Raw genomic sequence first — 57,153 nt, 5'->3', positions numbered from 1 at the left:
CGAAGCGCCGTCCGGGCCACCGCCGCCGGTCAGCAGATAGGGCTCGGTGAACAGGTTGGCCCCGGTCACCGTGGCCAGCAGGACCACCAGTGTGGTCGCCGGCCGGACCCCTGGCACGGTCACGTTCAGGAACGACTGCCAGCGGCCGGCGCCGTCCATCGACGCCGCCTCGTACAGATCCGCGCCCACGTTCTGCAAGGCGGCCAGGTACAGCAGGATGAAGAACCCGAGCTGCTTCCAGGTCACGTAGAACGCCACCGTGGGCATCGCCAGCTTCGAGTTGACCAGCCAGGACGGGTCCGGCGCGAGCGGGCCGAGGATGGAGTTGACCAGCCCGTTCGAGCTGAACAGGAACAGCCACACCCCGACCACTGCCACGCTCGCGGTCACGTACGGCACGTAGTAGCTGACCCGGAAGAACGTCCGCCACCGGATCGCCGAGTTCAGCGCGGTCGACAGCCCGAGCGACAGGATCACGGTCAGCGGCACGTTGATCACCAGGAAGATCAGCACATTCAGGAACGACCGCTGGACGGCGGGGTCCGTCAGCACTGTGACGTAGTTGGCGAACCCCACCCACGGCCGGTCCACGATCGCGCCCGGCGCCGCGAAGAAGTAGTCGTGGAACGACATGTACACCGCGAACCCGAGCGGGTACGCGAACACGGCCGCGACGAACACGACGTACGGCGTGACGAACGCGGTGCCGACCGGATGCTCTCCGAGGATCCGGGTGACCGGACCCCGTCTCATGACTGCTTGACCAGCTGATCGATCTTCTGTGCCGCGCCGTCGAGGGCCTCACCCGGGTCCTGCTGGCCGAAGATCACCGACTTGGAGTAGGCGTCGCGGAAGGTCTGCCAGATGGTGATCGAGTTCGGCACGTTCGGCACCTCGACCGTCCGGGCCGCCTGGTCGGCGAACGTCTTGTAGTCCGGGTTCTTGGTGAAGTAGTCCGCGAACACCGTCGCGACGTCCTTACGCAGCGGCATCTGTCCGGTCGTCTCCAGGAACTTACCGTCCTGCTCCTGGCTGGTGGCGAACTTCAGCACGTCCCACGCGGTCCCGCGGTTCTTGCAGGACGAGTACATCGCGACGTTCTTCGCGTCCGAGAAGGTGTGGATCTCGTTCGCCGGCTTGCCGCTCGAGGTCGGCACCGGGACGACGCCCCAGTCGACCTTGCCCTTGTACGACGCGATCGCCCACGGACCGACGACCGCCATCGCGGCGGTGCCGTCGACGAACGCGTCACCGGTGTATTTCTCCTGCGAGGCGAGCTTGTCGGCGTACATCGTCCGCCAGAAGGTCGCGACCCGCTTGCCCTCGTCGGAAGCGAACGTGGACTTGCCGTCCTCGACGAGTTGCTTGCCGCCGCTCTCGGCCGCGTACAGCGGGTAGAAGTCGAACCAGGACTGGTAGAACTCGTTGCTCGGCGCCGGGTAGATCGCGACCTTCGCGGCCTTCGCGGCGACCAGCTTGCGCGACGTCGCGAGGAACTCGTCGTAGGTCTTCAGCGGCGGGTTGGTGGTGTCGATGCCGGCCTTCGCGAACGCCTTCTTGTTGTAGAAGATCTCCACCGGGTTCGACTTCCAGGGCAGCTGGTAGTACTTGCCGTCCGACGACTTGTACTGCTGCGCGACGTCGCCGGAGCGGTCCTCGATGTAGGACTTGCCGTCACTGAAGCTGTCCAGCGCCACCAGGCCGCCCTGCTTCTGGAACTGCGAGACCGACGCCGGCGAGGTGTTGAAGATCAGGCAGGGCGCGTTGCCCGCGGTGATCGCGGCACCGATGACCTCCTCGGAGCTCTTCCCGGTCGGGATCTCCTGGGCGGTGACCTTCTGGTCCGCGTGGGCTGCGTTCCAGGCCGCCACCATCTGCTTGCCCCACGCCACTTCCTCGGCGTTGTTCGAGTACCAGATCGTGATCGGCCCGGTGGCCTTGGCCGCGGCGTCGGCGTCACCAGAGCCGCCGCCGCTGTCACCACAGGCGGCGAGTGAGCCGGCCAGAACCAGCGCCAGCAGTCCAGCTTGCAACTTCATGTTTCCTCCAGGGGGGCACTACGCAGGCGCGCGGCCGGTGGACCGGCGGACGACGAGCTGCGCGGGGGGAAGCTCGACATCCGGTACGGCGGACGCACCGTCGACGAGCTGGTTGAGGGTGTGCGCCGCCGCTTCGCCGAAGCGGAACGGGTCGGCGCGGACAGTGGTCAGGCCGGGATGGACGTACTCGGCCAGTTCGCTGTCGTCGAATCCGGCGATGCTCAGGTCGTCCGGAACGGTCAGTCCGGCGGCCTGGGCCGCGCCGAGGCCGGCGATCGCCATCCGGTCGTTGGCGTAGAAGATCGCTGTCGGCGGCTTCGGCAGTGCGAGCAACTTCCGGGTCGCCTCGATCCCGCTGGCGGCCGTGAAGTCACCGGTCTCGGCCGCCACCGGCTCCAGACCGGCGGCGGCCAGGGTCGCGGCGAACGCTGTGGATCGCGCGGTCGCGTGCACGAACTCGGGTGGACCGGCAACGTGCGCGATCCGGGTGTGGCCGAGCTCGAGCAGGTGCTCGACCACCGCACTCGTCCCCGGCCGGTCGTCCAGGGTGACCGCCGGGAACGGCGACGTACTGTCGGGGCGGTTCAGCGTGACCGCCGGCAGGTCGAGCTCGACCAGCAGGTCGATCCGGGGATCGTCGTGCCGGAGGTCGGACAGGAACACCCCGTCGACGCGTGCGTCCTGCACGAGCCGCCGGTAACCGGCCTCCTCGTCCGGGCCGGCCGTGACGACCTGCAGGACCAGCGCCTGCCCACCGACGGCGAGCACACTCTCGACGCCGGCGATGAAGGCCGGGAAGAACGGGTCCGAGGACAGCACGGCCGGGTCCCGGGTGATCACCAGGCCGAGGGCGAACGCCTTCGAGACCGACAGTGACCGGGCCCGCTGGCTCGGCCGCCAGCCGAGGTCGTCGGCGGCCGCGAGGATCTTGTCCACGGTCGCCTGCGCCAGCCCGGGCCGCCCGTTGAGCGCGAACGAGACCGAGCCCTTGGACACCCCGGCCCGGCGCGCGACATCCGCGATCGTCGGTCGCTCTTTGCTCACGGCACCTCACTGCAGGGGAGGGAGGGGGATTTAAACCGGTTTAAACAGTCACTAAACCGGTTAAAAACTCTTTCGTCAAGGGTCTGGATCGCAGTCAGACGGCGACGGTCGTCGCGACCGCACCCAGGTCGCGGAGCAGGGACAGACCCTGTGCCCGGGCCGCACGATCCGGAGCTGTCGCCAGCACCACTGCCTGCTCGTACCGTTCGCCGAGCTCGGCCCAGGCGACCGCGGCCTCTCGCCACCGGCCGGCCAGAGTGGCCCCCCACGGTCCGGGTGCGTCGACCGGTTCCGGGACGTCGATCCCGGCCCGGCCCAGATACGCGCAGAGCTCTCCCAGGACCGATCGGTGTCCCGCACTCTCCGCCGTCGCGAGAGTCAGCCGCAGCTCATCGGTCAGCGAACCCCAGGAGCCGTCCAGCCATCCCAGCTCGGCCTGCGCCACTGCCAGTCGCGTGGCCACGAAGCTGTCGTCGGCAACCGCACGGTCTGCCAGCGCAACGGCCAGGACCGCACCGGCCTCCTGGTCTCCGCGCCGCGCGAGCAGACGCGCCAGCAAGCTCCTGGCCAGCGTCTCCATCACCCCCGGTTCACCCGGCGCGTCCAGCAGCTCCCGCAGATCGGCGATCGCCCGATCCCACTTGCCCCGGCTCGCCTGGACCGCGGCCAGAGTGAGTCGCAACCGGTACTGTCCCGCGAAGAACTCCCCGTCCGCCGCGGCCCGGAGCCCACCGGCGACGTACTTCTCCGCTTCGTCCAGCCGGCCGCTGCGATACGCGCCGCCCGCCGCGTTGACGTAGCACCGCACCAAGGTCTCGATCCGGCTGTCCGACCCGGCCAGCGAGATCGCCCGCCGCAGGTCCGCGTCGCCGCCCAGATCACCCCGGGCCAGCCTGGCATCGCCCAGATAGCAACTGGCCTGCGCCTCCAGATCCGGCCGATCGAGGCGCTGGCTGAGGTTCAACGCCCGCTCGGCGGCAGACTCCGCGCGTCGGCTGGGCTCGGCGACGATGCCGACGGTCGCCAGGTTGCTGTGCGCACGGGCCACCTCGATGAGCGCGGCTGCGAGCCGGGCGTCGTCACCGAGCGGCTCGAGGATCTCGACGGCCTGGTCCGCCGCTTGTCGTGCCCGCATCGGCCCGGGCGCGAACATGGCGACCCGCGCCAGCACCAGCAACGCCTCGGCCTGCAGGACGGGATCGCCCCGGGCAGCCACGACCCCTGACTCGGCGGACTCCGAGGCAGCCTCGAAGCGGTTGACGACGTACAGCGAGTAGGCCCGCCGGGTGAACAACTCGGCCGCGGTCCGCGAGTCGAGCAACTCACGATGCCGCAGTACGACGTCCAGTACGCCGGCGGCCTGCCGATGCGCACCAAGGCGGGCTGCCTCGAGCGCGGCACCCGGGCCGTACTCGAGGATGACGTCGATCCGGCCGGCTCGCTCCGCGTGGTGCACCAACCGGGAAGGCTCCACCTCGGGGCGTCCGAGGAGTACGTCGACCACCGCCTTGTTGGCCTGGATCCGCTCACCGGCGGTCAGCGCGGACTCGATCGCCTGCCTGGCCAGCTCATGGCGGAAGGCGACGGTCGTATCAGTACCGATCACGATGCCGGACCGCTCGACCTCGAGCAGCACGTCAGGATCCGCGAGGCTCTCGGCCAGCCGGCGCTCGGTCCGGGTCGGGATGACGGACAGTCGTTCGACCAGCGCCCGTGCGGGGGCCGGCAACTTGCCGACCCGCGCGAGGACGGCATCGCGCACCGTGTGCGGTACGCCGGCCCCACCGCCGGCGAGCACCTCGGTGACGAAGAACGGGTTCCCCTGCGTGACCCGGTGGATCTCCACGGCGTCCTCCGGGGTCGCCGCGCCAAGTCGTCGTACGGCCTCCACGCTCAACGGCGGTAGCGTCACTCGCTGGACCGATGGGCCGGCCAGACTTCCCAGCAACTGCCGGAGCGGGTGCCCGGCATCGACCCCGGTTTCGCGGAAGGTCAGCAGCAGCACCGCAGGGATGCCTGGGAATCTGCGGGCGAGGAAGCGGATCGCGTCGAGGGTCGCGTCATCGGCCCAGTGGATGTCCTCGACCACTACGACCGACGGGCGTTCGGAGAAGATCCGCAGCAAGGCGGGCAGCACACTGTCCGGCCGGTCACCGGCCAGCGCCGACGCCAGCTCCGGATCGTTCTCGGCCATGTCGCGGAACGGCCCGAGGCTGCGCGGCGCCAGCAGGTCGTCACACCCGCCCACCGCCACCCTGATCGCCGGGCTCAGCCCGTCGAGGAAAGCGCGCACCAGCGCCGACTTGCCGGCACCGGCCTCACCCGAGACCAGGGCGACGACCCCGCGGCCTTCCTCGACGGCCGCATCGGCCGCCGCGGCGAGTTCCGCGAGTTCGACGTCGCGCTCCACCAGATCCGTCCGCCCGGGACTGCGGGGTTCCACCGCCACCTGCCGAGGGGGCGGATCGACGGCCAGCAAACGGTCCCGCAGTACGACGGCCTCGGGGCCGGGCGCGAGACCGAGCTCTGCCTCGAGAACCCTTTCCATCCGGGCGTACTGGCGCAGTCCACTCGCTCGATCTCCGGCGACGACCGCCTCGCGCAGGAGCTCGACGTGCGCCTCCTCGTTGGCGGGATCCATGGCCAGCAGGTCTTCCCACCGGCCCGCACACCGCAGCAGCCGCATGACTCGGAGGCGCAGACGCTCGCGGGGTTCCTCCAGCCATGGCTCGGACAAGTCGTCGGGCAGCAGCTCGCCGGCCAGCTTCAAGGCCCGGGCGCAGCGTTCGGGCGACACCGGCTCGGCGCCGAGCGCGTCGTCCGCGCCGAGTTCGAAAGTGGTCGCATCAACCTCGAGCTGCGCATCGGGAAAGAGCGCGATCACCTCACCCTTCAGGACGACGGCGTCCCGATCACCGAGCACGGTGCGGGCATAGTGAGCCGCCTTGTGCAGCCGCGGCAGAGCGACGTCCATCGGGACCTCTGGCCACAGCGCATCCACGACCCGGTCCCGGTGAACCCTGCCGTCGGGAGCCAGCGCGAGCAGCTTGACCAGCGCGGCGGCCTGGCGCCGACCCCACCGGTTCGCGGTGATCGGCGCGCCGTTCACGAGGACGGTGAAACCGCCCAGCAGCTGGACGCTGACGTGCATAACTCGGATCGTAGGCGTCAGGAGAATCCCCTTCTATAGCGAGAAGTGCGCGACCTCGTCGCGCATCGCGGCGCTGACCTCCCGGAGTAGCACCCGCACCTCGTCGAGGCTCCACGCGTACGACGCGACCGACTCGGTAGCGTCGAACAGCGCACTGGACAGGCGATCGCGGGTCGCCTGGTAACCCTCCAGGTCCGCTCCTCCGCCGGTCAGCGCGCCACTCAGCAGCTCGGCATCGCGAAGCGCGTCGGTGATTCCGTGCGTGGTGATCGGATCCTTGTAGTAGCCCGCGTCTCCGACCAGAACCCATCCCGGCCCGTAGGACCGACGGACGAATCCGGCCGCGCCCGCCCAGCCATGCATCCGATCCGCCGCCGTCGCCGCGAACACTCGGTACGCCAGGCCGGTCGAGGTATCCGCGAGCAGCGTGGCGAAGGCCTGTTCGGTCCCGCCCCGACGCAGGGCTCGCATGCGGGCCGGCGTGGTGGCGACGAAGACGCAGGTCAGCCCATCATTCGTGGGGATCAGACCGGCGCCGCTGCCGGCGGCGTACGCGAACTCGTAGCCATCCGCGCGTACGTCGCCGTAGTACCGGTACAGAACCGCGCTCCGGGACCGACCTTGCCGTACGACGGGCGCACCGGTCGCCGCCGCCACGGTCGACCGAATGCCATCGGCCCCGATCGTGATCCCGGCCCGGAGATCCTCGGTCCGCCTCGTACGGTCCCGGACGCGGACGCCGTTCACCCGCCCGCGCTCGTCGTGCAGCAGCGCCGTCACAGCTGTTTCGTGCCGGACCTGCACACCCGCAGCGGCCGCCGCGTCGACGAGAACCCGGTCGAGGAGTTGTCGACGTGGCGCGTACAAGGCGTCCACGCCGCCACTGGCACGGATGGCGACTTCCTCGGGCTCACGGTCGGTGTAGTGGAACGTCGTACAGCGGATCGGTGGCGTACCGGCCAGCTCGTCCAGTAACCCCCAGCGCGACAACTGCAGGACACCGGCCCGCATCAGACCGTGCGTGGAGACGGTGTCGCTCCCGTAGGCCGCCCGCTCGATCAGAGCGACGCGAGCACCCGCTCGGCCCAGCAGCATCGCGGTAGCTGCACCCGCCACCCGTCCACCGACAACCAGAACGTCGTACGTGCTCATGCGGCCGGCTCCTCGTTGCAAGCAGTCAGATGTCGTACGACGGTTGCCGCGTCATGACGAGCTCCGTCGATGAACGCGGAGTCGCGCCGATGCTGGAACCGCTGGCCGACGACATACACACCTGGTGCCGCGGTGACACCGCGGTCCTGCCGGATGTGGCCATCCGGACCGAGGATCGGTAGCCGGAGCCACGGGTAGTCGGGCCGGTAGCCGGTGGCGACGAGCACGGTGGTGATGCCTGCCCTGTGCAGATCCAGGACGGCCTTCGGCGGTGGAGCCACCACAGCGGGTGGCCGGTGGCCGCGCGGGGCATCGACGTACCGATCGACGGCGTCCAGCAGGCGGTACATGCGCGCATCGGCTGCCGCTGTGGTCTCGGCCAGGTCCGGCCGGAAGCGCGCCCGGGCGTCCGCCATCCCGTCGAAGTGACCGAGCAGCCGGACCCCGTCAGCCTGGAGTGTCACCAGGTCAAGCTCTTCGGCCCGGCCCGCCAGCTGCATCGACGGTTCCCGCCGGGCCGCGGCCGGGTCACGGACGTCGTCGATGGTCCGCGCCAGCCGCCCGGTGCGTTCCAGCCACCAGAAGATGTCCTTGCCGCGGTACGAGCGAGGCATCCTCGTGTGCCGGCCCACCGAGAGGAACACGTCGCGGCCGGTCCGGTTGAGCTCGTCGGCGATCTGTACGCCGGAAGCCGAGGCGCCGATCACCAGCACGCCTCCCGGCGGGAGCTGGGCCGGGTTGCGATAGCCGGTCGCCGTGGTGATGTCTTGCCCCAGCCCGGTCGGCACCCGCGGCACTCCGGGTCCGGTCGCGATGACCACGTGGCGAGCTCGCCAGGTGCCGTGGTCCGTCGCCAGCCGATAGTCGCCGCAACCCATACGGGACAGGTCCAGCACCGTGGTGCCGGTGATGATCGGAGCACCGAACGACTCGGCGTACCGCTCGAGGTGGCGGACGAAGCGGCCGGTCGTCATGAATCCGTCCGGGTCGGGTCCTCGGTAGTCCCAGCCGGGCAAGCGCATCATCCAGTTCGGCGAGAGTAGTCGCAGCGAGTCCCAGCGTTCGCTACGCCAGCTCTCGGCGAGCTGTCCCCGGTCGATGACGGCGTGCTCGCGGCCCGCCTGCGTGAGCAGCCGGCTGACAGCCAGCCCGGCATGGCCGGCACCGATCACGACGGTGTCGATGGCGATCATCACATCCCCCTCAGGTGCCGGCCGACGGCGATCAGTTGCAGACGACGTCGATGGCGACGGGCGTCGGGTTCGCGAGTACGTCGTACACGGCCGAGCGGCGCCGGGACTGCTCGACGATGCCGCGCAGGGTCTCCTCGTCGGCCTCACCCTCGATCGCGAAGGTGACCCGGATCTGCTCGTACCCGTTACGGACCGAACCGTCGGACAGACCGAGGATCCCGAGCAGATCGATGTCGCCGGTGACGGTGGAGGTGACCTTGGTGAGCTGCACGCCCCGGGCCGCGGCGATGTTGGCGACGCCGGCGGTCAGGCAGGCGGCGATCGCGTGCAGCAGGTACTCCACCGGCGTCGGCCCGTGGTCGGTCCCGACGAGGACCTCCGGGTGGTCGAACTCGACCACGGTGTCGGACTTGTGCCGCATTTCCTGCATCGCGCCGAAGAAGTCCGACGCGGTGGAACGGCTGTGCGTCCCGGACACCCAGGTGTTGCTCGCCCGGAACTGGAACTTGGCGATCTCGTTCTGGCCCTTGACCGCGTCGATGGTCGCGAACAGCGTCGCGGTGTCGACCCCGTTCCGGCGCGGTTTGTCAGTGGTGGTGGTCATGGATCCTCCCTGGTTGACCTTGCTGCCGTGGACGTTAGGAGGGGCGCCTTCCCGCGACCTTCCCCCGGACTTCCCCTGCGCAGTGCCGCACTATCTGGCGGAATTCGCGCACTTGTTTGCAACTTCTGCTTGACGGGGAGACGCCGCGGCGCTTGACTTGGTCGGCAGTGACGCACCCAGCCGGTAGCGGTCCGACGAGGTCCGGAGTCCGGTTTTCAGGCGCCAGGGCCGCTCGATCCACCCAAGCCCGAGGCGGGGTCGCGTCCCCGGGACCGATGGAGCAATCGTGTCCAACCTCGCTCGCCGCCTGCTCTTGGCCGCTGTGGCCGCAGCCCTTGCCGTGACCGCGGCCGTCACCGTCTTCACCCGCAACCCGGCCGATGCGGCCGTCATGCTGCCGCCGACGCACGCCAAGTTCGACTACCAGATCGGCGGCGCCTACACGCCGCCTGCCGGCGTCCAGGTCGTGACCCGCGACCGGACCGCGGCACCCGCCGCCGGGCTGTACAACATCTGCTGGCCACCCACGCGCACTCGAAGAGCCTGGCCATCGCACAGAAGAACACCGTCGAACTGGCCGGCGACCGGCAAGGCGTCGGCCTGGACTTCGCGGTCGCCGAGGAGTGCGGCCAGTACGACGAGTGCGGTGACTACGTCGATGCCTTTGGCAACAACGTGATCGTGATCGAGTACACCGGCAAGGGCCGGCGGACCGCCTGCTCGCAGTTCGGCGGCACCTTGACGATCGTGCAGCGCGACGTGGACGTCTCGGTCCCCGGTGACTCCGGCTACGTCCGCAAGACCTGCTGAATCAGCTCCACACCCATCACCTGTTTCTGGAGACCGTCATGTCCCAGCATGCCCGTACCCTGTCCCGCCGTGACGTCCTGCGCGCCGCGGCAGCAGCCGCCGCCGTCGGCACCCTCGGCGCCTGCGGCAAGAACGACGACGAAGGAGCCGGCCCGGACGGTGTCGTCACCGTCGACCTCTGGCACGGCCAGGTCGACACCGGCAAGGCGGCGATCGATGCCTTGATCAAGGAGTTCAACACGTCGCACCCGAAGATCAAGGTGGTCGGCGGCGGTGGCGGGGTCACCGCGGACAGCATGCTGCAGAAGGTCACCGCCGGTCTGGCGGCGGGGTCCTTCCCGGATGTCGCGTACATCTTCGGGTCGGACCTCGCCAGCCTGACCAAGAGCCCGAAGGTCGCCGACCTGACCGGTGCGCTGAAGATCGACGACTACTGGCCGGCCGCGAAGGACGCGGTCAGCGTGAAGGGCAAGGTCCGGGCCGCGCCGGCCCTGCTCGACTCGCTCTGCGTGGTCTACAACAAGAAGCTGTTCGCGGCGGCCGGCCTGCCCGAGCCCAAGGCGGGGTGGACCTGGGACGACTTCGTCAGCACCTCGCAGAAGCTCACCAACCCCGCCAAGGGCGTCTTCGGTACCGGCTGGCCCGGCGTCGGCGACGAGGACACGGTCTGGCGGATCTGGCCGATGATCTGGGACCTCGGCGGCGACGTGGTCAGCGAGGACGGCAAGAAGGTGGGCTTCGACCAGGTCGGTGAGAAGGCGCTCGGCACCCTCGACCGGCTGCGCACCGACAAGTCGCTGTACGTCGACCCGAAGCCGGGCAGCGAGCAGCTCTACCAGGTGTTCCTCGGCGGCCGGATGGGCATGGTCGCCACCGGCCCCTGGCAGCTCCCCGAGCTGATCGACAACGGACTCGAGTACGGCGTCGTGCCGCTGCCGTCGTACTCCGGGAAACCGGTGACCATCTCGGGTCCGGACACCTGGACCGTCTTCGACAACGGCAAGGCGAAGGTGCAGGCGGCCACCGAGTTCGTCAAGTGGATGGCCGAGCCGGCGCAGGACATCCAGTGGGACATGGAGGGCGGCAGCCTGCCGATCACCAAGGCCACCGCCGAGCTCCCGCAGTGGAAGAAGCATTCGACCGAGACGAACGGTCTTGACGTGTTCGTCAAGGCGCTCGACACGGCGAAGGTCCGGCCGACGATCACGGCGTACCCGCAGATCTCGCAGCACCTCGGCCAGGCGATCGCCGCTGTCCTGCTGGGCAAGCAGAGCCCGGGTGACGCCGTGAAGCAGGCCGTTGATCAGTGCAACCAGGTGCTGGCGGTGCCGAACTGATGGCCAGCGTGGTCGGTACGTTCACCGTCGATCCCCGGAGCCGGGCCGCGGCCAGGCGGCGTGCCCGGGGTGAGGGTGCGACGGGCTGGGCGTTCGTCAGCCCGGCGGTGCTGATCATCCTGGGGCTGAGCGTCGTACCGGTCGTGTGGTCGTTGCTGCTGTCGTTCCAGGTGAACGACCTGGTCTCGCCGAGCGAGTGGGTCGGGCTGGCCAACTACAAGGCACTGATAGAGGACCCGGCTTTCGGTGCGGCCGTCGAGCACACACTGATCTACACCGTGCTCTACGTACCGCTGAGCGTGGTCGCCGGGCTGTCGATCGCGATCGCACTGGACCGGAAGATCGCGTTCATCGGTCTCTATCGGACCTTGGTGTTCGTGCCGTTCGTGGTGTCGGCGGCGGCGCAGGGCGTGCTGTTCTCGTTCGTGCTGGACCCGGAGTTCGGTGTGGCGAACTCGGTGCTGCACAAGCTCGGTCTGCCGGCGCAGGGGTTCTTCAGTGATCCGGGTCAGGCGTTGTACCTGCTGGTCGCGATCTCGTTGTGGAGCGGGACCGGGTTCTGTGTGATCGTCTATCTGGCCGGCCTGCAAGGGGTTTCGAGCGATCTGGTCGAAGCCGCGCGGATCGACGGAGCCGGGCGCTGGGGCGTCCTGCGGCACGTCACGTTGCCCGCGTTGACGCCGGTGACGATCTTCCTGCTGCTGTTCCAGACCATCAACGCGTTGCAGGTGTTCGACCTGGTCTTCGTCACCACCAAGGGCGGACCGCTCGGGTCGACGACGGTGATCGTGTACTTCATCTGGGAGAAAGCGTTCAAGACGTTCACCGCCGGCTACAGCGCGGCGGCGGCGTACACCTTGGCGGTCGCGTTGCTCGTGATCGGCGTCGCCATGCAGGTCTACCGGCGGAGGGTGGCCCGATGAAGCGATTGCCCTTCAGTGCTTGGCCCTTCAGTCGATGGCACCTCGTACTCGCGCCGCTCGCGGTGTTGTTCGCGTTGCCGCTGGTGTGGTTGCTGGTGAGCTCGGTGATGAGCAATGCCGAGATCAATCGGTTCCCACCGGCGCTGATCCCGCACGCGATCCGGTTCGACGGGTATCGCTATGTGCTCGGCAACGCGTTGTTCCCGCGCTGGTTCGTGAACTCGTTCATCGTGTCGGCGGTGGCAGTGACGGCCAACCTCGTCCTCGGGTCGCTCGCCGGGTACGCGTTCGCGCGGATCCGGTTCGGCGGGTCGAAGATCGTGCTCGGGCTGATGCTGGCGACGATGGTGATCCCGTTCCAGCTGACGATGATCCCGACCTTCCTGGTGATGAAGGAGCTCGGGCTGATCGACACCCTCGGCGCGCTGATCATCCCGTCACTGGTGACCCCGCTCTCGGTGTTCTTGTTCCGCCAGTTCTTCGTCTCGCTGCCACGTGAGCTCGAGGAGGCGGCCTGGATCGACGGCTGCGGGCGGTTGCGGATCCTGATCTCGATCGTGCTGCCGCTGGCCCGGCCGGCGTTGAGCACAGTCGCCGTACTCACGTTCCTGGCGACCTGGAACGACCTGACCTGGCCGTTGATCGCGATCAACACCGACACCACCTACACACTCCAGCTCGGCCTGACCACCTTCCAGGGCCAGCACCACACCCAGTGGGCCGCCGTGATGGCGGGCAACGTCATCACCGTGCTGCCGGTCCTCCTGGGCTTCCTCTTCGCCCAGAAGGCTTTCATCCGCTCACTGGCCTCCACCGGACTCAAGGGATGACATGAGTTTTGACCTCTTGGTGATCGGCGACGCGAACCCGGATGTGGTGATCGGGCCGGTCGACCAACCTCTGCTCTTCGGCCAGCGGGAACGGCTTGTTCCTCATGGCTCTCTCGTACTCGGCGGCTCGGCCTCGATCATGGCGTGCGGTGCGGCCCGGCTGGGGCTCAGTGTCGCGTTCGCCGGTCGGGTCGGCGACGACCCCGCCGGGGACTTCGTCCGTGCGTCGCTGGCCGATCGTGGGGTGAATGTCGACGCTCTGATTGTTGACAACGCCCTGCCCACGCCACTGACCACGATCCTGACCTCTGGCGACGATCGGGCGATCCTCACCTCCCCTGGCTGTCTCCCGGCCACCACGGCGGACGACGTACCGAAAGCGTTGCTGCGGTCGGTTCGGCATGTGCATGCGGCGTCGTTCTATCTGATGCCGGCACTGGCGGCTGGGCTGGCGGGGCTCTTCAAGGAGGCGAAGGCCGCGAAGGCGACGACGTCCCTCGACCCGAACGACGACCCGGCCGGGCGCTGGGACCGGATGGTCCTGGACCCGATCCTGCGCGTCACCGACTACTTCCTGCCGAACGCGGCGGAGGCGCTGGCGCTGACCGGCCATCCTGCGGTCGAGGACGCCGCGGGCATCCTGGCTCGGCGGGGACCGCTGGTCGTGGTGAAGAACGGCGCCGACGGCGCTCTGGCCCACAACGGCCACAAGGTGACGACCGCGCCGGCGCTCAAGGTCGACATCGTCGACGCCGTCGGGGCAGGTGACAGCTTCGACGCCGGCTGGGTGGCCGCCGTCCTGAACGGATCCCGCACCGGCCGGGCACTCGCGATCGCCGCAGCCTGCGGATCGCTGTCCACCCGAGCGGCCGGAGGCACCGCGGCCCAACCGGACTGGGACCTAGCCATCGAGAGCGTGACCACATGAGCAAGATCGTCTTCATCGGCGCGGGCAGCGTGGTCTTCACGCAAGGGCTGCTCGCCGACCTGTTCAGTCTGGACCTGGGTCCGCTGCATATCGCTTTGCACGACATCGATCCCGAGCGACTCGACACGGCGGCCGCCGCGGCGGCGTACATCGCTCGGGAACGTGGAGCGACGCCGCGGATCACCGCGCACCTCGAGCGCCGGGCGGCGCTGGACGGCGCGGACTTCGTCATCAACATCGTTCAGGTCGGCATGAACGCCGCGACCCGGGCGGACTTCGAGATCCCGGCCCGGTACGGGATCCGGCAGACGATCGGGGACACCCTCGGCGTCGGCGGGGTGTTCCGGGCACTGCGCACGTTCCCGGTACTACGCGGGCTCGCGGAGGACATCGCGGACGTGTGCCCGGACGCGTGGCTGCTGAACTACACCAATCCGATGGTGATGAACGTGTGGTACCTGGCCGCGCTCGGAGTGGGCAAGGTCGTCGGGCTCTGCCACTCGGTCTACTGGACGATGCAGGGCCTGTCCGAGCTGGTCGGCGTACCGTACGGCGACGTCACCTATCTGGCCGCCGGGGTGAATCATCAGTCGTGGGTCCTGCGGTTCGAACGCGGCGCCGAGAACCTGTACGAGCGGCTGGACGCGGCGATCGCGGCGGATCCCGAGATGCTGCGGCGAGCGCGGGTGGACATGTACCGGCGGCTCGGGTTCTATCCGACCGAGACGAGTGAACACTCGTCGGAGTACGTGCCGTGGTATCTCTCGCATCCGGCCGAGATCGACCGGCTACGGCTGCCGGTGGGTGCGTACCTCGGGATCGTCGAGGAGAACCTGGCGTCGTACGAACGGACGCGAAACGCGTTGAAGGCCGGAGAACCGGTGGTGGTCGAACCAACGATGGAGTACGCGCCGCAGGTCATCCACAGCATCGTGACCGGGACGCCGCGGACCATCTACGGCAACGTGCCGAACGGCGGGCTGATCAGCAACCTGCAAGCCGGCGCGGCCGTCGAAGTTCCTTGCCTGGTTGACGGTTCGGGTGTGCAGCCGACCTCGGTCGGCGCGTTGCCGGCACAGTGCGCCGCGCTCAACCGGTCCTATCTCAACGTGGCCGAGCTCGTGGTCAAGGCTGCGATCGACGAGGACCCACGAGCGATCCGGCAGGCCGTGATGGTCGACCCGGCCACCGCGGCGGCCCTACCGGTCGAGCGGATCTGGGAGCTGTGCGACGAGATGGTGGTTGCGCACAGCAATTACTTGGCGCCGTCGTTGAAGGCGGCGGTCAGGTAGGCGCGGTAGGTCGCGAAGCCGTCGAGGACCTCGGCGGCGGTCGGATTGCCGGTGAGAGCGCCGACGCCCTGGCCCGCGTAGATCGAGGCGCGGGCCGGGTCGGCGGCGCGGGTCCCGTCGACGTACTCGGCGTGACCGGCGTCGTCTGACTTCAGCTCGTCCTCGCGACCCTGCCAGGTGTCGAAGTACGCGTTGCGGAGCGCCCGTCCGCCGAACTCGTCCGGCCACCCGGCCCGCGACGCCGCATCGAAGACCGTGCCGTAGACGGTGTCGGTCTCGTCCGCCTCGATCACCCGCCGCCGAACCGGCTCCGACGTCAGTGCCTCTGCGCAGGTGAGGAACGCCGTACCGATCCAGCCGCCGGCGGCACCGGCAGCCAGTACGGCGGCCAGCCCGCGCGGTCCCGAGATCCCACCACCCGCGAGCACCGGCAGGTCCGTGAGGTCCAGAATCGCTTGCAGCAAAGGAAGTGTGGCGACGGCGTCGCGGCCGTGCCCACCGGCTTCGGCGCCCCGGGCAACGATCGCGTCGACACCGGCGTCGATCGCTTCCCGCGCGTCGGCGACCGTCCCGGCCTGGGTGGCGACGACGATGCCCGCCTCCTGCAGCGGACCGACGTACGACGCGTAGTCGCCGAAGCTCAGCGAGACCAGTGCGGGCGTCAGCTCCAGCACCGCCTCGAGATGCTCAGGCCGCTCCTGCACCGACCAGGCCATCAGCCCGATCCCCCACGGCTTCCCACTCGCCGCGACGACCGCGCCTTCGGTCCGGATCCAGTCAGCGGTCACCGCCGACCCGGCGCCGAGCATGCCGAGCCCACCCGCCGCCGAGATCGCGGCGGTCAGCTTGCCACCGCTGACGTTGGCCATGGGCGCGCCCACCACGGGCACGCCCAGGCCGAACGTCTCCGTCAGCCACACGGTTCTTGGCTCAGAACTTGTAGACGTCCGAGGCCGGGTCACCGTGGCAGCGCTTGTACTTCTTGCCCGAGCCGCACGGGCAGGCGGCGTTGCGCGGGGTGCCCGCGTACTGCAACGCACCTTCCTCGCCGGCCTCCTGGCGAACCGCGACCTCGTCGTCACCGTCGATGGTCGGGGCGGAGTAGGACAGGCGCTGCGGCCGGCTGTCACCGGTCAGCCCCTTGGCCCGCAGCCGCGGAGTGTCCCGCGGGCGCACCTCGTCCTGGACCCGGCCGGGGAACTCCGCCACCGGTGCACCCGGGGTGAGGATGTCCTCGATCCGGCGGCCTTCGAGGCCTTCGGACTCCAGGTCGATGTTCACCGCCGCGTCCGCCTCGGCGGCCAGCTCCATCTCGGCGCGCATCGCCTCGACGTCCACCTCGACGTTGAAGATGAAGGCGACCGACTCCTCCTTGATCGACTCCATCATCGCCGCGAACATGTCGTAGCCCTCGCGCTGGTACTCCACCAGCGGGTCGCGCTGCGCCATCGCGCGCAGGCCGATGCCCTCGCGCAGGTAGTCCATCTCGTACAGGTGCTCACGCCACTTGCGGTCCAGCACGCTCAGCACGACGCGACGCTCGAGCTCACGCATCGCGTCCTCGCCGAGCAGCTCCTCGCGCCGCTCGTACGCCGCCCGGGCGTCCTCGATGAACCGCTCGATCAGGAAGTCCTGGGTCAGGCCGGCCTTCTCGCCGCCGGCCTCCTCGATCAGCTCGTCCTCGGTCAGCTCGGTCGAGTACAGCGTCTTCATCGCGGTGAACAGCGCGTCCAGGTCCCAGTCCTCGGCGAACCCGTCCGCGGTCGCGCCCTGCACGTACCCGGTGACGGTCTCGTCGAGCATGTCGCTCACCTGCTCGCGCAGGTTGGCACCCTCGAGCACCCTGCGGCGCTCGTCGTACACGACGTGCCGCTGCCGGTTCATCACATCGTCGTACTTGAGGATGTTCTTCCGGGTCTCGAAGTTCTGCGCCTCGACCTGGGACTGTGCCGACGCGATCGCCTTGGTGACGACCTTGTTCTCCAGCGGCTGGCTGTCGTCGTTGTTGCGCGACATCGCCCAGTCGACCATCTCCCGCTTGAACAGCCGCATCAGGTCGTCCTCGAGCGACAGGTAGAACCGGGACTTCCCCGGGTCGCCCTGGCGACCGGCACGGCCGCGGAGCTGGTTGTCGATCCGGCGGGACTCGTGCCGCTCGGTGCCCAGCACGTACAGGCCGCCCGCCTCGCGGACCTCCTCCTGCTCGTCCTTGACCTGCTTCTCGAACTGCCCGAGGACGTTCGGGTACTCGGCCTCGTACTCCTCCGGGGACTCGGCCGGGTCCAGGCCGCGGGCCCGCAGGTCCTTGTCGGCCAGGTGCTCCGGGTTTCCGCCGAGGATGATGTCGGTGCCGCGGCCGGCCATGTTGGTGGCCACCGTGACCGCACCCTTGCGGCCCGCCTCGGCCACGATCGCGGCCTCCCGGGCGTGCTGCTTGGCGTTCAGCACCTCGTGCGCGATGTTCTCCTTGCGCAGCCGCGCGGACAGCCGCTCGGACTTCTCCACGCTGGTGGTGCCGACCAGGATCGGCTGGCCGCTCTGGTGCACGTCGACGATGTCCTTGACCACCGCGTCGAACTTGGCGTCCTCGGTGCGGAAGATCAGGTCCCGCTCCTCGACCCGGATCATCGGCTTGTTGGTCGGGATCGGGACCACGCCGAGGTTGTAGACCTTGGAGAACTCGGCCGCCTCGGTCATCGCCGTACCGGTCATGCCGGCCAGCTTGTCGTACAGGCGGAAGTAGTTCTGCAGGGTGATCGTCGCGAGGGTCTGGTACTCCTCCTTGATCTCGACGCCTTCCTTGGCCTCGATCGCCTGGTGGAGTCCCTCGTTGTAGCGGCGGCCGTGCAGCGTGCGGCCGGTGTGCTCGTCGACGATCAGCACCTCGTTGTCGACGACCACGTAGTCCTTGTCCTTGCGGAACAGGTCCTTGGCCTTCAGCGCGTTGTTCAGGTAGCTGATCAGCGGGGTGTTGGCCGACTCGTACAGGTTGTCGATGCCGAGCCGGTCCTCGACCTTCTCGATGCCGCGCTCGAGGATGGCGACCGTGCGCTTCTTCTCGTCCACCTCGTAGTCGGCCACCGGGCGCTGCTCCTCCGGCACCTTGTCGTCGGCGATCCGCGGCTTCAGCGTGCCCGCGATCCGCGCCATCTCGACGTACCAGCGCTGCGAGTCCTCGGCCGGGCCGGAGATGATCAGCGGGGTCCGGGCCTCGTCGACCAGGATCGAGTCCACCTCGTCCACGATCGCGAAGTTGTGCTCGCGCTGGACCAGGTCCTCGATGCTGCCCGCCATGTTGTCGCGCAGGTAGTCGAAGCCGAACTCGTTGTTGGTGCCGTAGGTGATGTCCTTGTTGTACGCGACCCGTCGCTCGGCCGGCGTCATCTCCGGCAGGATCACGCCGTAGTCGAGGCCGAGGAAGTGGTACACCCGGCCCATCCACTCGGCCTGGAACTTGGCCAGGTAGTCGTTCACCGTGACCACGTGCACGCCGCGGCCGGACAGCGCGTTCAGGTACGTCGGCATCGTGCCGACCAGCGTCTTGCCCTCACCGGTCTTCATCTCGGCGATGTTGCCCAGGTGCAACGCCGCGCCACCCATGACCTGGACGTCGTACGGCCGCTGGTGCAGGGTCCGCTTGGCGGCCTCCCGGACCACGGCGAAGGCCTCCGGCAGCAGCGCGTCGAGCGACTCCCCGTTCTCGTGGCGCTGCTTGAACTCCGCGGTCTGACCACGCAACTCCTCGTCGGTCATGCCGACGAAGTCGTCCTCGATCGAGTTGACCATCTTCGCGATGCCCTGGAGCTGACGCAGGATCTTGCCCTCGCCGATCCGCAGGACCTTGTCGATCACCTTCATGGTGGGGAGTTCTCTCCTTGCTGCTGAAGCCTGGAAGCGGGCGACGCCTAAGAGCACGTTCCACCCTCGGGCAGGCGCGCGACACCCATGGTACGGGGCTGGGTGTCCCAAGCCACGCCGGATGCGTGCCGACCGGCTTATCGGACCCACGTTCAGGCGGGCGGGAAAGTTCCCGCTGCTCCGTCAGAAACCTCGCAGGGCGTCACTGAGTGCTGGCGAGAGGTCACCGCCCCCGGCCACCCGGACCTGGTCGAGCCCGAGCCAGCCGGCCAACTGGACGAGCTCGGCGGCCAACTCGTCCGCCGTCTCGACCGGCGCCTTCGGCTCCGCATGGGCCGATTGGACCAGCAGGACGCCGGCTGTCCGGTCCGCCTTGAGGTCCACCCGGGCGACCAACCGGTCCCCGAGCAGGAACGGGAGGACGTAATACCCGTAGATGCGCTTCTCGGCCGGGACGTAGATCTCGATCCGGTACCGGAAGTCGAACAGGACCTCGGTCCGGGTGCGCTCGAACACCAGCGAATCGAACGGGCTCACCAGGGCCCGCGCGTTCACCCGCCGCGGCAGCCGCGCGTCCCGGTGCAGGTACGCCGGCCGCTTCCACCCGTCGATCTGGACCGGGAGCAGCTCGCCCTCCTCGACCAGCTCCGCGATCGCCAGAGCGGTCGGCTCCGGCGAGGTCCGGAAGTAGTCCTTCAGGCACTGAGCGGTCGCCACCCCGTGCGCCTTGGCCGCGATCGACACCAGCCCTCGATGCGCCTCCGCCACGGACGGCGTCGGCGTCTCCAGTACGTTGCGAGGCAGCACCCGCTCGGGTAGGTCGTACATCCGCTCGAACTGCTGGTTGCGACGGGCCACCGTGATCTCGCCGGCGAAGAACAGGAACTCGAGGGCGCGCTTCACGTCGGACCAGTTCCAGCCCCAGTTGGTCCGGTCACGCTCGACGTCGTCGTCGATCTCGCGGGCGGTCAGCGGACCGTGCTCGCGGACGTCGGCGAGCACCTGCTTGACCAGCTCCGGCCGCTCCGCGGCGATCGACCGCGGGCCGCCCCAGGCCTCGGTCGCCGCGCGGGCCATCCGCCAGCGCATCAGCGGGTGCGTCTCGACCGGGATGAGGGACGCCTCATGCGCCCAGTACTCCACCAGGCGCCGTGGTGCCTTCCCCGATGCCCGGTCCAGCAGGTCGCGCGGGTAGGGCCCGAGCCGTGAGTACAACGGCAGGTACTGGGTGCGGCTCAGCACGTTGACCGAATCGATCTGGATCAGACCGATCCGTGCCAGCACCCGAGCCAGCGCCCGCGCATCCGGAGTCCCCTTCGGGCGAGGATCCATGAATCCCTGCGCCGCAAGCGCAACCCGCCGAGCCTGAGCCGTCGACAACACCTGCATGGTCATGGGGCCTCCCGGCCTGGGCTGAGGAGCGTAGGGAGCGCAGCGACTGGAGCGACGAGGGAAGGCCGGGAGCCAAGGCCCCATGACCACGCCGGCGCCGAAGGCCCGGCCAAAAGCACTGTCACCCTCTGGATTCTGCCGGACACCTCCGACAGAAAATCCGGCCATAACTCGGAAGTTACCGCAAGTGGGAGGTGCGCTACGGAGGGTGTTCAAGGGACCCTGCGAGGAGGTCACGCCGCCCGTGTGGCCCCTATCAACCTGGAGTGAGGCATGACAGGAAGATTGCAGTTGGTCCGGGCCGTGTTGGCGGCCGGCGTACTGACCGCGGCGTCCCTCGGTGCGGTGGCCGTGGCCGGCTCCGCATCGGCCGCACAGTCGCCCGACGGACCCAAGACCCGGATCGTCGGCGGCACCATCGCCCACACCGCGGACACCCCCTGGGCCATTCAGCTGTCCAACAGCGGCTCCCCCGACCCGACCGAGGAGTGGTGCGGGTCGACGCTGGTGAAGGCGAACAAGATCGTCACCGCCGCACACTGCGCGCAGGAGGCGGCGACGACGTACACCGCCATCCAGGGCCGGGACGTGCTGAGCGACAAGTCCACCGGCAAGGAGTCCAAGGTCAGCAGCATCTGGGTGGACCCGCAGTACGGCACGCAGCCTGGTCACGACGTCGCGGTGATGACGCTGGCCACGCCGTTCGACGGCGTACCCACGCTTGCACTGGAGACAGACAAGGCAGCGGACACGGCCGGCGCCGCCTCCGTCGTCTACGGCTGGGGTGAGACCGAGGGCACCGGGCCGGCGGACACCTTCCAGAAGGTCGACGTACCGGTTCTCGGAGACGCGTACTGCGAACAGGCGTACGCGAGTGAGGGCTACACCGCCGGCGGCGAGATCTGCGCCGGCTACGAGGACGGCGGCAAGGACTCCTGCCAGGGCGACTCCGGCGGCCCGCTCGTCCTCAACGGCCGCCTGTTCGGCGTCGTCTCCTGGGGCGTCGGCTGCGCGGACGCCGGCAACCCCGGTGTTTACGCCGAGGTAGCCACCTACGCCACCGAACTCCAGTCCCAGATCGACAGCTAGACCGAACCGAAGCGTTCGGTGTGGATCCGGCGGAGCGGGACGCCGAGGGCGGCCAGGTCGTGGCTGACCGAGGTGACCATCGGCTGGGGACCACACAGGAAGTAGTGGAGCCGGTGCGGGCGGCGCGGGAGGTTACGGCTGAGCAGGTTGTGACCGATCCGCCCGGCCTCGCCGGTCCACCCCGGTTCGGGCGCGCTGACCACCTCGACGACCTTGAGGTTCAGCCGCGCCCGGACCTGCTCCACCTCGCGCCGCAGCATCAGGTCGGACTCGGTGCGGGCCGAGACGATCAGCCACAGCCGCCGCTGGTCGGCCCGGTCCGCGAGCGTCCGCAGCATGCTGAGCAGCGGCGTGATGCCGACGCCGGCGCCGATGAACACGAACCCGGGCGCGCCGTCCAGGCCCTCGATGGTGAACCCGCCGTACGGCCCGTCGAGAAAGACCGGACGGCCCGGGCGGAGCGCGCTGAGGAGTTCGGTGAAGTCTCCCAGCGCCTTGATGGTGAACTCCATGCGGTCCGGGTGTTCGGCGGACGAGGCGACGCTGAACGGGTGTTCCTCGAAGACGAACGGCGTCGAACCGATCTTGAGCCAGACGAACTGGCCGGCCTCGAAGGACAGGCCGGGATGACCGTCGGCCTGGATCGTCAGCGTCACGCCGTCACCGGCCGCGTCCCGCACCGACATCACCGCGTAGGCGAACTTCCGGGACCGGATCGGCAGCCAGATCCAGCGCCGCGCGGCCAGGCCGGCCAGTAACAGGCCGGACGCGACGAACCACCCGGCCACGACGAGGTGCGACACCAGATGGCGCAGCCACCAGACGTGCAGCCAGGCCGCGACGAGGACGACCGCCACCAGCCCGTTGTGAACCAGCCGCCAGCCCTCGTAGCGCGGCTGGCGGCGCGGACGTCGCAGCGCAAGTACGACGACCAGCACCAGCGCGACCGTCGACGTGACGGCCGCCCGGGCCGCCCAGGTCGTGTTCCAGAACTCGAGGATCGTCAGGCCGCGCGGATCGACGAACAGCACCGCGACGAGATGCACGATCACCAGCACCACCGCGATCAGCGCGACCATCCGGTGGATGGCGAGCACGGTCTCGATCCCGAAGGCCGCGATCAGCCAGGGCAGCCGGGCCGGTAGCGCGACCGCCACCACCAGCGCGGAGAAGCCGACCAGCCCCGCGCTCAGCACCAGCGCAGCCCCGGCACCGGCGTCCGGTGGCCCGATCACTCCCCAGGTGAGGACCAGCGGGACCAGCAGGACGGCGAGATACCAGAGGAACCAGGCGAGCCGCGCCAGCGGGCCACGGACTCGTGCTGAGGCTCGATGGCGGGACATGGCGACTTGCTTCCAGGACCAGGGGAAAATCCGGACTCTGGAAGGCTACGCCCGCTCACGACGCGCAGGAACAGCCCTGCGCGGGGATGACGAGACTGTCATCCGTGGGCAGAAGAAGGGGCCGGGCTCAGTGGCCCGGCCCGTTCTGTTGTGGTGCTCCTCCCAAGATCACACTGTTCGGTCGGACAGTCTCAGACGGCCAGCCGGATCACGCCGTAGTCGTAGCCGCGTCGGCGGTAGACGACGCTGGGCTGGTTCTCGTCGGCGTCGACGAACAGGTAGAAGTCGTGCCCGACCAGTTCGAGCTCGTAGAGCGCCTGGTCCAGGGACATCGGCTTGGCGGTGTGGGTCTTCTCGCGCATCACCAGTGGTCCGTCGCCGGTGACCGTGAGCGATCCGACTTTGTACGTCGCCACCTTGTCCTCGGCGACTGCCTCCTCCGGAGCTGTGTTGTTTGCCGACTGTTTCGCGTTCACGTGCCGCAGGCCTTCCGGCGCACGCTCCCCACGGTGCACCCGGCGGCGGTCGGCCGCCTTGCGGACCTGGGCCCGGAGCCGGTCCAGGCAGACGTCGAACGCCGCCGTCTTGGTCTCGCCACACGCTTCGGCGCGGACCACCGGACCCTTGGTGTACATGGTGAGTTCGACACGCATCGCCCGATCGTGCTGTCGCGGGTTCTTCTCCTGGCTGACTTCCACCTCGCACCGCAGTACTCGGTGATCGACCTTCTCGATTCGCTCGAGTTTTTCCTCGACGTACTGCCGGAAGCGGTCACTGACCTCGCAGTGATGACCCTTGACAACGACGTCCACGGAAACCTCCATCGATCGGCGACTCTTTGTTACGTCTCCGCACCCCCATCAGAGTGGAAAAACGACTCCTTTTCGCTGTGTCGGTTGCGGTTGGGGCGCCCGAAACGAAGACACCCGCTATCGAGCCGGTCGGAGGTCGCGGTGAGGATTCCGGCTGATCCGGCCCTGCACCACATCCCTGCTCGACAAGCCCCTGCGGGTGTCATGGGCCAACGCTAGTCGGCTTCGGCGAAAACCGGTAGAGAAGTTCTCATGAACCAGACGCCGAGTACCGGCGGGTCGCGGCCAGTACGGCGCATCCGAGGACCGGGATTCCCCCGATTTCCAAGGCCCGGCACGCCTCCGCGAGCGTGGAACCGGTGGTGATGACGTCGTCGACCAGCACGACCGGCTGATCTGTCAGCGTTTCAGCCCAGCGCGAACGAAGCGCGAAAGCCCCGTCCAGGTTGGCGGTACGGCGTTGCGCGGACAGGCCGGCCTGGTCGTCCGGACGCCGTACGACCCGCAGCGCGTCGGCGATCCGGGCGTCGATCCCCTGCCTGCGCAGCGCCCGTACCGCGACCTTCGTGATGCGCCGCAACGGGTCGTGACCGCGCTGCCGGACGGTCGCCCGCGCCGATGGGACCGGGCACAACCAGGCCCCCTCGCGCTCCCCCAGCGCGCTCAGCACCGCGGTCGCGAGCACGCTGCCGAGCGGTCGAGCCAGCGCGTACCGAGCGTTCTCCTTGTGCGCGATGACGAGCCGCCGCACCTCATCGGCGTACGGCGCACTCGCGGTCGGCGGCGGCAGTCCGGGCGGCCGCGGGTCCGGCCAGGCACGGAACGGAGTCAGCCTCGTCAGTAGCCCCCGGCAACCATCACAGAGAGTGACACCCGGCCGGTCGCAGCCCGCGCAGCGCCCACCCAGAACCAGATCCACGAACGCGTCCCGGGCCGGCACCGCACCCACGATCGGTGCACCGGCCGGTCAATGCAACCACCCGGCCGCCGGCCTGTGGACAACGTGGCCTGTGGAGAACCTGGGTGTCAGCCGGGATAGACCGGAACGAGCGGAGGGTCCTTCTCGTCGGCGTCCATCGGCGTCCAGAGCAGATCGCGGCTCAGCCAGTGCACCCTGCCTTCGACGTCCTCGATGACCGGGAGCGTGTCCTTGTTGGGGTTGGACGCGACGGTTTTGGCGGTGAACCCGGGTAGCGAACCGGGCAGCAACTGCAGCCGGGACCCGTCGGTGTTGACCAGCCAGGGCAGCCGACTCGGGTTGTTGCCTGTGGGGCTCGCGCCGACGACCAGGATGCCCTGCTTGTTCCAGGCCGCGTCGGTGATGCTGGTCAGCGGCAGCCGGAGCTGGCGGAACTGCCCAAGCAGCAGTTGCTTGCCGCCGTTGGCGTACTGGACGGCCCCGGTCTGCACGTAGTTCTGCCCGGTGGCCTTGGACTTCATCACCATCAGGGCCCGGACGCCGTCCGGCGCCATCTTGAGCACCACCGGGGAATCACCGCGGAAGCTGGTCTTCACCATGCTGACCACGCCGTCGCGGTTGCGGACCCGGAGCCGCGGTTCCGCGCTGTCCGCCTTGTCCATGATCCAGAGGTTGTCCTGGTTGTCGTAGCTCGGTGGCAGCACCGTGCCGGCCGCCGGGATCGGCTTGACCTCGTCGGCCTTGTCGGTCGCGTCCAGCTTGGCGTACGCGACGAGCTTGTTGCCGTCCTTGTCGGTCGTCACGATCGCGCCGGAGTCACCGTGCAGATTCACCGCGAACGACTCGGCGTTGTATGCGTGCAACTGGCTGGAGTCCAGCGGCTTGGCGGCGATGTCCGACGAACCGTCCAGCCCGACGATCCGCTGCACCTTCCCGCCCTTCAGGCCGTACAGGTCTGTCAGCGCCCCGGTAGGGACGGAGGGGTCGAACTGGCTGAAGTTCGAGAACGGGAGCACGTCCGGGTCGTCCGGCAGCAGCGGTGCGCCGCCGACGGTGATCTTGACCCGGAGACTGATCTGGTTGAGCGTCCAGACGATCTGGGCGGCCAGCAGCCGCCGCTCCGCCTCCCGGAGTGAACCGGCCGTGTCGTTGAGTGCGACCGTCGCCACGCCGAACTCGACCGGGACGGACACCTGGACCTCGGTGCCAGGCTGCGCCATCGTGACCACGCCGTTGCCCAGCCGGCCGGTCGGGCCCTTCAGCAGCTCCTGGACGAGCTGGGTCGCGGCCTGGCCGGAGGACAGGTTCAGCGGCAGGTAGACCGGGTCGGGGACGAGCATGTCCTTCGCCTGCGTGAAGAAGTACAGGTCCCGCGGGGCGAGCTTGAGGTCCACCTGGTTGCTGCCGAGGTAGGCACCGGGAGGCGCCGACGCGACGCGCAACTGCCCGTTCACCTTGGTGAGCTTGAAGAAGAAATCGGCCGGCACGTCCGCCGCCGCGGGGATCCACTCGCCGCGGTCGTTGATGGTCGCGATCTTGCGGGCCGTGAGCTTGACCCCACCGCCCTGCAGCGTCAGCGCGTCGGGCCGTTGGTCGTAGACCACGGTCTGGGACTCCGGCTTCCACGCCGCCGCGGCTTCCGGCGTCATGTACTGCCGGGCGACGTCGTAGGCCTGCGAGTCCGACATGGCCTCCAGGAACCCGGTCACCACCTGCATTTCCTTGAGGTTGTCCTTGGGTGGCTTCGCCTCCACTCCGACGCCGCCGAGCTCCGGCGCCAGGCCTTGGCGACTACCGCTGCGGATGGTGCCCTTGGTCGGCACGGTCGCGCAGCCGGCCAGGAGCAGTACGGCCAGGACGACCGCGAGCAGTCTCCGCCTCACCGGTCCTCACCACCGCTCAGCTTCTGGTACGGCGCTCCCACGTCGACCAGCTCGGTGACGACCCGGCTCGCGTCGGCCGGGCGGGCCGGCAACGGCGATCCGGCCAGGGTGATGTCGGGCCGGCGCGGCAGGGTGAGCCGGAAGTAGGCGCCGTCACCGGGTGCGCCCCAGGCATCCAGCCGGCCGCCGTGCAGCCGGGCGTCCTCCAGCGCGATGGACAGGCCGAGGCCCGTCCCGCCCGTGGTCCGGGCCCGGGCGGGGTCGGCCCGCCAGAACCGGCTGAACACCATCTCGGCCTCCTCGGGCCGGAAGCCGACCCCGTGGTCGCGCACGGCCACCGCGGCGGCGTCGTCGTCGTGCGCCGTACTGATCCGGATCGGCTGGCCCTCGCTGTGCTCGATGGCGTTGCCGATCAGGTTGCGCAGGATCCGCTCGATCCGGCGCGAGTCCACCTGGGCGCGGCACGGCTGCGCCATGTCCAGCTCGACCGCACAGCCCTTGCGCTGCAACAGGGTCTCGTGGTTCTCCAGAACCCGGCTGACGATGTCGCGCAGGTCGACCTCCTCGAGGTCCAGTGCGGCCGCACCGGCGTCGAACCGGCTGATCTCCAGCAAGTCGGCGAGCAGCTCCTCGAACCGGTTGAGCTCGTTCTGCAACAGCTCCACCGAGCGGCGGCTGATCGGGTCGAACTGGTCGCGGGTCTCGTGCAGCAGGTCGGCGGCCATCCGGACCGTGGTCAGTGGCGTGCGCAGCTCGTGCGAGACGTCGGAGACGAACCGGCGCTGCAGCCGGGACAGCTCCTCCAGCCGCCGGATCTGCCGCTGCAGGTTGCTCGCCATCTTGTTGAACGAGACCGCCAGCCGGGCCAGGTCGTCCGTGCCCCGGACCTGCATCCGCTCCTCGAGCTTGCCGGCCGCCAGCCGCTCCGCGATCCGCCGCGCCATCCGGACCGGCGTAACGACCTGCCGGGTGACCAGCCAGGCCACCGCGCCGAGCAGCACGATCAGCAGCAGTCCCGCGGTCACCAGGGCGCGCTGGACGACGTCGAGCGTCTCCTGCTGGGCGGTGAGCGGGAAGAGGAAGTAGACGGCGTACCGCTCGCTGGTGGAGTTGATCCGGAGCTGGGAGCCGATCACGAGGCCGGGGACGCTGGGCCCGTCGCGGTAGTTGATCTGGGTGTAGGTGTCGTACAGCTTGGACTCGTCACTGGTCACCGAGGACGCCAGCGCCTGCGGGATCGAGTCGCTGTCGACCAGACCGGTGTAGCGGATGGCGTTGGAGTTGGAGCTGTCGGTCGGCACCAGGAGGACGTCGTACAGGCCGGGGCGGTTGGAGCCGAGCACCAGCTCGGACAGCTGCTGGTTGATGGTGTTGCGGTCGGCGGCGTTGATCGTGTTCGACAGCTGGGTGAGCTGCGCGACCGCCTCCGCCTGCGCGCTCGTACGGCGTGACTCCAGCACGCCGTCGGTGACCTGGCTCATCATCACCCAGCCGACCAGCAGCAGGACCAGGGTCGACATCAGCAGGGTGCCGGTGACGATCCGGGCCTGGATGGACCGGCGCCAGAGGTCCGGCCAGTGCCTGGGGTGGGTCCGCCAGAGCGGCTGGGGGTAGGCAGGCCAGTCCACCGTGGCGGCGGTCAGCTCCAGCTCCGTGCCACGGGACTCGGCCACCTCCGGCTTGGGAGGGGCGGGCGGCTGCTGCTCCGGACCCGGTGTGACCGGAGCTTCGGCGACAGCCGGCGACTCTTGGTCGCGTCCGTACTCGATCAGTCCGCACCCGCCTTGTAACCGACCCCGCGGACCGTGACCACGATCTCCGGGTGCTCAGGATCCTTCTCGATCTTGGAACGCAGCCGCTGGACGTGCACGTTCACCAGCCGGGTGTCGGCCGCGTGCCGGTAGCCCCAGACCTGCTCCAGCAGCACCTCACGGGTGAACACCTGCCACGGCTTGGAAGCCAGGCAGACCAGCAGGTCGAACTCCAGCGGCGTCAGCTGGATCGTCTCGCCGGCCCGCTTCACCGAATGCCCGGCCACGTCGATCGTCAGGTCGCCGATGGTCAGCGACTCCGGCCCGGGCTCGTCCATCCGGCGCAGCCGGGCCCGGATCCGGGCCACCAGCTCCTTGGGCTTGAACGGCTTGACCACGTAGTCGTCGGCCCCGGACTCCAGCCCCAGCACGACGTCGACGGTGTCGCTCTTGGCGGTCAGCATCACGATCGGTACGCCGGACTCGGCCCGGATCGCCCGGCAGACGTCGATCCCGTCCATCCCGGGCAGCATCAGGTCGAGCAGCAGCAGATCCGGTTTGAACTCGCGGAACGCCGGTACCGCTTTGTCACCGGTCGCGCACAGATACGTGTCATAGCCTTCGTTGCGCAGCACAATGCTGAGCATCTCCGACAACGCGGTGTCGTCGTCGACGATGAGGACTCGACCTCTCATCGTCCGGTTACCATCTGCCACGCCTGGCTCCTTGCCGTCCGATCTTGTGCGCCCAGCGGATGCTGACCGTACGCACTACGGATAGTGTCCCATCCCCCAGGTAGTGCACACGCCGGATCGCCGTGTGACCCCGAGTTGGGCTGTGATCATGGTGCATCGCCGGGGCTTACCACAACTCACGCACAATCCGGGCCGGCGGTTCAGCGAGGGGAGGCAGGTAGTGGCCGACGACATCCGTTTGCACGAGGAAGCGGCGGCGGAGCCGTTGCGGCCCTGGCTGCCCGCGGACCTGCTGGACAACGCGGCCCGGACCATCTCCGACAACAAGACGATCATGCTGGGCCTTCCGGTGCTGGCCGCTATCGCTCTGGTCGCAGTGCAGGCCGCTCTGACCCAGGTAGCCGTACCAGGTGGGCTGGATGGGTTCTTCGGGGCGGATGACCCGTTCCAGCAGGCCGGTGCGGCGCTCCTGCTCACGTACGGCGTGCAGCTCGTGCTGTTCAGTGTGGTGTCGAGCATGCTGGCCGGGATCATCGCTCTGGCCGCGGTGCGGAGCCAGCTGGCCCACCGGGTCGGTCCGCGGGAGCTTCTGCGGCTGGTCCGGCCGGCCCTGCCCGCACTGGCCGCGGTCGGCCTGGTGCAGTCGCTGTCGTTCGTGCTGCTGATCGGCGGCTGGGGGCTGGCGGTGATCGGGATCGGTACGGGCGCGGATGCGGCGATCTCCTCCGATGTGGCCGGTGCCGTGGCCGTGGCGATGATGCTGGCCGGCGGAGCGCTCGTGCTGATCTTCGGTGTCCGCCTGGTGCTGGCCGGGACCGTCGTACTGATGGAGGGCCGACACGCGCCGGACATCGGGCTCTACATCGGTGTCAGAGTGGGGATCTGGGGTGCGCTGCGACGGTCATGGCAGCTGGTGAAGGGCAAGTTCTGGCGGGTGTTCGGCATCCTGCTGTTCGGGGGGCTCGTGGTGAACATCGTCGGGTACGCCTTGCAGTTCGGGATCTCGACGCTCGTGTTCACGGTTGGTTCGTGGGCGGACAGCAGCGAGGGCAGCGGGGCCACAGCGGTAGCGATCGCGCTGGGTGCGGCCGCCGGTATCGCGACTGTGCTGACGCTGATCGCCAGCCTCGCGTTCATGTCCGCTGTCCAGGCGCTGATCTATCTGGACCTCCGGGTACGCCGGGAAGGCCTGGACCTGTGGATGCGTCCGGTGCTGCGCTCTGGGGGTGGCTCGTGATCTTCCTCCAGGAGCCGCCTGTGGACATCGGGCGGGACCAGGCTGCGCAGGAGGCGGCGCAGGAGCTGTCCAAGTCGGCGTACCGGCAGTCCGGTGGCTCGCTCATCGGGAGGGCGATCGGCAAGGTGCTGGAGTGGATCGGTGACCTGCTGGACAGCCTCACTGGCTCCTCCCCCAACGGTCACGCCGGTCTGGCCATGCTGATCGGCCTGCTCGCGCTCATCGTGATCGTGGTGCTGTGGCGGGCCGGCGTACTGCGGACCAGTCGCCGCACGCCGCAGGCGGTCTTCGACACGGCCAAGCCGCGCACAGCGGCCGAGTACCGCGCCCAGTCGGAGCGAGAGGCTGCCTCCGGCGACTATGCGCTCGCGATCCGCAGTCGCTTCCGAGCCTGCGTCTCCGAGCTCACCGAACGCACGATTCTGGATGGGCGCGCCGGCCGGACGGCGTACGAGGTGGTCGCGGACGCCGGTCGTACCGTGCCGGCGCTGCGGGAGCCACTGCAGCCGGCCGCACTGGCCTTCACTGAGGTTGTCTATGGCAACCGTGCCGGAACGACGGAGCGGTACGCCGCTGTCGTGGCGGCCGACGACGCAGCGCGGACTGCTCGGGTGCTGACTTGAGTACGGCGGTTGGACGCGGTGCCGGCGAGAGCTGGCGTGTGCTGCGGACACCATTGCTCGTCACCGGAGCCATAGTGCTGATCGCGATCATCGTCATGATCGCGACGACCGCACGGACGTCAGGGCCGTTCAGTCCGGACTCCACCGAGTCGGACGGTGCACGTGCCCTGGCGACGCTGCTGAAGAACCACAGTGTCAATGTGCACGGCACTGAGGTCCTGGAAGACGCAGTGCAATCCGGCAACGGCAAGACGCTCGTCATCGGCCCGGCGGGGTCTTTGGATCGCGACGACTGGACGCGGATCGCGGATGCGCGGTGGAGTCACCTCGTCCTGATCCGCCCGGGCTCACGGGCCTTGGAGATCCTCGCACCGGGTGTGCACGACACCGGACAGGTGCTGTCGTCGGGTAGTCGCGGACCCGGCTGCGAGCTACCGGCCGCGGTGAAGGCGGGCACGGTGACGGTCGGCGGGTCGACGTACTCCGCTCCGAGTACTGCGCAGCGCTGCTATGGCGACGGCATCAACAACACGGTGATCCGGCTGGACACAGGCGACCGGATCGTCGATGTCGTGGGCACTCCGCGCTCGTTCACCAACGCAGAGCTCGCTGAGGACGGCAATGCGGCGCTGGCGCTCAACCTGCTGGGCACCAACCAGGAGCTGACCTGGTACCTGCCGCAGTGGGAGTCCAGTGGTTTCGACGACGAGGAGTCCGACGGTCCACCGTTGATCCCGCCGGATGTTCGCTACATCGGCTGGGCGCTGGCGTTCGCCGTACTGGTCGTGGCGCTCTGGCGGGGGCGTCGGCTCGGTCCGGTGATTGCGGAGCGGCTTCCGGTCATCGTGCATGCTGCGGAGACCACTGAGGGCAGAGCGCGGCTCTACCGGCGCTCACGCGCTCGGGACCGTGCTGCCGCGGCGCTGCGCGAGTCTGCCCTCGGCAAGCTACACAAGGCGCATGGCATCCCCCGACGGGCCGACCCGTCGGCGGTGGTGGCAACCGTGGCCGCTCGGACCGGCCGGGACCCGGCCACGCTCTACGAACTCCTCTACGGCCTTCCACCACTCAGTGACGCCGCACTGATGTCCTTGTCCCATGAACTCGACGTACTGACCCAGGAGGTACGAAGCACGTGACGACTACCGAGGTCAGCGCCGATCAGGCCAGGCAGGCGCTGGCGGCGCTGCGGACCGAGATCGGCAAGGCGGTGGTCGGTCAGGACACCGCGGTGACCGCCTTGGTGCTCGCCCTGCTCTGCCGTGGCCACGTGCTGCTGGAGGGCGTGCCCGGTACGGCGAAGACGCTGATGGTGCGCGCACTCTCGATGGCCATGCGGCTGGAGACCAAGCGCGTGCAGTTCACACCGGACCTGATGCCGGGTGACGTCACCGGATCGCTCGTGTACGACGCGAAGACCAGTCAGTTCGAGTTCCGGAAAGGACCCGTGTTCACGAACATCCTGCTGGCCGACGAGATCAACCGGACCCCACCGAAGACGCAGGCCGCGCTGCTGGAGGCGATGGAGGAACGCCAGGTCACCGTGGACGGCGAACCACGCAAACTGCCGGCACCGTTCGTCGTGGCCGCGACCCAGAACCCGATCGAGTACGAGGGCACCTATCCGTTGCCGGAGGCCCAGCTCGACCGCTTCCTGCTCAAGGTGACCCTCGACATCCCGCCGCGCGACGCCGAGATCGCCGTACTGGCCCGGCATGCGCAGGGCTTCGACCCCCGTGACCTGGAGGCGGCCGGCCTGCGCCCGGTGGCCGGGCCGGAGGACCTGCTGGCCGGTCAGAACGCCGTACGACGGGTTGCAGTGCGGGAGGACGTGTTGGCCTACGTGGTGGACCTCTGCCGGGCGACGCGGCAGTCGCCGTCGCTGCAGCTCGGGGTGTCGCCGCGCGGTGCGACCGCATTGCTCGCGGTGTCTCGGGCGTGGGCGTGGTTGTCCGGGCGTGACTACGTGATCCCGGACGATGTGAAAGCTATGGCGCGTCCTTGCCTTCGGCATCGAGTGCAGGTGCGGCCGGAGGCGGAGCTCGAGGGCGTCAGCGCCGATGCGGTGCTGGAGAGCGTACTGGCCACGGTGCCGGTACCACGCTGATGGTTCTGACGGGCAGGGCCGCTCTACTGGCTGCGGCCGGGGTCGTCTTCGTCGCTCTGGTGATGCCTAGCTGGAGTGGGGTCGGCGTGGTGGTCGCGGTCGTGCTGGTGGTGTGCGCGGTCGACATGCTGCTGGCCGGGTCGCCTCGGCGGCTGCAGCTGAGTCGTGAGGGCGACAACGCCGTACGACTCGGTGAGCAGGCTGTGGTTCAGTTGCTGGTCGCGAATCCGGGTCGGCGGGTGCGGGGGTTGCTGCGGGACGCGTGGCCGCCGTCGGCCGGCGTACTGGATCCGCCGCACAAGCTGGACCTGCCTGCTGGGGAACGGCGGCGGCTGGCGACGCATCTGGTACCGACGCGGCGTGGTGACCGGCACGCTTCCCGGGTGACGGTCCGGTCCATCGGCCCGCTGGGTTTCGCTGGTCGGCAGGGGTCGCATCAGGTGCCGTGGACTGTGCGGGCGTTGCCGCCGTTCAAGAGCCGGAAGCACCTGCCGTCGCGGTTGGCGCGGTTGCGGGAGCTGGACGGGCGTACGGCGTTGCTGGTGCGGGGGCAGGGCACGGAGTTCGACTCCTTGCGTGACTACGTGCCGGGGGACGACGTACGCAGTATCGACTGGCGGGCGACGGCTCGGCGCGGCAACGTCGTACTGCGGACCTGGCGACCGGAGCGCGATCGGCAGGTCGCCATTGTGATCGACTCCGGCCGGATGTCCGCGGGCCGGGTCGGTGACGCGCCACGCCTCGACCACGCGATGGATGCGGCGTTGTTGCTGGCGGCACTCGCCACCCGCGCGGGTGACCGGGTTTCCTTGCTGGCTTGCGATTCCGCAGTACGGGCCGACGTACGACGGCCTGCCCCGGAAGACGTGCTGCCGTCGTTCGTGAACGCGCTGGCGAACGTCGAGGCCGAACTCGTCCAGACCGACTTCCGTGTCGTCGTCTCGCAGGTCCTCGAACGACTCGGCCAGCGCTCCCTCGTGGTGTTGCTGACCGGCCTCGACCCCGCCGTCATCGAGGAGTCCCTGCTCCCCGTGATCGGCCCGCTGCTCCGCCGCCACGTCATCGTCCTCGCCTCGGTCGCCGACCCGCGCCTCACCGAACTCGAGTCCGCCCGCACCGACCTCCCCGAGGTCTACGCCGCCGCGTCCGCCGCCCGCACCCGCCTCGACCGCGAACGCGTCACCGCCATCCTCACCCGAGCCGGCGTCACGGTAGTAGACGAAAACCCCGACCACATAGCCCCCGCACTGGCCGACACCTACCTATCCCTCAAAAAGGCCGGCCGCCTCTAGAGCGCTGCTTCGAAGATGTGCCTGTTGGCTGCTGTGAAGGTGTGTTCGCGGCGGGACCAGGTGATGCGTTCGGCACGTTGGCGGTCCGTCACTTCGGCGTCGACCTCGGTCCAGACGCGGGCGTTGCGGAGTTGTTGCTCCATCGTGGCGTCGACGACGGCGGTCCGTTGCGGGGCGGTGAGGCCGTAGGCGTCGGCGAGGACTCTGACTTGGGCGGCCTGGCGCTCGGGGTCGTCGTACTTCGAGGCTATGCACCAGGTCCAGGCCGCGTAGCCGATGTCCTCGAGCGGGCTTCCCGGTTCAGCGGTGTCGAAGTCGATCAGGGCGACGGGGCGGTTGTCGCGGAAGACGAAGTTGTTCGGGCCCGGGTCGTGGTGGCAGACGACGGGATGATGGCCGGCGAGCCGGCTCCCGCGGGTGGCGTCGTGGAAGGCGCGGAGTAGTGCGCCGGCGGCGGCTAGCTGGTCGTCTTGCCAGCGCTGGAACCTCGGCGGGACCCAGCCGTCGAGATAGGTGAGGATGTCGCGGCCCTCGTCGTCCTGGCCGAGGTGCCGTGGTGCTCCAGCGAAGCCTTGTGCCTCGAGCAAGTGGAGAAGCTCGGCGGTGAAGGCGGACTCCGCCGACGCAGGGCGTCGTACGGTGTCTTCGATGCGTACGACGCCCTGGGTGAGGCGGCCTCCGGTCAGCGGGATCACATGGTGGGGCGGGCTTGGGCGAAGGTCCAGTGGTGGCCTTCGAGGTCCTCGGCTTCGTAGCAGCGGTAGCCGTGCTGGTGGATCTCGCTGAGGATCTTGGCGCCGTTGGACTGGGTGTGGGCGAAGTGGGCGTCGAGGTCGTCGACGTACACCCAGACGCTGTGGTCCAGCTGCGCGGCGCGCTTCTCGGTCAGCTTGAAGAGCAGGATCGCGCGAGTACCCACCTGCAGTTCGATCCAGGACGGATCCGTACCCTCGGCGGGGATCTTGTCCCAGGAGTCCAGGCCGAAGACGGTGTGCAGCCACCGGGCCGCGGCTGCTGGATCCTCGTAGTACAAGGCGATCGCGAGCCGATCGAGCTCGCGGGGAGTGCGCGGCGCGCTGTCGCGCCGGCCGACCCACGCGGGGAGCCAGTGAATGACGTTGGGCCAGAAGTAGAAGGCCTTCTCGCCACCGGGGACGAGTGACTGTACGACGGTCACCCGGGTCCCGCTGTCGAAAGCGTCGAAGCTGATCCGGGTCTCGGTGTCGTCGACCGAACTGCGGTACGCGAACAGCGCGCCGGGCTCCCAGTCGGTGATCGTGCCCAGCTCGAGTACGTCGTCCGGCGGCGAGTAGACCTCGAGGATCCGGCCGCCGACGCCGGGCTCGATCTGCATCGCGGTAGCCCGGGCGGCGTCGAAGAAGTTGATCGGGCCGCGGACCCACCACAGGTCGATCTCTTCGGTGAAGATGCGGAACGCGGTCGACGGATCGGCGGCGACCTCGACGGACGCCGTGGCGGATTGTGCGGTCATGACGACTCCTTCTGCTCGACGTGTCGTTTGAACGAGCCCAGTTGCTCGCGCCAGTGCGCCTGCACCTGATCGAGCCAGGCCTGCACCGCGACCACGGGCTCGGGGTTCAGCCGGAAGACCCGGACCCGGGCGTCGTCCGGCACCCGCTCGTCGGCGACCAGCCCGGCCGCCAGCAGGATCCGCAGATGCCGACTCATCGCCGGCGACGACGCGCCGGTCGCGGCGGCCAGCTGCCCCGCCCGCCGCGGCCCCTCACCCAGCAACCGCACCACCTGCCGCCGAGTCGGATCAGCCAACACCTCAAAAAACCGATCCACCTGATCTTCCACCATCCCGCAATAGTTAACCGTCAGCATAACTATTGTCAACAACCTGAAGCACCGGGAGAGGCGGAACCTCAGGGGTTAGCCCCTGAGCTGGAGGGTTGCCCGCTCAGATTCTCAGTGGGCAACCCTCCAACTCGGGGGTTATCCCTTCAGTTGGAGGGTTGGCCCAGGTCGGCTCGGTGGGGAGAGCTCGTACGTCGGGGAGCGGCGGGCGGGCGTACGGCGGTGGTCCCTCGGAGTCAGGTGGGGGTGGTGACTGGGGTGAGGTGGCAGGCGACCTGGGGGTCGCTGACTGCAGGCAGGATTTGGAGTGTGGTCGTGGTGCAGCCTTCGGTGGTGGTTGCCAGGGGGCAGCGGGGGTGGAAGCGGCAGCCGGTGGGGATTCGGGTGGGGTCGGGGGGTTCGCCGGTGAGGATGATGCGTTCGGGGGATTCGGGGAGGACGGAGAGCAGGGCTTGGGTGTACGGGTGCTGGGGACTGGTGAGGACGTCTTCGGTGGGGCCGGATTCGACGATGCGGCCTAGGTACATGACCGCGACGCGGTCGGCGATGTTCCAGGCGAGGCCGAGGTCGTGGGTGACGACTAGCGCGGACAGGCCGAGGTCGTCGCGCAACCGCAGCAGAAGCGACAGGATCTCACCGCGGACGGAGGCGTCGAGGGACGCGACCGGCTCGTCGGCGATCAGGACCTTGGGGTTCAGGGCCAGCGCACCGGCGATCACCACACGTTGACGCTGACCGCCGGACAGCTCGTGCGGATAGCGCAGGAAGAACCGTTCCGGTGGGCGCAGGCCGGCGCGGGACAGGGCCGCTGAAACCACCGACTCCTCGTCCGGCAAGCCGTGGATCCGCGGGCCTTCGGCAACGACCTCGTACACGGTCTGCCGCGGATTGAGCGAACCCATCGGATCCTGGAGCACCAGCTGGACCTGGTGACGGAAGGCACGCAACGCGCGACCCGTGTAGCTCAGGGGCTTCCCGTCGTACGTGACCTGACCGGACGTCGGCCGTTCGAGACCGAGCAGGGTACGCGCGAGAGTCGTCTTGCCGCAGCCGGATTCGCCCACCAGCGCCACGATCTCGCCCGCGCCGACGGACAGGTTCACCCCGTCGACCGCACGCGCCCGGCGGCCGTCACGTCCCGGGAACTCCACCTTCAGATCAGTTGCCTCAAGCAATGGTCAGTCCCCCACCAGAACACAGGCGGCGATCCGATCCGCACCGGCCGCACGCAAATCGATGTCAACCGAAGAGCACGACTCCAGCGCCACCGGGCAGCGCGGATGGAACGAACAGCCGCCCGGCAGTTCCTGCGGATCCGGTGGGTCTCCGGCGAGCCCGCGCGGCGCGAGCCGGGATGCGGGATCCCCGACGGTGGGGAATGCCGCGGCCAGGGCCTGGCTGTACGGGTGCCGGAACCGTCCTGACGACGGACCGGACTCCACGAGCCGCCCCGCGTACATGACCGCGAGCCGGTCGCACACGTCGGCGAGGACGGAGAGGTCGTGGGAGATCATCAGCAGCGAGATGCCGTGTTCGGCGATCAACTGCTGGATGAGGGTGAGCACCTGCGCCTGGACCATCAGGTCGAGGGCTGTGGTGGGTTCGTCGGCGATGATGAGTCGCGGCGAGCAGGCGAGCGCCATAGCGATCATGACTCGTTGCCGTTGGCCACCACTCAGCTCGTGCGGATAGCTCCGCGCCCGCCAGGCCGGCAACCCCACCTGCTCCAGCAGTTCCCGCACCCTCGTAGCGGCCTGGGAACCCGACGCCAGCCGATGCACCAGCAACGGCTCGGCGATCTGATCACCGAGCCGCTGCACCGGGTTCAACCCGTGCTGCGCACCCTGGAACACGATGGACGCCGATGACCACCGGACCGCCCGCAGCCGGCCCCACTTCATCGCGAGTACGTCGTCGCCGTCGAGCAGCACCCGCCCCGACACGCGCGCCGACCGCGGCAGCAACCGCAGCAAGGCGAGCGCCACCGACGACTTCCCGGAACCCGACTCGCCCGCCAGCCCGACGGCCTCGCCGGCCGCCAGCGAGAGCGAGACTCCTCGTACGGCGGGGACCTCGCCGGCGGCGAGCTGATAGGTCACGGACAGGTCGTCCAATTCGAGCAGACTCATCACACCGCCCTCGTCCGCAGCCGGGGATTCAGCACGCTCTCCAAAGCCCTTCCACACAAGGTGAAAGCCATGACGACGATCACGATGCACAGGCCGGGTAGGAGGATGTACCACCACGCTCCCGCGGTGGCCGCACCCCAGTCGTAAGAGCCACGCAGCATCGTCCCCCAGGAGGTCTTGTTCGCACTGACGCCGAGGAACGCGAGCGTCGACTCGGTCACGATCGCGCTCGCCACCTCCAGCGTGGTGCTTGCCAACAGCAACGGTGCGACGTTGGGCAGCACATGCCGGGTGGTGATGTGCCAGTGCCCGGCGCCGAGGGCGAGCGACCGTTCGATGTACGGACGTGCCTCCACCGCCAGCGTCTGCGCGCGAATCAGCCTGGCCGTCGACGGCCAGGACGTCACCCCGATCGCGACGATGATGGTCGCCGTACTCCCACCGAGGATCGCCGCCAGCACCAGCGCGGTGACGAGTGACGGCAGCACCAGGAACCAGTCGGTCACCCGGAGGATGACTGCTCCGGTCCAGCGCCGGAAGTGCCCGGCTGCGATCCCGAGCACGGTCCCGATCACCATGCTCAGCAGCGCGGCGAGGAATCCGATCAGCAACGAGGTCCGCGAACCCCACCAGATCATCAGCAGCACCGACCGCCCGGACTCATCGGTCCCGAGCGGATCGTCGAGACTCGGTGGCGCCATCTTCGCGCCCGTCCCGCTGACCACGTTCGTCACTCCGGCGTCGATGAACAGCGGTGCCGCCAACGCCAGTACGACGGCAGCAGTAAGGATCACCAGCCCCGCCATCCCGGCCCGATGCCCCCGGAAGTCGGTCCAGAAACGCGACACCGCCCGGCGACGACGGACCCACGTAACACTGCTCATGCCGACCTCACCCGTGGATCCAGCACGTGGTAGACCACGTCCGCCAGCGTGTTCATCAGGATCACCGAGACCGTGATCAGCAGGAACGTGCCCTGCATCAACGTGAAGTCCGGAACCCGGATCGCCTCGTAGAACAACTGCCCGAGCCCCGGCCAGCTGAAGATCGCCTCGACCGTCACCGCACCGCCGACCACGAACCCGATCCGCATGAACACCAGCGTCACCGTCGGCAGCAACGCGTTCGGTACGGCGTGCCGACGCCGGATGTCGTCGTCCCGCAGCCCCTTCGCCCGGGCCGTGGTGATGTAGTCCTGCCCGAGCTCGTCCAGCACCGACGATCGCATCACCAGCAGGTACTGCGCGTACACGACGGCGACGAGCGTCAGACACGGCAGCACCATGTGCTGCGCGACATCCAGTACGCCGGCGATCCCGTCCGGCTTGTCGACACTCGAGTTGCCCCGGGTCGGGAAGATCCCGGGGATCGGCCCGACCCCGGCCGCGAACACCATCAGCAGAAGCAATCCCAGCCAGAACGTCGGCACCGACCACAGCACCAGCGAGATCGCGGTCGAGATCTTGTCGAACCGGCTGCCCGGCCTCCAGCCGGCGCGGGCGCCTTGCCAGATCCCCAGGCTGACCGCCATCACCAACGCCGTACCGGTGAGCAGCAGGGTCGACCCGATCCGCTCCCCGATCAGGTCGACGACCGGACGCTTGTACTCGTAGGAGACGCCGAGGTCGAACTGCACCGTCTGCTTGACGAAATGCACGAACTGTTCGGGGATCGACTTGTCCAGCCCGAGCCGGGCCCGTTCCAGGTCGAGCTGTTCCGGCGTCATGTTCCGGCCCTGCGCGAGCGCCCGGACCGGATCGCCGGGCAGCATCCGGAACAGGAAGAACGTCGCGACGATCACCATCGCGATGCTGAGCAGGGCCCCGCCCGCCTTGGTCGCCGCGTACCGCAGCAGACCATGGCGGGTCGGGGCTTCTTCAAGCGCCCCAGATTCCAGAACACTCATTCGCGCTCGTCGGCCGCGCCCTGGCGGCGTCGCAGTACGAGGAACCCACCGATGGCCAGTACGGCGACACCACCCGCGACGCCCGCGATCACACCGGTGCTCGATCCGCCGTCATCACTCGCGCCCGTACCGTCGTGCGACACGGCTTCCAGCGTGTAGAACGGCCAGTACCCGGATCCGCCGTACAGCAGGCCCTTGTCCTCCGGGATCGGCGTGATGCTGGCGATCCGGTCCTTGCGATAGCCCTCGAGGTCGTTCGGGTAGTACAGCGCGATCACCGGCGCGTCGGTGTAGAGCCGCTCCTCCATCTTCTTGATGGTGTCGGCCCGCTTCGGCCGGTCGAGCTCCTTCTGCTGCTGCAGGTAGAGGTCCTCGTACTGCGGGTCGCAGTAGAACGACTCCGTCCCGCCGCCCTGGCCGGTCGCCGTCGGACGCCGGCTGCACAGGTGCGTGCCGAGCACCTCCTCAGGGTCGGGGTTCACCGACCAGCCGCTGATCGCGATGTCGAACAGCGCCGTCGTCCCGGTCTCCTCGCTGAACTTGCTGGAGTCGAGTCGCTTGGTGGTCAGGGTGATCCCGATCTCCTTGAACCAGCCGGTCAGGTACTCCGACAGCTTGTCCTCGATCGGTGTGTCGGTGTGGATGCTGAACCGGAACTGCAGCTTCCGCGATCCGTCGGGCATCGTCCGTACGCCGTCCGGCCCCTTCTTGTAGCCCGCGTCGTCCAGGATCTTGTTGGCCTTGGCGAGGTCGAAGGAGACCTTCTCGTCGCCGGACGCCTCCCAGAAGAAGTCCTTGTACAGCGGCGGAATGATCGAGCCGTCGGCCGGCTTGGCCAGCCCGTTCTGCACCTCGTCGACCAGCTTCTGCTTGTCGATCGCGTAGTGCAGCGCGGTCCGCACCTTCGGATCCTTCAGCGCCGGGTGACCGTCACCGATCGGCTTGTTGTCGCTGGTGGTGGCGCCGTGGTTGATCTGGAGGTACGTCGCCCGACGGCCCTGCGTGTTCCACTGGACGATGTTGTCATCGCCCTTCAGCGACTCGAAGTCCGGCGGGTTGAGCCGGCCGATCAGGTCGATGTCGCCCTTCTTCAGCCCGACGATCGAGGCCGCCGGGTTGTCGTAGAAGATCACCTGCAGCTCGTCGATCTTCGGCCGGCCGCGCCAGTAGTCCGGGTTCGCCTCGAGCCGGACGAACTGGTCCTTCTTGTGCTCCACGGCGACGTACGGGCCGCTGCCCACGGTCGGGTAGACCTCGGCGTCGTACTCGCCGATGTTCGTGACCTTCTCCCAGACGTGCTTGGGCATGATCGGCACCGGGTTGTCCAGCATCGACGCCTGCGGGGCCTTGAGCTTGATCGTGAGGTCCTGGCCGTTCGCGGTGACGCCGGCGAAGTTCTCGACCGCCGGTCCGTTGCCGGTCTTGGCGCTGTCGTCGGTCATCATCTTGTTGAACGTCCAGGCCGCGTCGTCGGCCGTGATCGGCTGCCCGTCCGACCACTTCGCCTGGCGGATCTTGAACGTCCAGGTCAGCCCGTCCGGCGACGTCGTCCAGGACTCGGCCAGGTCCGGGCTTGGTTGCAGGGTCTTGGAGTCCGGCACGGTCAGGAAGCCGTAGATCATCCGCTGGATCGACCCGGTCACGAGTCGCACCGCCAGGAACGGGTTCATCGAGTCGACCGACTGGGTGACGCCGATCTTGATCACCTTGCGGCCCGGCTCCGCGGCTTGCGCCGTACCGGGTAGGAACGCCAGCAGGCACAGCGCCGCGCCCGCGGCCAACATCTTCCTGATCATCGCCAGACCTTCCCCAGGTAGGTGTGTTGGGAAGGACCCCACACGAGCAAGCGCTCTCCTGTCAACGAGATACGAAACTTCGTCACATTTAAGTAATCTTCTTTCCGGGCTAGCGGGGTTCGCCCACGCTCTCCGCATCACCACGGCCGCCCGTCGGAGGGCATCGGCCAAGCAGTCACCCGCGAGCGGTAGCTCGCAACACCCTGCTTACTAGCCGGAAGGGATGCACGGCGCTGAGCCGGGGGGGTGGGTGGGAGCGCGCGGAGCACGCGCGTCGAGGAGCGCAGCGACGAGACAAGCACCTGCGAAGCACGCGTGGGACTTGACTACACGAGCGTGTAGTAGTTTGCTTTTGTGTGTAACGAGAGGAGCAGGACATGGATCGGCCGGTCGACGACCTGACTGCGCGGGCCCGGATTCGGGACGCGGCGATCAAGCTGTTCGGCGAGCGCGGTATCGAGGGGGCGTCGATCCGTGACATCGCCGCCGAGGCGGGGGTCTCGTCCGGGCTGGTCCGGCACCACTTCGGATCGAAGGAAGCGCTGCGCGACGCCTGCGACTGGTACGCGCGGGAGCGGATGGCCGAGATCGGCGCGGAGCTGACCGATCAGGAGGGGGTGGCCGGCCTCGACCCGGCGACTCTGCATCCGCGGGTGTTCCCGCTGCAGCTCTATCTGGTCCGCTCGATGATGGACGGCTCGGAGACCGCGACCGCGCTGTTCCTCGACGCGGTCGACACGATCGAGCAGTGGAGCACGAGCTACGGCATCGAGCCCAGCGACCGGCGGGCCTACGCGGCAGCGCTGGCCGCGATCAAGCTGAGCGTCTTCGTGTTCCGTGACCAGGTCTCGAAGGCACTCGGCGAGGACATCACCTCACCGGCGGGGTATGCCCGGATCGGCCAGGGGCTGATGGAGGTTTTCACCATCCCGCTGGTCACGCCGGAACAAGCAGAACAACTACGCAAACGCTCTGAGGAGAAGTGATCATGCCGGCTGCGATCAGCACGGAAGGTCTGGTCAAGACGTTCGGGCGGACCCGCGCCCTGGACGGTCTCGACCTCGAGGTGCGGACCGGGGAGGTGCACGGCTTCCTCGGCCCGAACGGCGCGGGGAAGACCACCACGATCCGGATCCTGCTCGGGATGACCCGGGCAAGCTCCGGCACCGCACGGCTGCTGGACGGTGACCCTTGGTCGGACGCGACGGCCCTGCACCGCCGGCTCGCCTACGTCCCCGGCGACGTGACGCTGTGGCCGAATCTGTCCGGCGGCGAGGCGATCGACCTGCTCGGCCGGATGCGCGGCGGGGTGGACAAGAAGCGCAAGGCCGAGCTGCTCGAGCGCTTCGACCTCGACCCGCGGAAGAAGGCCCGCACGTACTCCAAGGGCAACCGCCAGAAGGTTGCGCTGGTCGCCGCGCTGGCCTCCGACGTCGAGCTGTTGCTGCTCGACGAGCCCACCTCCGGCCTGGACCCGTTGATGGAGGAGGTCTTCCGCGAGGTCGTCCAGGAGGTGAGCGAAGGGGACGGCCGGACCGTCCTGTTGTCCAGCCACATCCTGTCCGAGGTCGAGGCACTCTGCGACCGGGTCACGATCATCCGGGCCGGACGGGCGGTCGAGAGCGGCACGCTGTCCGAGCTGCGGCACCTGACGCGTACGTCGATCCAAGCCGAGCTGGTCGGGCCGATGGAGGGGTTGGCCCGGCTGAACGGCATCCACGACCTGCGGCTGGATGACGGCCGGGTCCGGTTCGATGTCGACACGGACGAGATCAACCCGGTGCTGCGCCGGCTCACGGAGATCGGCGTACGGAGTCTGGTCAGCCAGCCGCCGTCGCTGGAGGAACTGTTCCTGCGGCTGTACGAGCCGGACCAGGACCGGGAGCCGGAGGTCGTCACATGACGAACCTGGCCGGCACCGGCGGGCTGATCCGGTTGATCCTGCGCCGTGACCGCATCGTCCTGCCCCTGTGGATCGTCCTGCTGTGCGCGATCCCGATCAGCTACGTGCAGTCGTACGGCGACCTGTTCCCGACCGCGGAGTCACGCCGCAACTACGCGAACAACGCGGGCTTCATCACCCTGTACGGCGAACTGTCCGGGACCAGCCTGGGTGAGTTCGTCACCTGGCGACTGGGATTCGTCCCGGTCATGATCGGGCTGATCAGCCTGCTCACGGTGATCCGGCACACCCGGGTCGAGGAGGAGACCGGCCGCAGCGAGCTGCTCAGGTCGAGTGTCGTCGGCCACCATGCCCAGTTGGCCGCGGCCCTGCTGGCCACCTTCGGCGCGAACCTCGTGCTCGCCGTACTGCTTGCCCTCGGCATGCACAGTCAGGATCTGCCGTGGTCCGGCTCCGTTGCTATCGGCATCGAGTTCGCCGTCACCGGCTGGCTGTTCGCGGCGGTCGGCGCCGTCGCCGCCCAACTGTCCGCGAGCGCCGGGACCGCTCGGGGAATCGCGATCAGTGTGCTCGGAGCGACGTACGTGCTGCGGGCCGCGGGCGACACCAGTGAGCACACGGACGGACCGCTCGCCTGGCTGTCCTGGCTGTCGCCGATCGCGTGGGCACAACGGATTCACCCGTACGGCGAGAACCGGTGGGGACTCGGAATTCTGGTGCTCGCGGCAACCGTCGTACTCGTTGCCGTCGCCCTCTATCTGTCCGTACGACGGGATGTCGGAGCCGGACTGTTGCCGGCCCGGCTTGGCCCGGCGGAGGGCAAGCTCGGCTCGCCGCTGGCGCTGGCCTGGCGGTTGCACCGCGGGCTGTTGGCCGCATGGTCGGTCGGGTTCGCTTTGCTGGGCTTGCTGTTCGGCGGCGTTGCCGAAGGGGTCGGCGACATGATGCGGGACGATCCCAAGATCCAGGAGATCTTTGCGCGGCTCGGAGGCTCGGCCGGCCTGATCGACTCGTTCCTGGCCGGGGTGATGACGATCGTGGGGCTGATCGCGTCGGCGTACGCGGTCCAGGCAACCCTGCGGTTGCGGGCCGAGGAGAGCAGCGGACGGGCGGAACCGGTACTGGCGACCGCGACCAGTCGGCTGCAATGGGCCGGGAGCCATCTGGCCTTCAGCCTGCTCGGGCCGGCACTGGCCCTACTTGTCGCAGGTGCGGCCGAAGGACTCGCCTACGGGTCGGCGATCGGTGATGTGGGCGGACAGGTGCCGCGACTGATCGGTGCGTCACTGGCGCAGCTTCCGGCCGTGTGGGTGCTGGCCGCGATCACCCTGGCGATCTTCGGTCTGTTCCCACGGCTGTCTCCGGTCGCGTGGGCCGGTCCGGCGATCTGCCTCCTGATCGGGCTCGTCAGCTCCGGTGTGGAGCTGGACGACTGGGTCCGGGACATCTCGCCGTTCAGCCACCTCCCGCAACTCCCGGGCGGCTCGACGTCAGCCGGTCCGCTGATCACGCTGCTCGCCATCGCCGCCGTACTGGGCGTTGCCGGGCTGGTCGGGCTGCGGCGGCGCGACGTACCGATCGGGTAGGTCAGGTGCGGGCGTTGCGGGACCAGGCGAAGGCGTAGATACCGAACGCGGCGAGACCGAGGGCGAGGATGGTGAGCAGGACCGAGCCGAACGGCTGGTCCTTGACCGTGCGCAGCGCGGTGTCCAGGCCGCCCGCCTTCTGGGGGTCGTAGTCGATCGCCGCCCACCCGAACAGGGCGCCGACGAGGATGAACGAGACCCCCTTCGCCGCGTACCCGATCCGGCCGAGCAGGATGGTGCCCTCGGACACCCCGCCGACCAGGTCCTCGAGGAACTTCTTCGTGACCGCCTTGTAGATCTGGCGGACACCGACGGCGATGATCACCAGCCCGATCACGACGATCAGCGCCCGGCCCCCTCCATGCGCCATCAGGCGCGCGCTGAGGGTGCGCTGCTGACCGGTGCTGGAACCACCGGACCCGACGGCGACCTTCACCGCAGTGATGCCGAGGACGAGGTAGACGGCCCCGCGTCCCACCGACGACACCTTCTTCTCCAGGTCGAGGTGACCGTAGGCGAGGTCGAGGACCCGCCAAATGACCAGCGCGAACAGGCCGATGGCGACGATCCAGAGCAGTACGCCGCCGGCCGGTTTGCCGGCCAGTTCCTGGAGGGCGCCTTGCTGGGAGGCTTCCTCCGACGACTTGCCCCAGGCGAGTTGCAGGGCGATCCACGCGATCAGTAGGAAGACCACGCCGTACGCGATCAAGCCGACGGTGACGGCTACGCCGTACCAGCGGCTGTGTCTGACTTCGTGGGCAGTGCTGCTTTGGTTCCTCACCCCGGATCCGGTGCCCAGGAGCGAAACGGCTTACGCAGAGACGGGGGCGGTCGCTTCCCGGTCGGCGAGGTCGATGTCGCCGTACTCGCCGGAGCGGGCGGCGCGGCGGCCCAGGGTCCAGACGTAGGTGAAGAACGCGAGCTCGGCGAGGACGCCGATGCTGATCCGGACCGGTCCGGGCAGGAACGGGGTCACGAACGCCTCGATCAGACCCGTGACCAGGAGAATCGCAGCCAGGCCGATCGCCATGCCGACGGTGGCGCGGCCGGTTTGGGCGAGCGCTTGCATGCGGGTTCGCGCACCGGGGGCGATCCAGGCCCAGCCGAGCCGGAGGCCGGCCGCGGTCGCGACGAAGACCGCGGTCAGCTCGAGCAACCCGTGCGGCGCGATCAGGCTGAAGAACAGGCCGCCTTTGTCGTGGCTGATCATCAGACCGGCGCTGACGCCGAGGTTGACGGCGTTGTCCCAGAGGATGAAGACCGACGGGATCAACAGGATGCCGAGCGCGAGTGCGGCGGCACTCAGAGTGGCGTTGTTGATCCAGACCCGGAGGGCGAAGTCCTGCGCCGGGTTCTCCGAGTAGTAGGACTCGAAGTCGTGGTCGACCAGTTGCTGGATCTGGGCCGGCGTGCCGATCGAGTCGATCACCTCCGGGTGCACGAGGATCCGCCAGGCGGCCCAGGCCGCGACCAGGTAGAAGAGCAGGCCGATGGTGATCCACCAGCGTCTGGACGCGTAGAGGGCGGCCGGGAAGCTCACCAGGAAGTACTTCGAGATGTCACGCCAGACGGGCGCTTGGGCACCGGTCACCGCGCCGCGCGCGTCCGCGATGAGGCCGGAGAGGCGTCCGATCGAGACCGGGTCGGCTCCTGCGGCTCGGAGCGCGGCCAGGTGCGTGCCCACGCGCTGGTACAGGGTGACGAGTTCTTCCGCCTCGGCGCCGGACAACCGGCGCTGGCGGCGGGTCAGGTAGGCCAGGCGGTCCCACTGCGGCTGGTGCACCGACACGAATGCTTCGACGTCCACCGCCGCACCTCCTCCACCGGACTGGCTCCTTGCGCTGGCAGACTAACCGGACGCGGAGTCTACGCAGGAGGGGGGCGACAGAGTGTCTCAGCTGGTCACCGGAGAAGCGGTTGTTCTCCAGGTACGGATCGCCCGGATGCCGACGCGGGCGCTGGCATGTGCGATCGATGTCATCCTGCAGGGCATCGTGCTCGTCGTCCTGATCTCGCTGCTGGCAGGCTTCCTGATCGGCGGTGAGGCGAGCGAGGCGCTCGCGGTCGCCCTGATCTTCATCGTCGTCCTGCTGGTCGCGGTCGGGTACCGGGTGGTGATGGAGACGCTGACCCGCGGCCGGACGCTGGGCAAGATGGTGCTCGGCCTGAAGGTGGTGCGCGACGACGGCAGCTCGATCCGGTTCCGGCACGCGCTGGTACGGACGCTGTTCTGGTTCTTCGTCGACTTCGCGCCGTGGTTCGCAGCCTGCCCGGGGATCGTGGCGAGCCTGATGAACAAGCAGGGCAAGCGGATCGGCGACATGGTCTCCGGCACTGTCGTCATCCGCGAACGCCACCAGCCGATGGCGTCGCCGCCGCTGTTCGTCCCCGGCCATCTGGTCCAGTGGGCGCAGTCGCTGGAGCTGTCGCGGCTGTCGGACGCCCTCGCCAACGCCTCCCGCGACTACCTCGCCCGCTACACCGAGCTTCAGCCCGACGCCCGCACCACCCTGGGCGACGCCCTCGCCACCCGCGTGGCCGCTGTCACGGCGCCCGTCCCACCGATTCCGCTGATCGCACCGGCGTACCTGTCCGCCGTACTGGCCGAACGCCGCCGCCGGGAACTCAACCGCCTGGCCACCCGGCGTCCAGTCCACACCGGCCCCTTCGCCCCGTCGTACGCCGTCCCTTCCGGCCCCTTCGCCCCACCCAGCCCGTACGGCGTACTCCCCCCACCACCTGTCCCCGGCCCCTTCACCCCACCCCCAGTCAGCACGCCCCGCCCAGCCACCCTCAACCCCCACGGCTGGGCAGCTCCGGGCAGCAACGAGGCATAAAGCAAAGCGCCCCACCGAACCGGTGGGGCGCTTGCTGTGGGGGGATCAGTAGCGGTAGTGCTCGGACTTGTACGGGCCCTCGACCGGTACGCCGAGGTACGCCGCCTGCTCCTTGGTGAGCTCGGTGAGCCGGACGCCCAGCGCGTCGAGGTGGAGGCGGGCAACCATCTCGTCGAGGTGCTTCGGGAGCACGTACACCTCGGTCGGGTAGTCGGCCGTCTTCACGAACAGCTCGATCTGCGCCAGCACCTGGTTGGTGAAGGAGTTCGACATCACGAACGACGGGTGCCCGGTGGCGTTGCCCAGGTTCAGCAGCCGGCCCTCGGACAGGATGATGATCGTGTGGCCGTCGGGGAACCGGAACTCGTCGACCTGCGGCTTGATGTTGACCCGCTCGATGCCCGCGGTCTTGTACAGCCCGGCCATGTCGATCTCGTTGTCGAAGTGGCCGATGTTGCCGACGATCGCCTGGTGCTTCATCGCCGCCATGTGGTCGGCGGTGATGACGTCCTTGTTGCCGGTGGTGGTGACGAAGATGTCGGCGGTCCCGACCACATCGTCCAGTGTGGCCACCTGGTAGCCGTCCATCGCGGCCTGCAGCGCGCAGATCGGGTCGATCTCGGTCACGATCACCCGGGCGCCCTGACCACGCAGCGACTCCGCGCAGCCCTTGCCGACGTCGCCGTACCCGCAGACGACCGCGACCTTGCCGCCGATCAGTACGTCGGTGGCCCGGTTGATGCCGTCGATCAGCGAGTGCCGGCAGCCGTACTTGTTGTCGAACTTCGACTTGGTCACCGAGTCGTTCACGTTGATCGCCGGGAACAGCAGCGCGCCGGCCTTGTGCATCTCGTACAGCCGGTGCACGCCGGTCGTGGTCTCCTCGGTGACACCCTTGATGCCCTGACCGATGGTGGTCCACTTGTCCGTGGACTCCGCCAGCGACCTGGTCAGCAGCTTCAGGACGACGCCGTACTCCTCCGACTCCGCCGTCGACGGATCTGGTACGGCGCCCGCCTTCTCGAACTCGGTGCCCTTGTGGACGAGCATGGTGGCGTCACCACCGTCGTCGAGGATCATGTTCGGGCCCTCACCACCGGGCCAGGTCAGGATCTGCTCGGTGCAGGCCCAGTACTCCTCCAGCGTCTCGCCCTTCCAGGCGAACACCGGGACACCGGCCGGATTCTCCACCGTGCCCTCGGGCCCGACGGCGATCGCGGCGGCCGCGTGGTCCTGGGTGGAGAAGATGTTGCAGCTCGCCCAGCGCACCTGAGCACCGAGCGCCACCAGCGTCTCGATCAGTACGGCGGTCTGCACGGTCATGTGCAGCGATCCGGCGATCCGCGCGCCGGCCAGCGGCTTGCTCTCGCCGTACTGCGCCCGCATCGCCATCAGACCGGGCATCTCGTGCTCGGCCAGCCGGATCTCCTTGCGTCCGAACTCGGCCAGGCCGAGGTCCGCCACCTTGTAGTCGAACGTCATACCGGTTCCGCTCCCCTGAAGACTTGGATTGCTTCCTGCCTGCCAGAGCCTAGAGGGCCGAGCCGACCGGTTTGATCGCCGGGGGACCATTTTTGACACTGAAATGTCAAGATTGTCGTATGCGCATCACCGAGGCCGCCCGCCGACTGGGCACCACCCCGCGCATGCTGCGCTACCGGGAGGCCCTCGGCCTGCTCCCGCGCTCACGCGGCGCGCACACCGCACAACGCCAGTACGACGACCGCGACCTGGCCGCCGTCCAGCTCGCACTGGACCTCGAACGCCGGTACGACGTGACGCCGGCAGCGCTGGCGTTCGCCCTCAAGGCACTCGCGGAACCGTCCGTCGCGGCCGACATCCGCAACCTCGGCTACCGCACCGGCCGCCTCAGCGCGCCGCCCACCCAGTCCCAGATCGACCGCGACCGAGCCCTCCGCTGGCTCGGCCGCTCCGGCGTCCTCCCACCCAAACCGCGTTAGTGGGAGGGTGCCTCAGGGACCGCGGGGCGTTCGTCGGGGACGTGGTTCTCGTGGTAGACGTCGGGCTCGAGGTAGATGTGGACCGACGTCGGCTCGGCCTCGCGGATGGCGCGTTCGGCCGCGTCGATGGTCTCGGCCACGACGGCCGCGTCGGTGGTCGGCTCGACCCCGACCTTGGCGGCGACGAGCACCTCCTCCGGCCCGAGGTGCAGGGTCTTGATGTGGATCAGCCGCTGCACCCCCGGGGTGCCCTCGATCGCGTCGACGATCTTCTGCTGCGCCTCGCGAGTCGCCGACTCACCCAGCAGCAGCGACTTCATCTCGATCGCGAGGAAGATCGCCACGCAGACCAGCAGCGCACCGATCGACATCGAGCCCAGGCCGTCGAACACACCGTTGCCGGTGGCAAGCGTCAGGCTGACGCCGATCAGCGCCAGCACCAGACCGGTGAGCGCGGCGAAGTCCTCCAGCAGGATCACCGGCAGCTCCGGCGCCCGCGCGTTCCGGACGAACCTGGTCCAGGACACGTGTCCGCGCAGCTTGTTCGCCTCGACGATCGCGGTCCGGAACGACAGCGACTCCATCATGATCGCGATCAGCAGGACGGCGATCGGGACCCACTTCCAGTTCTCGATCGGGTGCGGATCGTGCACCTTGTGCCAGCCCTCGTACAGCGCGAACAGACCACCCACGCTGAACAGCACGATCGCGACGATGAACGAGTAGACGTACCGTTCCCGGCCGAACCCGAACTGGTGCAGTTCGTCGGCTTCCCGCTTGGCCCGCTTGGCGCCGACCAGCAGCAGCACCTGGTTGCCGGCGTCGGCGAGCGAGTGGATCGCCTCGGCCAGCATCGAGGCCGACTGGGTCAGCGCCCAGGCGGCGAACTTGGTGACCGCGATCCCGGTGTTCGCCAGCAATGCCGCCACGACGGCCTTGTTACCGCCACCAGCCATGTCTCCAGGTCCTCCGTCGGGAATCAGCGCGCGGACACGACGAACGCCGTGCCGGAACCACGCAAGATACAGGGTCCCTCGGGTCCCGCGGCGAACGCGGACTGACCGGTGGACAACGTCACAGCGGATTCTTTGCCGAGAGCATCGATCGTCCCGGCGACGCAGCAGATGATCCGCGGTCCGGCGCCGTCGACCGTCCGCTCGTCACCGTCCAGCTCCACCCGGTGGATGGCGAAGTACTCACAACCGGTCTCGTACGTCGCTACTCCATCAGCCACCGTGGTCGCGGTCAGCACCGGATCGGCCAGTGGCTCGAAGTCGACCACCGACACCAGCTCCGGTACGTCGATGTGCTTGCTGGTCAGGCCGCCGCGCAACACGTTGTCCGAGTTCGCCATCACCTCGAACCCGAGCCCCTGCAGATACGCGTGCACGTTCCCAGCCGGCAGATACACCGCATCGAACCGCTGCAGCCGCACCCGGTTCAGCAACAGGGCGGCGAGTACGCCGGGGTCGTCCGGGAAGTCGGCGCACAGTTTCGCCAGCGACTCCCGCTCCAAACCGAACGCCTTGCCGGTGTACCGCGCCACGGCCTCGCCCAGCGCGGCGACCAGCGGGCGGATGGAGTCCCGGTCGGCGCTCATGAACTGGGTGAACGCGTCCTGCAACTTGCCGTTGCGGAGCAGATCCGTGAGCTCGTCGAAGCCCTCTGGTGCCAGCGCGTCCAGCAGGGCGACGGTGCTGTGCAGCGGCCGGAACCCGACCAGCGCGTCGAACGGCTCGAGCGCGATCAGGATCTCCGGCTTCGGCCAGGCGTCCTTGTAGTTCCGGTCGGCCGCGTCCCGCGGGATCCCGGCGCCCTCGTCCCGTGCGTACCCGTCGATCGCCTGTTCCCGCGACGGGTGCGCCTGGATCGACAGTGGCTGCCCGGCCGCCAGCAACTTGGCCAGGAACGGGAACCGGCCCTCGAAACGCTCTGCCGTCTCCGCCCCCAGTACGTCGCTGGGCCCGGCGGACACAACGTCGTACAAGGAGTCACCGGACGGGAGCACCGACGGTGCGGACTCATGCGCACCCATCCACAGCTCGGCCTGAGGCTTGCCGTCCGGCTCCACGCCGATCAGCTCGGGGAGCGCGGTCAGCGATCCCCAGGCATAGTCCCGGATGGTGTTCTGCAGCCGCACTACCACGCTGGGTCCTCCGAGGGATTCCCTGGCTCGTCCGGGTCGATATCGGTCGCCGTACCGTAGCGACCGAGGCCGATCCCCAGGTACGCCGCGGCATAGCGGCCGTGCTGGCTCAGAGCGGCGTACCGGGCGATGTCGGTGCCGTCGGCCTGCCTCACCACGTGCACCCGCACGTCGTGGGCCTCGGCCTTGGACTCCAGCTTGCGACGGTGCTCGGCGACGCCTGGGTCGTCCACACCGTCGTCGAGGATGATCAGAGCCGGCCGCAGCTCCTCCGGCTTGTCGAACGGGTCCGCGAACAGGTCCCGCGGCGGCTGGCTGAGCACCGGCAGCAGGTGGCCCGCGTCGGCAGCCAAAGCGGGCCGGCCACTCGCCAGCCGGAGGGACTCGACCACACGCCGTGCGGCACGGGCTGCGAGGACAGAGCCGCCCCACACCAGCGGTAGTGCGTCGGCCAGCACCAGAGCCAGGTCCTTGGCCGGGTTGGACGCCACATCGTTGTTGGGTGAGCACTCGATCGCGACCTCGTCCAGCTGCGCCGCGACCGCCTTGTGGTCCACCTCCGGACCGAGCTCCATCTGATGCAGGGCCTGCAGTACGGCGACAGCCGACGCCAACTGGTCGTCGGACTGGGACGGCAGCCGGATGGCGTGCCGCAGGCCGGCCGACGCGATCGCCACGGGTGAGTCCGCCGGAGTGGCCACCATCAGACCGCAGCCCCGCCGGACCGCTTCACCGGCGGCCGACACCGCCTCCGAGTCCTCGGTGGCGCCGCTCAGGATGACCACCAGGTCCAGCGGACCGGCCCACCCGGGCAGCCCCGGACCGGGCCAGGCGAGGAACGGAACTGGGCAGACCGGCTCCAGTACGGCGCGGACCAGCCGGGCGTCCCGGCCGGCGGCCACGACGGCCCGCGGCCGGAAGCCGTCGGACTCCACCTTCGCCAGCGCTTCCTCGGCCGCCTCCAGCTCGGCCCGGACCCGCGCCCCGGCCATCGCGAGCCGGCGGAGCAGGTGGTCGGCCGCCCGCAGTGCGGCCAGATCATCCAGCCGCGTGTCGTCGAATTGGCTCATCAGTTGTCCGCGGTCTCAGACTGTTCTGCCCGGGTGTCCCGGGCCTCGTCGATCAGCAGCACCGGGATGTCGTCCCGGACCGGGTAGGCCAAGGCACAGGCGCTGTTGGTGCAGACCAGCTCGTTCGCCTCGTCGTCCACGCGGAACTCCGACCGGCACTTCGGGCAGACCAGGATGCTCAGCAGGTCCGGGTCCAGATTGACTGCCATTCAGTTCTCCTCCACCGATGCACCGGTGATCAGGGCCAGTACTTCATCGCGGACGCGCTCCATGGTGGCGCGGTCCGCGGCCTCGACGTTCAGCCGCAGCAGCGGTTCCGTGTTCGACGCACGGACGTTGAACCACCACTGTCCCGCCGACACGGTCAGACCGTCCAGATGGTCAACGGTAATCCCGTCCTGGCCGGCGTACGTGTCTTCGATCGCGGCCACGGTCGCCGCGGCGTCCTCGACCTTGTTGTTCAGCTCGCCGGATGCGACGTACCGCTCGTACTCTGCGAACAGCTCGCTGGCCGGCTTGTCCTGCTCACCGAGCGCGGCCAGCACGTGCAGGGCGGCCAGCATGCCGGTGTCGGCCCGCCAGAAGTCCCGGAAGTAGTAGTGCGCGGAGTGCTCGCCGCCGAACACCGCGTCGGTCTCGGCCATCTTCTGCTTGATGTTGGAGTGCCCGACCCGGGTCCGCACGGGCGTGCCGCCGTGCTCGGTGATCAGCTCCGGCACCGCCTTCGAGGTGATCAGGTTGTGCAGGATGGTCGAGCCGGGGTGCTTGGCCAGCTCCCGGACGGCGACCGCCCCGGTGATCGCGCTCGGCGAGATCGGGTCGCCCTTCTCGTCCACCACGAAGCAGCGGTCGGCGTCGCCGTCGAAGGCCAGGCCCAGGTCGGCGCCGGCCTCGCGGACCTTGGCCTGCAGGTCGACCAGGTTCTTCGGGTCCAGCGGGTTGGCCTCGTGGTTCGGGAAGTTGCCGTCCAGCTCGAAGTACAGGGGGACGATCGTCACCGGTCCGGACGAGAAGACGGCCGGGACGGTGTGGCCGCCCATGCCGTTGCCCGCGTCGACCACGACCTTGAGCGGGCGGATCCCGCTCAGGTCGACCAGGGCGTGCAGATGGTCGGCGTACGCGGTGAGCAGGTCCTTGTGGCGGACGTGGCCCGCCGCGGTGCCGGTCGCCGGGCCATCGACCAGGGCCTTGGCGACCAGGTCGGCGATGTCGCGCAGGCCCGAGTCGGAGCCGACCGGCGCGGCGCCCGCACGGCACATCTTGATGCCGTTGTACTTCGCCGGGTTGTGGCTGGCGGTGAACATCGCGCCGGGCAGGTCGAGCCGGCCGGACGCGAAGTACAGCAGATCGGTGGAGGCCAGACCGATGTCGATCACGTCCGCGCCGGTGCTGGTCACCCCCTCGGCGAACGCGGCCGCCAGCCCCGGGCTGGACGGTCGCATGTCGTAACCGACCACGACCGCCCCCGGGCCACCGAGAACGTCCAGGACCTCGACGAACGCGGCGCCGGTCGCCCGGGCCACCGATTCGTCCAACTGGTCCGGGACGACCCCACGTACGTCGTACGCCTTGAAGATCGCAGCAACGTCAACCATGCGTGGACCCTATCCGGCCCACGTCGAGATTCGTATCTCAGGCTCGGTCGAACCAGCCGATGTCCTTGCGGTGGTGCACGGTCGGCAGCTGCCGCGGGCTCGAAGGAGCCGCCCACTTGGCCGCGTTGGCGATGATCTGCTGGACCTCCGGCTGGTGGTAGGTCGGGAACTCCTGGTCACCCGGCCGGAAGTAGAACACCCGGCCCTGGCCGCGGCGGTAGCAGCAGCCGGAGCGGAACACCTCGCCGCCGGTGAAGGAGCTGACGAACACCAGCTCATCGGGCTGCGGGATGTCGAACAGCTCGCCGTACATCTCCTCGCGCTCGATCACCAGCGGGTGCGGGATGCCCTGCGCGATCGGGTGCCCGGCCGCGACCGTCCAGATCAGCTCGCGGTCGTTCTCGGCCCGCCAGTCCAGCGAGCAGGTGGTGCCCATCAGCCGGATGAAGATCTTGCTGAAGTGCGCCGAGTGCAGCGCGATCAGGCCCATCCCGGACAGCACGTGCCGCTGGACCCGCTCGACGATCGCGTCGTCGACGTCGCCGTGCGCCGCGTGACCCCACCAGGTAAGTACGTCGGTGTCGGCGAGGACCTCCTCGGTCAGCCCGTGCTCCGGGTCCTGCAGCGTGGCGGTCCTGACGACGACGTCCTCGCCGAGCTTGGTCCGCAGCGCCGCGGCGATGGTGCCGTGCATGGTGTCGGGGTAGATCTTGCGCACGGACTCGTCGCGGCCCTCGTGCACGTTCTCGCCCCAGACGGTGACGCGAATCGGGTTAGTCATGCAGCACAACCTCTCGTCCCGCCTTCGCCGAGGCGTAGCAGGCGTCGATGACCTCGGTCCGGAGAAGCGCCTCGGACCCGTTCTGACCTTCCCAGTCGCCGCTGCGGACGATCCGGACGAACTCCCGCACCACGGCGCGGTGGCCGAGGCCGGCGCCGGTCGCGGGCTTCACCTCGGCCGGTACGCCGGCGACGTCGGTGAAGATGCGCAGCGTGTCGACCGTGGTGTAGTTCTGCACCTCGATCTTGGCGCCACCCTCGGTGCCGAACAGCTCGATACCGAAGTTGTCGCCCGGCGCGCGGAAGGTGGCCCAGCTGGTCTCCAGCTGCAGAGCCCCGCCGCCCTGCAACCGCAGGTACGCCGTCGCCAGGTCCTCGACCTCGAACTTCGACCCGAGCGTGTCGACCGTCGGCCGCTCCGTGCTGCTCACGCTGCCCTTGCCGCGCGGACCGAGCTCGGCGAAGGTGTCCGCGGAGACCGTGGTCACCTGCGGCTCGCCCATCAGGTGCAGCGCGAGATCGAGGATGTGGACGCCGAGGTCGATCAGCGGCCCGCCACCGGACAGCTCGCGGTTGGTGAACCAGCCGCCCATGCCCGGGATGCCGTTGCGGCGCATCCAGTGCGCCTTCGCGTAGTAGATCCGGCCCAGCTGACCCTCGTCGATCTGGTGCTTCAGCGCCGCGACGTCACCACGCTCGCGGTGGTTGAAGACGACCTTGAGCACCCGGCCGGCCGCCTTGGAGGCCTCGACCATCGCGGTGCCTTCGGCGACCGTCCGGGCCAGCGGCTTCTCCGACAGCACGTGCAGGCCCTTCTCCAGCGCCTTCAGCGCGATCGGGGCGTGCAGCTGCGTCGGCGTGCCGATGCTGACCGCTTCCAGGCCCTCGGTCTCGAGCAGGTCCTCCCACTTCTCGTAGAGATGCGGTACGCCGTGCTTCTCGCCCAGGCTGGTCAGGATGTCCTTCTCCAGCCCGGCCAGCGCGACCACCTCGACATCCGGCAGCTCGGAGAACGCCTCCAGGGCGGTCCGCCCGGCGAATCCCAGCCCGACAACTCCGACGCGCAGTTTTTGATCGTTCACACCGACGATCCTCTCGCATTGACAACGATGGTCACAAACCCCTTCCCACAGTACGAAACACGTTCGAACACCAGTGGTGCGGGTGGTCGGTTGCCGGCGGCGTGTCGCCCGCCACCCCACCCCGAACATTCGAGGGGATATCCGGCTCTCCTGCTTGATGTGTGGGTGATCTGTCCGCGCCTGGCGCGGACTGGCCGCCGTCGGTCCGCGGGGACGCCACCAGCACAAGGGGTTGCC

General features: G+C 68.8%; 51 protein-coding genes (1 of these 51 only partly in view). 17 read left to right on the top strand and 34 right to left on the bottom strand.

What is annotated here, in order from left to right; genetic code table 11:
* From ACZ3HV_RS35020 to ACZ3HV_RS34990, 7 genes are all read right to left on the bottom strand, one after another.
* Positions 1–753, bottom strand: partial view of a carbohydrate ABC transporter permease gene (locus tag ACZ3HV_RS35020; protein ID WP_360363654.1) — the 5' portion only. It extends 141 nt beyond the left edge of the window; the window shows 753 of its 894 coding nt (coding positions 1–753); the start codon lies at positions 751–753; the stop codon falls past the left edge of the window.
* Positions 750–2,039 (bottom strand): extracellular solute-binding protein, encoded by a 1,290-nt coding sequence (locus tag ACZ3HV_RS35015; protein WP_465690793.1) that lies wholly within the window; start codon positions 2,037–2,039, stop codon positions 750–752. The genes ACZ3HV_RS35020 and ACZ3HV_RS35015 overlap by 4 nt, the downstream gene beginning before the upstream one ends.
* Before the next feature lie 18 nt (positions 2,040–2,057).
* On the bottom strand, positions 2,058–3,083 hold the full coding sequence (locus tag ACZ3HV_RS35010; protein WP_465690791.1) for a LacI family DNA-binding transcriptional regulator: 1,026 nt from the start codon (positions 3,081–3,083) through the stop codon (positions 2,058–2,060).
* 94 nt (positions 3,084–3,177) lie between these two features.
* Entirely contained in the window at positions 3,178–6,234 is a 3,057-nt protein-coding gene (locus tag ACZ3HV_RS35005) for an ATP-binding protein (protein ID WP_465690789.1), read from the bottom strand.
* Positions 6,235–6,267: 33 nt separating this feature from the next.
* Positions 6,268–7,386, bottom strand: coding sequence for an NAD(P)/FAD-dependent oxidoreductase (locus ACZ3HV_RS35000; RefSeq protein ID WP_465690787.1), 1,119 nt, complete (start codon positions 7,384–7,386; stop codon positions 6,268–6,270).
* The gene (locus tag ACZ3HV_RS34995) at positions 7,383–8,579 is read right to left on the bottom strand and encodes an FAD-dependent oxidoreductase (protein ID WP_465690785.1); all 1,197 of its coding nucleotides are present in this window, start codon (positions 8,577–8,579) and stop codon (positions 7,383–7,385) included. The genes ACZ3HV_RS35000 and ACZ3HV_RS34995 overlap by 4 nt, the downstream gene beginning before the upstream one ends.
* A 31-nt stretch (positions 8,580–8,610) precedes the next feature.
* A complete protein-coding gene (locus ACZ3HV_RS34990) occupies positions 8,611–9,183 on the bottom strand; it encodes an OsmC family protein (protein WP_465690783.1) in 573 nt (190 codons plus the stop codon).
* 513 nt (positions 9,184–9,696) lie between these two features.
* On the opposite strand from ACZ3HV_RS34990, the gene ACZ3HV_RS34985 reads away from it, so the two are divergent.
* From ACZ3HV_RS34985 to melA, 6 genes are read left to right on the top strand one after another with little or no spacing between them, the layout of a single operon-like run.
* Entirely contained in the window at positions 9,697–9,993 is a 297-nt protein-coding gene (locus tag ACZ3HV_RS34985) for an endo alpha-1,4 polygalactosaminidase (protein WP_465691044.1), read from the top strand.
* Positions 9,994–10,031: 38 nt separating this feature from the next.
* A complete protein-coding gene (locus tag ACZ3HV_RS34980; protein WP_465690781.1) occupies positions 10,032–11,330 on the top strand; it encodes an ABC transporter substrate-binding protein in 1,299 nt (432 codons plus the stop codon).
* On the top strand, positions 11,330–12,253 hold the full coding sequence (locus tag ACZ3HV_RS34975) for a carbohydrate ABC transporter permease (protein WP_465690779.1): 924 nt from the start codon (positions 11,330–11,332) through the stop codon (positions 12,251–12,253). Before ACZ3HV_RS34980 ends, ACZ3HV_RS34975 begins: the two co-directional genes overlap by 1 nt.
* Complete coding sequence (locus ACZ3HV_RS34970) at positions 12,250–13,083, top strand: carbohydrate ABC transporter permease (protein WP_465690777.1); 834 nt, start codon at positions 12,250–12,252, stop codon at positions 13,081–13,083. The genes ACZ3HV_RS34975 and ACZ3HV_RS34970 overlap by 4 nt, the downstream gene beginning before the upstream one ends.
* Before the next feature lies 1 nt (position 13,084).
* Positions 13,085–14,011, top strand: coding sequence for a carbohydrate kinase family protein (locus ACZ3HV_RS34965; protein ID WP_465690775.1), 927 nt, complete (start codon positions 13,085–13,087; stop codon positions 14,009–14,011).
* Positions 14,008–15,303 carry an alpha-galactosidase gene (gene melA / locus ACZ3HV_RS34960; protein WP_465690773.1) on the top strand — a complete coding sequence of 432 codons (1,296 nt, stop codon included), beginning with the start codon at positions 14,008–14,010 and terminating at the stop codon, positions 15,301–15,303. Before ACZ3HV_RS34965 ends, melA begins: the two co-directional genes overlap by 4 nt.
* Here melA and ACZ3HV_RS34955 read toward each other — a convergent pair.
* From ACZ3HV_RS34955 to ACZ3HV_RS34945, 3 genes are all read right to left on the bottom strand, one after another.
* Positions 15,267–16,172, bottom strand: coding sequence for an NAD(P)H-dependent flavin oxidoreductase (locus ACZ3HV_RS34955; RefSeq protein WP_465690771.1), 906 nt, complete (start codon positions 16,170–16,172; stop codon positions 15,267–15,269). The genes melA and ACZ3HV_RS34955 overlap by 37 nt on opposite strands.
* 61 nt (positions 16,173–16,233) lie before the next feature.
* Entirely contained in the window at positions 16,234–19,161 is a 2,928-nt protein-coding gene (gene secA, locus ACZ3HV_RS34950; protein WP_465690769.1) for a preprotein translocase subunit SecA, read from the bottom strand.
* 183 nt (positions 19,162–19,344) lie between these two features.
* Positions 19,345–20,550 carry a winged helix-turn-helix domain-containing protein gene (locus tag ACZ3HV_RS34945; RefSeq protein WP_465691042.1) on the bottom strand — a complete coding sequence of 402 codons (1,206 nt, stop codon included), beginning with the start codon at positions 20,548–20,550 and terminating at the stop codon, positions 19,345–19,347.
* A gap of 276 nt (positions 20,551–20,826) precedes the next feature.
* On the opposite strand from ACZ3HV_RS34945, the gene ACZ3HV_RS34940 reads away from it, so the two are divergent.
* Positions 20,827–21,642 (top strand): S1 family peptidase, encoded by an 816-nt coding sequence (locus ACZ3HV_RS34940; protein ID WP_465690767.1) that lies wholly within the window; start codon positions 20,827–20,829, stop codon positions 21,640–21,642.
* Here ACZ3HV_RS34940 and ACZ3HV_RS34935 read toward each other — a convergent pair.
* The 6 genes from ACZ3HV_RS34935 to mtrA form a co-directional block, all read right to left on the bottom strand.
* Positions 21,639–22,985, bottom strand: a complete 1,347-nt coding sequence (locus tag ACZ3HV_RS34935) for a ferredoxin reductase family protein (protein ID WP_465690765.1) — start codon at positions 22,983–22,985, stop codon at positions 21,639–21,641. The two genes, ACZ3HV_RS34940 and ACZ3HV_RS34935, sit on opposite strands and share 4 nt — an antisense overlap.
* Positions 22,986–23,176: 191 nt before the next feature.
* The gene (gene hpf / locus ACZ3HV_RS34930) at positions 23,177–23,797 is read right to left on the bottom strand and encodes a ribosome hibernation-promoting factor, HPF/YfiA family (protein WP_465690763.1); all 621 of its coding nucleotides are present in this window, start codon (positions 23,795–23,797) and stop codon (positions 23,177–23,179) included.
* A gap of 250 nt (positions 23,798–24,047) precedes the next feature.
* The gene (locus ACZ3HV_RS34925) at positions 24,048–24,746 is read right to left on the bottom strand and encodes a ComF family protein (protein ID WP_465690762.1); all 699 of its coding nucleotides are present in this window, start codon (positions 24,744–24,746) and stop codon (positions 24,048–24,050) included.
* A gap of 77 nt (positions 24,747–24,823) precedes the next feature.
* The gene (locus ACZ3HV_RS34920) at positions 24,824–26,599 is read right to left on the bottom strand and encodes an LpqB family beta-propeller domain-containing protein (RefSeq protein ID WP_465690760.1); all 1,776 of its coding nucleotides are present in this window, start codon (positions 26,597–26,599) and stop codon (positions 24,824–24,826) included.
* Positions 26,596–28,272 carry an MtrAB system histidine kinase MtrB gene (gene mtrB / locus ACZ3HV_RS34915; RefSeq protein WP_465690758.1) on the bottom strand — a complete coding sequence of 559 codons (1,677 nt, stop codon included), beginning with the start codon at positions 28,270–28,272 and terminating at the stop codon, positions 26,596–26,598. The genes ACZ3HV_RS34920 and mtrB overlap by 4 nt, the downstream gene beginning before the upstream one ends.
* Positions 28,273–28,367: 95 nt before the next feature.
* Positions 28,368–29,045: an MtrAB system response regulator MtrA gene (gene mtrA, locus ACZ3HV_RS34910; RefSeq protein WP_131345780.1), complete on the bottom strand. Its 678-nt coding sequence runs from the start codon at positions 29,043–29,045 to the stop codon at positions 28,368–28,370.
* Between the two features lie 220 nt (positions 29,046–29,265).
* Here mtrA and ACZ3HV_RS34905 point away from each other — a divergent pair, with 220 nt between their 5' ends.
* The 5 genes from ACZ3HV_RS34905 to ACZ3HV_RS34885 are packed head-to-tail and all read left to right on the top strand — an operon-like array spanning position 29,266 to position 34,304.
* Positions 29,266–30,282 carry a hypothetical protein gene (locus ACZ3HV_RS34905; RefSeq protein ID WP_465690756.1) on the top strand — a complete coding sequence of 339 codons (1,017 nt, stop codon included), beginning with the start codon at positions 29,266–29,268 and terminating at the stop codon, positions 30,280–30,282.
* Between the two features lie 20 nt (positions 30,283–30,302).
* Positions 30,303–30,905 (top strand): DUF4129 domain-containing protein, encoded by a 603-nt coding sequence (locus ACZ3HV_RS34900; protein WP_465690755.1) that lies wholly within the window; start codon positions 30,303–30,305, stop codon positions 30,903–30,905.
* Positions 30,902–32,044, top strand: coding sequence for a DUF4350 domain-containing protein (locus ACZ3HV_RS34895; RefSeq protein ID WP_465690753.1), 1,143 nt, complete (start codon positions 30,902–30,904; stop codon positions 32,042–32,044). Before ACZ3HV_RS34900 ends, ACZ3HV_RS34895 begins: the two co-directional genes overlap by 4 nt.
* Entirely contained in the window at positions 32,041–33,012 is a 972-nt protein-coding gene (locus tag ACZ3HV_RS34890) for an AAA family ATPase (protein ID WP_465690751.1), read from the top strand. The genes ACZ3HV_RS34895 and ACZ3HV_RS34890 overlap by 4 nt, the downstream gene beginning before the upstream one ends.
* Positions 33,012–34,304, top strand: a complete 1,293-nt coding sequence (locus tag ACZ3HV_RS34885) for a DUF58 domain-containing protein (RefSeq protein WP_465690749.1) — start codon at positions 33,012–33,014, stop codon at positions 34,302–34,304. The genes ACZ3HV_RS34890 and ACZ3HV_RS34885 overlap by 1 nt, the downstream gene beginning before the upstream one ends.
* Here ACZ3HV_RS34885 and ACZ3HV_RS34880 read toward each other — a convergent pair.
* The 8 genes from ACZ3HV_RS34880 to ACZ3HV_RS34845 form a co-directional block, all read right to left on the bottom strand.
* Positions 34,301–34,999 (bottom strand): phosphotransferase family protein, encoded by a 699-nt coding sequence (locus tag ACZ3HV_RS34880; protein WP_465690747.1) that lies wholly within the window; start codon positions 34,997–34,999, stop codon positions 34,301–34,303. The two genes, ACZ3HV_RS34885 and ACZ3HV_RS34880, sit on opposite strands and share 4 nt — an antisense overlap.
* Positions 34,996–35,796, bottom strand: coding sequence for a VOC family protein (locus tag ACZ3HV_RS34875; RefSeq protein ID WP_465690745.1), 801 nt, complete (start codon positions 35,794–35,796; stop codon positions 34,996–34,998). The genes ACZ3HV_RS34880 and ACZ3HV_RS34875 overlap by 4 nt, the downstream gene beginning before the upstream one ends.
* Positions 35,793–36,128 carry an ArsR/SmtB family transcription factor gene (locus ACZ3HV_RS34870; RefSeq protein ID WP_360363709.1) on the bottom strand — a complete coding sequence of 112 codons (336 nt, stop codon included), beginning with the start codon at positions 36,126–36,128 and terminating at the stop codon, positions 35,793–35,795. The genes ACZ3HV_RS34875 and ACZ3HV_RS34870 overlap by 4 nt, the downstream gene beginning before the upstream one ends.
* Positions 36,129–36,361: 233 nt before the next feature.
* The gene (locus tag ACZ3HV_RS34865) at positions 36,362–37,300 is read right to left on the bottom strand and encodes an ABC transporter ATP-binding protein (protein ID WP_465690743.1); all 939 of its coding nucleotides are present in this window, start codon (positions 37,298–37,300) and stop codon (positions 36,362–36,364) included.
* Between the two features lie 3 nt (positions 37,301–37,303).
* On the bottom strand, positions 37,304–38,254 hold the full coding sequence (locus ACZ3HV_RS34860) for an ABC transporter ATP-binding protein (RefSeq protein WP_465690741.1): 951 nt from the start codon (positions 38,252–38,254) through the stop codon (positions 37,304–37,306).
* Positions 38,254–39,138: an ABC transporter permease gene (locus ACZ3HV_RS34855; protein WP_465690739.1), complete on the bottom strand. Its 885-nt coding sequence runs from the start codon at positions 39,136–39,138 to the stop codon at positions 38,254–38,256. Before ACZ3HV_RS34855 ends, ACZ3HV_RS34860 begins: the two co-directional genes overlap by 1 nt.
* Positions 39,135–40,160, bottom strand: coding sequence for an ABC transporter permease (locus ACZ3HV_RS34850; RefSeq protein ID WP_465690737.1), 1,026 nt, complete (start codon positions 40,158–40,160; stop codon positions 39,135–39,137). Before ACZ3HV_RS34850 ends, ACZ3HV_RS34855 begins: the two co-directional genes overlap by 4 nt.
* Positions 40,157–41,956, bottom strand: coding sequence for an ABC transporter substrate-binding protein (locus tag ACZ3HV_RS34845; RefSeq protein ID WP_465690735.1), 1,800 nt, complete (start codon positions 41,954–41,956; stop codon positions 40,157–40,159). Before ACZ3HV_RS34845 ends, ACZ3HV_RS34850 begins: the two co-directional genes overlap by 4 nt.
* 377 nt (positions 41,957–42,333) lie before the next feature.
* Between ACZ3HV_RS34845 and ACZ3HV_RS34840 the strand changes: the two genes are divergently transcribed.
* Genes ACZ3HV_RS34840 through ACZ3HV_RS34830 form a run of 3 tightly spaced genes read left to right on the top strand, consistent with a single transcriptional unit; the run spans position 42,334 to position 45,445 of the window.
* The gene (locus ACZ3HV_RS34840) at positions 42,334–42,942 is read left to right on the top strand and encodes a TetR/AcrR family transcriptional regulator (RefSeq protein WP_465690733.1); all 609 of its coding nucleotides are present in this window, start codon (positions 42,334–42,336) and stop codon (positions 42,940–42,942) included.
* 2 nt (positions 42,943–42,944) lie between these two features.
* The gene (locus ACZ3HV_RS34835; RefSeq protein WP_465690731.1) at positions 42,945–43,859 is read left to right on the top strand and encodes an ABC transporter ATP-binding protein; all 915 of its coding nucleotides are present in this window, start codon (positions 42,945–42,947) and stop codon (positions 43,857–43,859) included.
* The gene (locus ACZ3HV_RS34830) at positions 43,856–45,445 is read left to right on the top strand and encodes an ABC transporter permease (protein ID WP_465690729.1); all 1,590 of its coding nucleotides are present in this window, start codon (positions 43,856–43,858) and stop codon (positions 45,443–45,445) included. Before ACZ3HV_RS34835 ends, ACZ3HV_RS34830 begins: the two co-directional genes overlap by 4 nt.
* A 1-nt stretch (position 45,446) precedes the next feature.
* Here the strand turns inward: ACZ3HV_RS34830 and ACZ3HV_RS34825 are convergent, their stop codons facing one another.
* Together ACZ3HV_RS34825 and ACZ3HV_RS34820 are read right to left on the bottom strand one after the other, a co-directional pair.
* On the bottom strand, positions 45,447–46,226 hold the full coding sequence (locus ACZ3HV_RS34825) for a DUF1206 domain-containing protein (protein WP_465690727.1): 780 nt from the start codon (positions 46,224–46,226) through the stop codon (positions 45,447–45,449).
* 30 nt (positions 46,227–46,256) lie between these two features.
* Positions 46,257–47,252 carry a stage II sporulation protein M gene (locus ACZ3HV_RS34820; protein WP_465690725.1) on the bottom strand — a complete coding sequence of 332 codons (996 nt, stop codon included), beginning with the start codon at positions 47,250–47,252 and terminating at the stop codon, positions 46,257–46,259.
* An 82-nt stretch (positions 47,253–47,334) separates the two neighbouring features.
* Here ACZ3HV_RS34820 and ACZ3HV_RS34815 point away from each other — a divergent pair, with 82 nt between their 5' ends.
* Positions 47,335–48,282: an RDD family protein gene (locus ACZ3HV_RS34815; protein WP_465690723.1), complete on the top strand. Its 948-nt coding sequence runs from the start codon at positions 47,335–47,337 to the stop codon at positions 48,280–48,282.
* Positions 48,283–48,327: 45 nt separating this feature from the next.
* Here the strand turns inward: ACZ3HV_RS34815 and ahcY are convergent, their stop codons facing one another.
* The gene (gene ahcY, locus ACZ3HV_RS34810) at positions 48,328–49,764 is read right to left on the bottom strand and encodes an adenosylhomocysteinase (protein ID WP_360363732.1); all 1,437 of its coding nucleotides are present in this window, start codon (positions 49,762–49,764) and stop codon (positions 48,328–48,330) included.
* Positions 49,765–49,883: 119 nt separating this feature from the next.
* On the opposite strand from ahcY, the gene ACZ3HV_RS34805 reads away from it, so the two are divergent.
* A complete protein-coding gene (locus ACZ3HV_RS34805; RefSeq protein ID WP_360363734.1) occupies positions 49,884–50,243 on the top strand; it encodes a MerR family transcriptional regulator in 360 nt (119 codons plus the stop codon).
* On the opposite strand, the gene ACZ3HV_RS34800 is transcribed toward ACZ3HV_RS34805, so the two are convergent.
* Genes ACZ3HV_RS34800 through ACZ3HV_RS34770 form a run of 7 tightly spaced genes read right to left on the bottom strand, consistent with a single transcriptional unit; the run spans position 50,240 to position 56,916 of the window.
* Positions 50,240–51,199 carry a cation diffusion facilitator family transporter gene (locus ACZ3HV_RS34800; protein ID WP_465690721.1) on the bottom strand — a complete coding sequence of 320 codons (960 nt, stop codon included), beginning with the start codon at positions 51,197–51,199 and terminating at the stop codon, positions 50,240–50,242. The two genes, ACZ3HV_RS34805 and ACZ3HV_RS34800, sit on opposite strands and share 4 nt — an antisense overlap.
* A 23-nt stretch (positions 51,200–51,222) precedes the next feature.
* A complete protein-coding gene (manA, locus tag ACZ3HV_RS34795; RefSeq protein ID WP_465690719.1) occupies positions 51,223–52,389 on the bottom strand; it encodes a mannose-6-phosphate isomerase, class I in 1,167 nt (388 codons plus the stop codon).
* The gene (locus ACZ3HV_RS34790; protein ID WP_465690717.1) at positions 52,383–53,459 is read right to left on the bottom strand and encodes an SIS domain-containing protein; all 1,077 of its coding nucleotides are present in this window, start codon (positions 53,457–53,459) and stop codon (positions 52,383–52,385) included. Before ACZ3HV_RS34790 ends, manA begins: the two co-directional genes overlap by 7 nt.
* The gene (locus ACZ3HV_RS34785) at positions 53,459–53,668 is read right to left on the bottom strand and encodes a Trm112 family protein (RefSeq protein ID WP_360363742.1); all 210 of its coding nucleotides are present in this window, start codon (positions 53,666–53,668) and stop codon (positions 53,459–53,461) included. Before ACZ3HV_RS34785 ends, ACZ3HV_RS34790 begins: the two co-directional genes overlap by 1 nt.
* On the bottom strand, positions 53,669–55,054 hold the full coding sequence (locus ACZ3HV_RS34780) for a phosphomannomutase/phosphoglucomutase (protein ID WP_465690715.1): 1,386 nt from the start codon (positions 55,052–55,054) through the stop codon (positions 53,669–53,671).
* A gap of 37 nt (positions 55,055–55,091) precedes the next feature.
* Positions 55,092–55,835 carry a ThuA domain-containing protein gene (locus ACZ3HV_RS34775; protein ID WP_360363746.1) on the bottom strand — a complete coding sequence of 248 codons (744 nt, stop codon included), beginning with the start codon at positions 55,833–55,835 and terminating at the stop codon, positions 55,092–55,094.
* Complete coding sequence (locus ACZ3HV_RS34770) at positions 55,828–56,916, bottom strand: Gfo/Idh/MocA family protein (RefSeq protein ID WP_360363748.1); 1,089 nt, start codon at positions 56,914–56,916, stop codon at positions 55,828–55,830. Before ACZ3HV_RS34770 ends, ACZ3HV_RS34775 begins: the two co-directional genes overlap by 8 nt.
* Between the last annotated feature and the right edge of the window lie 237 nt (positions 56,917–57,153).

Source organism: Kribbella sp. NPDC020701 (genome assembly GCF_055562215.1).
The sequence above is the reverse complement of the archived record's forward strand: the minus strand, read 5'-3'. Positions and strand labels throughout refer to the sequence as shown.

Coding starts and splice junctions, on each gene's coding strand:
- ACZ3HV_RS35015 (WP_465690793.1), bottom strand. CDS start 2,039: ATGAAGTTGCAAGCTGGACTGCTGGCGCTGGTTCTGGCCGGCTCACTC.
- ACZ3HV_RS35005 (WP_465690789.1), bottom strand. CDS start 6,234: ATGCACGTCAGCGTCCAGCTGCTGGGCGGTTTCACCGTCCTCGTGAAC.
- ACZ3HV_RS35000 (WP_465690787.1), bottom strand. CDS start 7,386: ATGAGCACGTACGACGTTCTGGTTGTCGGTGGACGGGTGGCGGGTGCA.
- ACZ3HV_RS34995 (WP_465690785.1), bottom strand. CDS start 8,579: ATGATCGCCATCGACACCGTCGTGATCGGTGCCGGCCATGCCGGGCTG.
- ACZ3HV_RS34990 (WP_465690783.1), bottom strand. CDS start 9,183: ATGACCACCACCACTGACAAACCGCGCCGGAACGGGGTCGACACCGCG.
- ACZ3HV_RS34980 (WP_465690781.1), top strand. CDS start 10,032: ATGTCCCAGCATGCCCGTACCCTGTCCCGCCGTGACGTCCTGCGCGCC.
- ACZ3HV_RS34975 (WP_465690779.1), top strand. CDS start 11,330: ATGGCCAGCGTGGTCGGTACGTTCACCGTCGATCCCCGGAGCCGGGCC.
- ACZ3HV_RS34970 (WP_465690777.1), top strand. CDS start 12,250: ATGAAGCGATTGCCCTTCAGTGCTTGGCCCTTCAGTCGATGGCACCTC.
- ACZ3HV_RS34965 (WP_465690775.1), top strand. CDS start 13,085: ATGAGTTTTGACCTCTTGGTGATCGGCGACGCGAACCCGGATGTGGTG.
- melA (WP_465690773.1), top strand. CDS start 14,008: ATGAGCAAGATCGTCTTCATCGGCGCGGGCAGCGTGGTCTTCACGCAA.
- ACZ3HV_RS34955 (WP_465690771.1), bottom strand. CDS start 16,172: ATGGCCAACGTCAGCGGTGGCAAGCTGACCGCCGCGATCTCGGCGGCG.
- secA (WP_465690769.1), bottom strand. CDS start 19,161: ATGAAGGTGATCGACAAGGTCCTGCGGATCGGCGAGGGCAAGATCCTG.
- ACZ3HV_RS34945 (WP_465691042.1), bottom strand. CDS start 20,550: ATGCAGGTGTTGTCGACGGCTCAGGCTCGGCGGGTTGCGCTTGCGGCG.
- ACZ3HV_RS34940 (WP_465690767.1), top strand. CDS start 20,827: ATGACAGGAAGATTGCAGTTGGTCCGGGCCGTGTTGGCGGCCGGCGTA.
- ACZ3HV_RS34935 (WP_465690765.1), bottom strand. CDS start 22,985: ATGTCCCGCCATCGAGCCTCAGCACGAGTCCGTGGCCCGCTGGCGCGG.
- mtrA (WP_131345780.1), bottom strand. CDS start 29,045: ATGAGAGGTCGAGTCCTCATCGTCGACGACGACACCGCGTTGTCGGAG.
- ACZ3HV_RS34885 (WP_465690749.1), top strand. CDS start 33,012: ATGGTTCTGACGGGCAGGGCCGCTCTACTGGCTGCGGCCGGGGTCGTC.
- ACZ3HV_RS34875 (WP_465690745.1), bottom strand. CDS start 35,796: ATGACCGCACAATCCGCCACGGCGTCCGTCGAGGTCGCCGCCGATCCG.
- ACZ3HV_RS34870 (WP_360363709.1), bottom strand. CDS start 36,128: ATGGTGGAAGATCAGGTGGATCGGTTTTTTGAGGTGTTGGCTGATCCG.
- ACZ3HV_RS34860 (WP_465690741.1), bottom strand. CDS start 38,254: ATGAGTCTGCTCGAATTGGACGACCTGTCCGTGACCTATCAGCTCGCC.
- ACZ3HV_RS34855 (WP_465690739.1), bottom strand. CDS start 39,138: ATGAGCAGTGTTACGTGGGTCCGTCGTCGCCGGGCGGTGTCGCGTTTC.
- ACZ3HV_RS34850 (WP_465690737.1), bottom strand. CDS start 40,160: ATGAGTGTTCTGGAATCTGGGGCGCTTGAAGAAGCCCCGACCCGCCAT.
- ACZ3HV_RS34845 (WP_465690735.1), bottom strand. CDS start 41,956: ATGATCAGGAAGATGTTGGCCGCGGGCGCGGCGCTGTGCCTGCTGGCG.
- ACZ3HV_RS34840 (WP_465690733.1), top strand. CDS start 42,334: ATGGATCGGCCGGTCGACGACCTGACTGCGCGGGCCCGGATTCGGGAC.
- ACZ3HV_RS34835 (WP_465690731.1), top strand. CDS start 42,945: ATGCCGGCTGCGATCAGCACGGAAGGTCTGGTCAAGACGTTCGGGCGG.
- ACZ3HV_RS34830 (WP_465690729.1), top strand. CDS start 43,856: ATGACGAACCTGGCCGGCACCGGCGGGCTGATCCGGTTGATCCTGCGC.
- ahcY (WP_360363732.1), bottom strand. CDS start 49,764: ATGACGTTCGACTACAAGGTGGCGGACCTCGGCCTGGCCGAGTTCGGA.
- ACZ3HV_RS34805 (WP_360363734.1), top strand. CDS start 49,884: ATGCGCATCACCGAGGCCGCCCGCCGACTGGGCACCACCCCGCGCATG.
- ACZ3HV_RS34800 (WP_465690721.1), bottom strand. CDS start 51,199: ATGGCTGGTGGCGGTAACAAGGCCGTCGTGGCGGCATTGCTGGCGAAC.
- ACZ3HV_RS34790 (WP_465690717.1), bottom strand. CDS start 53,459: ATGAGCCAATTCGACGACACGCGGCTGGATGATCTGGCCGCACTGCGG.
- ACZ3HV_RS34785 (WP_360363742.1), bottom strand. CDS start 53,668: ATGGCAGTCAATCTGGACCCGGACCTGCTGAGCATCCTGGTCTGCCCG.
- ACZ3HV_RS34780 (WP_465690715.1), bottom strand. CDS start 55,054: ATGGTTGACGTTGCTGCGATCTTCAAGGCGTACGACGTACGTGGGGTC.
- ACZ3HV_RS34775 (WP_360363746.1), bottom strand. CDS start 55,835: ATGACTAACCCGATTCGCGTCACCGTCTGGGGCGAGAACGTGCACGAG.